Origin of the sequence: Tenacibaculum soleae (assembly GCF_030549005.1) — a bacterium.
GTDB lineage: Bacteria > Bacteroidota > Bacteroidia > Flavobacteriales > Flavobacteriaceae > Polaribacter > Polaribacter soleae.
In genome coordinates this window covers 115,343-173,013 of sequence record NZ_JAUOSW010000003.1, presented here as the reverse complement: position 1 = coordinate 173,013, position 57,671 = coordinate 115,343, and the positions used below count along the sequence as shown (strand labels likewise).

Here is a 57,671-nt window from a genome sequence, read left to right as displayed (position 1 = left end):
TGGTAGAGAAAACCCTTTTTATTATGAAGTTTTAGAAGGTTTAAAAGAAGGTGATAAAATAATTACTTCAAACTATGATGATTTTAAAAATGTAGAGGAAGTAAATATAAATGAATAAAAAAATATAAATGTTAGTTTGAGCGCAATCGAAAACTATGAAATTAAACGATTAAAAACATATTAAAATGATAAAAATAACAGATTTAGTAAAAATATACAGAACAGAAGAGGTAGAAACAACCGCTTTAAATAAATTAAGTTTAGAGGTTAAAAAAGGGGAATTTGTTTCAATTATGGGAGCATCGGGCTGCGGTAAATCAACTTTATTAAATATTATCGGTTTATTGGATGCTCCAAATGATGGAAGTTATTTATTTGACGAGACAGAAGTTGCTAAATTTAATGAAAAAGAAAGAGCAAGCTTACGTAAAGCAAACATCGGTTTTGTTTTTCAAAACTTTAATTTAATTGATGAGTTAACTGTTTATGAAAATGTAGAATTGCCTTTAATTTATAATAAAGTTAAAGCATCAGAAAGAAAAATAAGAGTTACAGAAATTTTAGAAAGAATAGGTATTGCACACAGAGCAAAACATTATCCATTGCAATTATCTGGTGGTCAGCAGCAAAGAGTTGCTGTTGCAAGAGCTTTGGTTACAAACCCTAAGTTAATTTTAGCAGATGAACCAACAGGAAATTTAGATAGTAAAAGTGGTAATGATGTAATGGAATTATTAACAGAGTTACACGCAACAGGTGCAACAATTGTTATGGTTACGCACTCATCATACGATGCGCAATTTTCATCTAGAGTTATCACTTTAAAAGATGGAGAAGTAATATCTGAGAAAAAAAATGAACACACAATTGATGTTTTAATTAACTAATTTAAAAAGAAGTTTTATGTATCAAATATGGTTAAAAATATTCTTTAGGAATAGTAAGAAGAACTGGTTAAATACATTAATTAATATTAGTGGTTTAACTTTAGGCTTGGCAGGTTTGCTAATTGTTTTATTATATATAAATGAAGAAAAAAGCTATAATCAATGGAACCCTAATAAAGATAATGTATATCGAGTTAACCTTAATCGACCAACATCAGGAGAGGTTTGGTTTACCGTAAATGCAGGAATGTACTTAACATATCCAAAAGAATTGCCAGAAGTAACTAAAGCTTTAATGGTTAATCCATTTTATAGAAGTAAAGTTGTGCAATATAAAGATGGTTTTGAGTTTAATAATAAAACTATCTCAACTGAACCTCAGTTTTTTGATTTTTTCCCGTTTGAAATTTTAGAGGGTTCAACTCAAAAATTTGCTGAAACAAGAAAAAATATAGCGCTATCTAAAGACTATGCAAATAGAATTTTTAAAGGAGAAAAAGTTGTTGGAAACACTGTAAAAATAGATGATGAAAGTTATATAGTAGCTTGTGTTTATAAAATTCCAAAAAATTCACATCAAGAACCTGATCTATTAATGCAATATAGTGAAGATTTTGAGGTGCATTGGGGTAATCATAATAACGAATTATTTTGTAAAATTACTGAAGGAACAGATTTAGAAGCTCTAAAACAAAAGATGGATGCTATAATTATTAATAAAGCATACAAATCTGAAATTGAAGAAAACGGGCTTACCATAGCCGAATTTGAAAGTCGCTATGGTTTTCCGACCGTAGTTTTTGATAAGTTGAATACGATGTATTTACATAATACTGCAAAAAGAGCAGGACCAAGTGGCACAGGAAACTACCAACTGTTAATGGTTTTGTTAGGTTTATCTATATTATTAATAATAATTTCTTGTGTAAATTTTATTAATTTATCTGTTGCTACAGCAACTCAAAGAGCAAAAGAAGTAGGGGTAAAGAAAACACTTGGCTTATCAAAAAAACAACTAACGTTTCAATACATATTTGAAATTGTTTTGCAAGGATTTATATCTTTTATATTATCATTAATTATTGTAGAATTAGCATTGCCTTTTTTTAATGAATTTGTTGAAACAGATATTTCAATACTACATACAAACTCATTATTTACTTTGTTATTATCGGTAATATTTGTATCTCTTTTAGTAGGGAGTATTCCAGCATTTTATCTGTCAAATTTTAAAGCAGTAGAGGTTTTAAAAGGAAGTATTTCTAAAAGTAAAAAAGGAAATTTTATAAGAAATATGATGCTTGGACTTCAATTTTTAATTTCAGGGTTCTTTATTATCAGTATGCTAATTGTTGGTAATCAAATTAATTATATGATGAAAAAAGATTTAGGCTTTGATAAAAAACAAGTCTTATCTGTTGATGTATATAGCTTGCCTAATAAATTTAAAAAATTTAAGTTAGCTCAAGAAGTTTTATCGAAAAATAAAAATATTGTGGCGGTAACAACAAGTATGTTTGTTCCTGGAGAGGGGTTTGTAAATGGTACATCTTTAAGGCATCCTAAAAACGATAAAAGTTTTAATTCTGCGTCAAATTTAGTAGCATATAATTATTTAAATTTTGCTAAGATTAAAATAATAAAAGGAAGAGATTTTTCAAAGGAAATTGCTTCAGATAGTATTAATAAAATTATAATAAATGAAACTGCCGCTAAAAAACTAGGTATTTATAATAAACCTTTAGGAGAAAAATTAACTTTAGGTTGGTTAGACGATAATGATAGTACTAATAATTTTGAAGTAATTGGTATGGTAAAGGATTATCATTTTGATGGTTTTGACACAAAAATTTCACCAATGTTTTTTATTCCTTGGAAAAGTTTTGATTTTACGCATAGATGGATTCCTGCTATTCAGTTTAAAATAAACTCTAATAATATTGATAAAACTATTACAGCGATAGAAACTTTTTGGAAACAAAATATTGATGCAAAATACCCTTTTTCTTATGAGTTTTTAGATAAAAAGTTTGCAAAAACTTATAAGAAGTATCAGAAGCAGCAAACACTATTCCTGGTACTTTCTTTACTAGTTATCTTAATATCATTATTAGGGTTGTTTGCCTTAGCAACTTTAACAATTCAACAACGATTAAAAGAAGTTGCTATTCGTAAAACACTTGGCGCATCAGTAAAAGAAATTATGTTCCAATTGTTGCAGAATTTTTTAAAGATTGTACTAATTTCTTCAATAATATTAATTCCAATAGCTTATTATTTTATGCAAAATTGGTTGCAAAACTTTGTTTATAGGATAGATATGCCAGTGTTACCTTATGTTTTAACGCCTATTATTTTAATCATCTTGGTGTTTATTGTTGTTGGTTTTAAAGCTTATAAAGCAACAAAAATTGATTTAATTAAATATTTAAAGTTTGAGTAATATATCAAAAAGGCAGCTCATAAAATAACATGTATTTATGAGCTTCTTTTTTAATTAATTATTTTTATTTAAAGACTTATAACTATTGTAACTTTTGCTGAAAAACATGTAAGTTATTCAAAAGAATAATGGTTATTATTTTATAAAAGAAGATAATAACTATTTCTATATGATATTATACAATTCAAAAGGATTTTAAATACCTTCGTTTTATTATTTAAAATTATTAAAACCTAAAGTAAGTTTATAATAACCTATAAAGTATGATAACACAATATTCAATTATAATAGTAGACGATCATAGTATGTTTTTAGATGGTTTGCGTAGTATTATTTCTGAAGAAAAAAATATAGATATAATATTAACAGCCACAAAAGGAACACAGGTACTTAAGTATTTACAAATAAATCCTACACAAAAAGTAGATTTAATAATTACAGATATTAATATGCCTGAAATGGATGGTGTTGCTTTAAACAAGGCTATAAAAGAGCAATTCCCAACAATAAAAACATTAGTTGTTAGTATGCTGGAAGATCCTGTTAAAGTTCAAAATTTAATTGAATCAAAAGCAAATGGTTATTTATCAAAAAATGCTGAAAAAACTGAATTATTAAAAGCCATAAAAATTATTTTAAATGGCGAAAATTATTTTTCACCAAGAATAAAAAGTATTTTAATGGAAGCCATGTTTACAGCTAAAACAAAATCTCAAGTTTCATTAACAAAAAGGGAAAAAGAAGTTTTAAAACTTATAGCTAAAGAATTTACCACTAAAGAAATTGCATCACAATTATTTTTAAGTAAACATACAATAGAAAGTTATCGAAAAAATTTAATTTCAAAATTAAATGTACGTAATCTTGCTGGTTTAACACGTTATGCTATGGAAGAAGGCCTTTTAGATTAACATAAATAATTATACCCCTGAAAACAGGGGGGTATAATTTCACGGTATTTCGTCTGAAATAAATATATTAATTCCTGCAATTTTGCAGCATACATTTATACAATCAATTAAAAAATAAAAATTATGATTTACGGAATTACATTAATCCTTTTAAGTATCATCGCAGTACCTTCTTTAATTTTAGCAAAGAAACCTAATGCACAAGAATTATTAGATAAAATTGAGCCTTATCAAGGTTGGATTGGTTTGGTTTTTTGTTTAGCAGGTGTATGGGGTATTATTTCTGCTTTTTTAAATATGGGATGGATAACCTCATTACCTATTTGGTGGGTAACTCTTTTAGCAGGAAGTGTAGTGCAAGCTGTATTAGGGTTTATGTTAGGTTTTGGAATGATTAATAAAATATTATTAAGTAAAAATGAAGCTGCACAAGAAAAAGCTGCTTTGTTAAGAGAAAAATTAGCTCCAAAACAAGGAAAATTAGGAATCTTCGGACTTATTGTTGGAGGATGGATGATTGTAGCATCAATATTATTTATATAAGCATACAAAATAGTGAAAAAGAAGGGGAATCTAAAAAGTAATTTTTAGATAATTAAAGCCTGTGCATTTTATAATTGTGCAGGTTTTTTTATTATTTTGATAAAACAAAAATTAAACAGCAACTAATTTTGCATATTTCATAAAATAATCTTCTAAACGTTTTAAAATAGGGGGCATTTTTTCTGAATACATTACAAACTGACATTTATTAATGCTTTGAGTAATAGCCATAACAGCAGTGTAAGCAGAGTTTTGAGTTAAAAAATCAGCATCGTCAATACAAAATATTTTTACCTGTGAAATACTTAATCCCTCTAATAATAATAGTTTATTTACTATTTTAGGTGTGGCTATTAAAACATCAATGCCTTCAAATATTTCAGATTTTATTACATCAATATGAAGTCTTTCATCACCAAAATATACCCGTAAAGGATGATGTCTTGTATATTTTAAAAACTCATTGTACAACTCTAATACTTTCTCATTATTTTCTGCTAAAATAATAGCTCTAGGAGCATTTCCAATAGCTTCAAATTTTAATTTATGTAATGTAGTAAGTACCAGCGCAGTTGTTTTTCCACTACCAACTGAAGCCGTACAGAAAACGTTTGAACCACTTTTTATTACAGGAATACTTGCTTTTTGAAAAGGTGTAGGTGTCGTTATATTAAGAGAGGTTAATTTTTCTTTTATATCAACATGTAATTTTTTAAATGGCATAAAATAATTGTTTAATTGTACTGATTAAGTAAAAGCGACAAATATACAATTAAATGGCTGTTTTTGTAATTTAATGTTTTTTATAATGAGCATTATTAATAAAAAAGTAGCTGAAAAAACACAGTTTTAAAATCTCAGATATGGGATTCATTGCCTAAAAACAAAATAATGTTTTAGACAATAAATTTTCCCACCCTTTTAGTGTTGAAAGAATTTATTTAAAGTAAGAAAAATCCTCTCCTTCTTCAATCTTTAATAAACTTTCATATATCATTTTAATAACGTTTTCAACATCTTCACGATGTACCATTTCAACCGTTGTATGCATGTAACGTAATGGTAAAGAAATTAAAGCGGAAGCAACCCCTCCGTTACTATAAGCAAAAGCATCTGTATCAGTACCAGTAGCTCTTGATAAAGCCGAGCGTTGAAAAGGAATTTCGTTTGCTTCAGCAGCATCAATAATTAAATCACGTAATTTTTGTTGTACAGCAGGAGCATAGGCAACGACAGGGCCTTTACCAAGTTCTAAAAGACCTTCTTTTTTCTGATCAATCATTGGTGTTGTAGTATCGTGTGTTACATCAGTAACAATTGCTACATTAGGTTTAATGGTTTGTGTAATCATTTCAGCTCCACGTAAACCTATTTCTTCTTGTACAGAGTTTGTGATGTATAATCCGAAAGGTAATTCTTTCTTATTTTCTTTTAATAAGCGAGCAACTTCGGCAATCATAAATCCACCCATTCTGTTGTCTAGCGCTCTACATACAAATTTATCTCCATTTAAAATATGAAATTCATCTGGATATGTAATTACACAACCAACATGTATTCCTAGTTTTTCAACTTCTTCTTTCGTAGCACAACCTGTATCGATAAAAATATTATCTGGTTTTGGTGCTTCTTCATTAGCTTTATTACGGGTATGAATTGCTGGCCAACCAAATACTCCTTTTACGATGCCGTTTTTACCATGAATGTTAACAATTTTACTAGGAGCAATTTGATGATCTGAGCCTCCGTTACGAATCACGTAAATTAATCCGTTATCAGAGATGTAATTTACATACCATGAAATTTCATCGGCATGTCCTTCAATTACTACTTTGTATTTAGCATCAGGGTTTATTACTCCAACTGCTGATCCGTATGTATCTGTAATAAATTCATCAACATAAGGTTTTAAGTAATCCATCCAAATTTTTTGCCCTTCCCATTCATATCCAGTAGGGGCAGCATTGTTTAAGTATGTAGCTAAGAAATCGATAGATTTCTCATTTAAAATTGATTTATTTTTAGCCATAATATGTAATGTTATTTTTGTTATTCCTCTTCTTCTTTTTTAGAATCTGGCCCCCAAAAACGTCGTTGTTCACGATATGCTTGTTCTTCTTTAATTTGTTTAGGGGTTAGTACTTTTAAAAAGGAAGGATGCTGTTCGATAGCATATTCTATTTTTTCAACAATATTAGCAACACTTTCATTTTCATAATCAATATCTAAAGGTTCTTTGATAACCATTGATTGTAAAACGTTTCGTTTTTTTATCATCAATCCTTTTTTATCAAAAGAACGTCTAAAACCATCAATAACAATAGGTACTACTACAGGTTTATAGGTTTTTATAATGTGTGCTGTACCACGGCGAATAGGTTTGAAAGGTGTTGTGGTTCCTTGCGGAAATGTAATTACCCAACCATCATCTAAAGCTTTTCGAATGTTAGAAATGTCAGACATTTTTACTTGTCTTTTTACATCTTTACCGTCACTTCGCCAAGTTCTTTCAACAGATACAGAACCTACATAAGCAAATATTTTAGGTAATATACCAGATCGCATTGTTTCTCCAGCTGCAATATAGTATAGGTTTAATTTAGGGTTCCATAAATAGCCTACGTTTCTAATATTATCATCACGTCCTTTTAAAGCAGCGTTAAATACATGAAACATTGAAGCTACATCAGCAAAATAAGTTTGGTGATTAGAGATAAATAATACATTTTTATCAGGTAAATTTCTAAGCACGTCCATACCTTCAATTTGTAAGTTATTGAATTTACGGTAACGTCCATGCGATATGATACCTAACGTTTGTATAAGAAAACGTTTAATAAATAATATATGACCAAATGGGTTCCTTTTGAATAAAGGCATTTATAATTATATTTTTAGTGTAAGTGCTAAATTACAAAAGAAATAGAAAATATTAGAGCTTAAATAAATCTTTAATTTCTGATAACATCATGGCTGTTGCCCCCCAAACAACGTAATTATTTAGTTTAAAGCAAGGTACCTTAATTTTTTTCATGTAAGAAGTTTCCATACTTACAGATGTTAAATTACAATCATTAAATAAATCACTAATTAAAACTTCAATAATATTAGCTACTTCATAATTAGGTTTAAAAACAGGTTTTGTTTTGGTAAAACCAATAAAAGGAGCCACTAAAAAATTACTAGGTGGTATATAGGAATCTGAAAGTTGTCGAATAATCTTTATATCTTTAGGTATTATACCTACTTCTTCAAATGTTTCCCTTAAAGCTGTTGTTTTAAGATTTTTATCTTCGATATCAATTTTTCCACCAGGAAAACTAACTTGAGCAGAATGTTTACCGTTATAACTTGCTCTTTCTGTTAGTAATAATCGTGTTTTATTATTTTTATCAGGATAAAATAAAGCTAAAACAGCTGCTTTTTTTGGATTTTTACTGTTGATTAATTCTTGAGAAAATTGAGTTCTTAACTTTGGTGATAATTTTAACTGCGAATGCAATCCTCCCAAAGGTTTGTTTTGTAATTCGTTAAGTTGATTTGTGAAATCAGAAAAAGTCATTCAATTTTAGTATTTTAAAGCAAACATATAAATTCACAAAGTTAAAAATATAATAATTTGGCTTGAATTTTGATTTATGCTAAAAATAATTAATATTTAATAAATGAACACAAAAAATAAATACAAAAAATTAGCATTAAGTTTAGTGTTTGACGCCATAGGGTTTTTATCATATATAATACCAGGTATAGGTGAGCTACTTGATGTAATTTGGGCACCAATTTCTGCCTATTTAATGACTAAAATGTATAAAGGTAATAAAGGTAAAATAGGGGCAGCAGTTTCTTTTATCGAAGAAGCAATGCCTGGTTTAGATGTAATACCAACATTTACATTAATGTGGTTATTTACTCATGTTTTTACAGCTAATCAATCAAAAAAAACAATTGAAATTTAACTTATTTATTTCAAATTTAATGATTTAAATTATTCGTAAAACAGGTAATAATTACTTAAGATAAAGAGTCTGGTAAATCAATGTAGTTTTTTCTTTTATTTTCCGTAAATTCGCAGGCTTAAACTTAGAGATTGATTATGAAAATATCATATAATTGGTTACGACAATTTTTACAAACCGACTGGGAAGCTGAAAAAACTGGAGAATTATTAACAGATTTAGGCCTTGAAGTAGAAGGTATTGAAACTGTAGAAAGTATTAAAGGAAGTTTAAAAGGGATTGTAGTTGGTGAAGTAAAAACATGTGTAAAGCATCCAAATGCAGATAAACTTAAAGTTACTACCGTAGATTTAGGTGACGGAAAACCTGTACAGATTGTATGTGGAGCTCCTAATGTTGATGCTGGACAAAAAGTACCAGTGGCAACTGTTGGAACCACCTTATATGATGAAAAAGGAGAAGGGTTTAAAATTAAGAAAGGTAAAATTAGAGGAGAAGAAAGTCATGGAATGATTTGTGCCGAAGACGAGTTAGGTTTAGGTAAAAGTCATGACGGAATTATGATTTTAGACGACGCTATTGCGCCAGGAACTTTGGGTTCAGAAGTTTTTAATATTGAAACCGATTACGTTTTTGAAATTGGTTTAACACCAAATCGTGCTGATGCAATGAGCCATTTTGGAGTAGCTCGTGATTTACGTGCAGGGTTAATTCAGCAAGGAACAAATATAGAGTTGATATCTCCTTCAGTATCTGATTTTCATGTAGACGAACGTACTTTAAAAATTGATATTGAAGTTGAAGATAAAAACTTAGTGCCTCGCTATTGCGGAATTACAATTACAGATATTGAAGTAAAAGAATCTCCAGAATGGATTCAAAATAGATTAAAAGCCATAGGGATTGTGCCTAAAAATAATATTGTAGACATTACAAACTATGTTTTACACGAATTAGGACAACCTTTACATGCTTTTGATGCAAATAAAATACGAGGAAATAAAGTACTTGTTAAAACTTTAGAAGCTGGAACAAAATTTACAACTTTAGACGAAGTTGAAAGAACATTAGATGCTGATGATATAATGATCTGTGATGCCGATGATAATCCATTATGTATTGGTGGAGTTTTTGGAGGAATAACATCTGGAGTAACCGAGCATACAACTTCGGTTTTCTTAGAAAGTGCGTATTTTAACCCAGTTTCTATCCGTAAAACAGCCAAAAGACATGCGTTAAATACTGATGCTTCTTTCCGTTTTGAAAGAGGAATAGATGTTAATTTAACTAAATATGCCTTAAAACGTGCCGCATTATTAATTGAGGAGTATGCTGGAGGAAAAATGTCTTCTGATATTTTAGATTTTTATCCAGAAAGAATTGAAGATTTCGAAGTTTTCTTATCTTTTGAAAATACATATAAATTAATAGGACAAGAGATTCCAAGAGAAACAATCAAAAACATTTTAGCTTCTTTAGAAATTAAAATAAACAGTGTTACCGATGCTGGGTTAGGCTTAGTAATACCATCTTACAGAGTAGATGTACAGCGTGAAGCTGATATTATTGAAGAAATTTTAAGAGTTTACGGATATAATAATATTGAGTTTTCTCATAAATTAAACACATCTATTTCTTTTGATAGCGATAAAGAAGTTAAAATTGAAAACATTGTAGCAAACCAATTAACCTCATTAGGGTTTAATGAAACAATGGCTAATTCTTTAACCAAAGAAGATTATGTTGCCTTGTCTGATAATTTAAATCCAGCGAATAACGTAGAAATGTTAAATCCGTTAAGTAACGATTTAAAAGTAATGCGTCAATCGTTATTATTTAGTGGTTTAGAATCTGTTTCGTATAACATTAACAGAAAAAACAATACGCTAAAATTTTATGAATTTGGTAAAACATATCATAAATACGAAAGTGGGTATCAAGAAGACAAGCATTTAACCTTATTTGTTACAGGAAATAGAACTAAAGATAGCTGGAAAACAGCTAACAAAACATCTGATTTCTTTTATTTAAAGGGAATTGTAACTAGTTTATTAAGTCGATTAGGCTTAGAAAAACTAAAAACATCACCAGTAAAGGCAGATATATTTTCTGAAGGAATTGTATTAAGTTTAGGTAAAACTAAATTAGTAGAATTTGGAGTGGTAAAAAGAGCTATTTTAAAAGAGTTTTCTATTAAGCAAGAAGTATTATTTGCTGATTTTAATTGGCAAAATATTTTGAATTTTGTGGGTAAGAAAAACATTAAAGTAACTGATTTGGCAAAATTTCCATCAGTAAAACGTGATTTAGCATTATTGCTAGATGATAAGGTTGAGTTTAAAGAAATTTACAATCTTGCTTTTCAATCAGAAAAGAAACTTTTAAAAGAAGTAGATTTATTTGATGTTTATGAAGGCGATAAACTACCTGAAGGTAAAAAATCGTATGCAGTTAGTTTTGTTTTACAAGATGAAAATAAAACGTTAGCAGATAAACAAATTGATAAGATAATGCAAAAATTACAGCAAACATTCGAAAAGAATTTAGCAGCTGTTTTAAGATAATTAAGAAGCTCCAATTTTTATTGGGGCTTTTTTTATGAAATTTTACGTCATTCTGAACCTGTTTCAGAATCACATCAAGATAAGTTAATTATGAGTTACTGAAATTAATTAAGTATAACAAAAAAACAAACACATGTATAAAATATTAATCCGTCCGATATTCTTTCTTTTTGATCCAGAAAAGATTCATTATTTTACTTTTTCATTAGTAAAATTCATGACAAAAATTCCATTCGTAGCTTCAATATTTAGAGGGTTGTATCAAGTAAATGATAAAAAATTAGAACGTAATTTATTCGGACTTACATATAAAAACCCTGTTGGGTTAGCTGCAGGTTTTGATAAAAATGCAGTGTTATATAATGAATTAGCAAACTTCGGATTTGGTTTTGTAGAAATAGGAACTGTAACTCCTAAAGGGCAGGCAGGAAATCCGAAGAAAAGATTGTTTCGTTTAAAAGATGATCAAGGAATTATTAATAGAATGGGATTTAATAATGAGGGATTGGCTATTGCCATTGAACAATTAAAAAAGAATAAAGGAAAAATAATTATTGGAGGTAATATTGGTAAAAATACTGATACTGCTCCTGAAAATTATACTGAAGATTATATAGCGTGTTTTAAAGGCTTACATCCATATGTTGATTACTTTGTATTAAATGTAAGTTGCCCTAATGTTGGTAGTCATGCAAAATTAGATGATGTTGAGTATTTACAAGAATTGATTACTGAGGTTCAACAATTAAATACTAAAGAAGCTGTTCAAAAACCAATATTATTAAAAATAGCTCCAGATTTAAATAACCAACAATTAGATGAAATAATTGAACTGGTTGCTAAAACTAAAATAGATGGAGTAATTGCATCAAACACATCTGTAAATAGAGATAATTTAAAAGCATCAAAAGAAATATTACAAGAAATAGGTAATGGTGGTGTAAGTGGACAACCTGTAAAAGAAAAAAGCACAAAAGTTATTAAATATCTGGCAGATAACTCAAACAAAGCCTTTCCTATTATTGGAGTAGGAGGTATTCACTCTGAAAAAGATGCTTTAGATAAAATCAATGCTGGCGCTGATTTAGTGCAAATTTACACAGGTTTTATTTACGAGGGACCAAGTTTGGTAAAACGAATTAATAAAGCAATTTTAGCTAAAAGTTAAAATATGTTCGAAACGTTAATCTCTTTTGTTTTAGCTACTGCTACTTTGGCTTTTTCGCCAGGGCCAGATAATATTTTTGTACTAACACAAAGTATTGTACACGGTAAAAAATATGGTTTAGCAACAGTTGTTGGTTTAATGACAGGTTGCATAATTCATACAACATTAGTAGCTTTTGGGGTATCAGAAGTAATTAAACAAAACCCTAATTTATTTTTTATCATTAAGGTGTTTGGAGCGTTGTATTTACTATATATAGCTTTTCAGGTATATAAAAGCGATGCTAAAATTGCATTTTCGACAGAAAATATAGTTAAAAAGTCTACTTTCGAATTGTTTAAAAAAGGCTTTTGGATGAATGTATTAAACCCGAAGGTTACTATTTTCTTTTTAGCTTTTTTTCCACAGTTTTTGTTTTCAAAAACGATTTCAACGGTAGTTCAATTTTACGTTTTAGGAGGACTGTTTATTATAACTTCTTTTCTAATATTTTCAACAATTGCTGTTTTGGCAGGAAGTATTTCAGCTTCAATAAAAAAGAATGCCCAAATAGGAGTATTTCTAAAATGGGCTCAAATTGTAGTTTTTATAGCTATTGCTGTTTTAATTTTACTATAAGAATAATCTCATGTGTTAAAAAGACTTTTGTAATGTCAGTTTGAGTGATTTTTGCTAAAAAATCGTATCGAGAACTAATTTAGAATCTGAAATATTAATTCTCGATATAATTTTTTACGCATTATTAACCGTAAAACTCATTCGAATTTAAAATGTTTTATCAAAAACCTAAACTTGTTTCAGGTTATCGTAAAGAGAATAATAAAAACTACAAATCAATCTTCAGTAACATACCCCCAATTTTCACCCGTTTTTATTCGATGCAATTGCATTTCGGATACCCCAAATTGTCTAGCTAAAATTTTTAAACGAGTTCTCCTATTCGGATCATTTAATTTTCTTTTAAGAAATTTAACCCTAGTTTCAGTAAGTTTTGAGGTTCTTGCTTTGTGTACCTTATTCACATATTCAGGGTTAGTATATTGATGCACCTCTTTTTCCCTCTTTGTAGCCCATTTAAGGTTTTCAACCCTGTTATCTTTTTTATCGTAATTTAAATGAATTACATAAAGTTGATCCTCATTACGCTCTAAAAAAGCTTCTGCAACTAATTTATGAACATACCTACTGGTATTTTTTCCGTTTACACGTTGTTTTAAAGGTAAATTTTGATAACCATTTATAAAATATTCATTTACTAAAGATTCTTCCTCATTTTTGCAATTAATAATCCTTCCGTAATTAGATATTTTAAATTTTTCTTTTTCAGCTATTTTATTGTCAAATACTATTTCTTTCCACTTTTCATTTCTATAGTTTCGTATCATCTTCCAATATTTTATCTGAACTTAAATAATAAATAGCACTTTATTATTTTATGTAAAAATACACATTTTGTTTGATTACCAATTATTTTTAAGCAACAACTGGTTTATATGCTCATAATGATGCTTACAATGCCAAGCATAAATCCCTATATTTTGTTTTAAAGAAACTTTTTCATTTCCTTCTGGATGTATAAAAAAAGTGTTTAAATCAGTTTCTGATAAACCTTTTAAAAGATACACCCATTTAGCGTGTAAAGCTTTTAAAGCATCTAAGGATAAATGTATAGGTGCAGCTTTTGAATCAAATAATTCAGCCCATCGATCTTCGTAATAAGCTTTAATTATTGGTTTATCTTCAGTTAAAGCCCATTTAAAACGAGTGTATGAGTTATGATGGCTATCTGCACAGTGATGAATTACCTGCCTTACCGTCCATCCTCCATCTCTATAAACAGTGTTTAATTGTTGTTCAGATAAATGTTTTACTAAAAGCTCTAATTTTATAGGAAACTCTTCTAAAACGGTTATCCATTTCTTTATTATTTTTGATGATATTTTGGTAGGAATATTTGGTTTTCCTATCGGATATTTTAAATGCTCCATTAATTTTTTTTCGTTTTAATTAGCCTAGTTAAAGTTCTTTTTGCACTGTTGTTTTCTGGATTAATAGCTAATGCTTTCTTGTAAAACTCTATAGCTTTTAAAGTATCCTTTGTTTTTAAATAAGCATCACCAGTGCTATCATAAGTGTTTGAGCTGTTAGGGTACAGTTCTATATTAATTTTAAAAATAGCCAAAGCTTTTTTATATTGATTATCTCTAATATATTGATACCCTAATCTATTAAAGGTGTTTTCTCTGATGATAACATTTAAACTATCCTTTTCTTTAATTTTTTTATAACCAAGTAATGCTGCTTTATAGTTGCCTTGATTAAAATATTCTTTAGGTGTTTTTTCTCCGTCAGTTAATTTATTAAAAATATAGGTATTATTTTTATGTTCTCTTTTTTTAGCTAATGCAATATTATTTTTAGAAGTATTAAAAATCAATTTTTCATTTAATTCACTAACATAAAAAGTACTATCATTAATTTTTAAAGGAGTTAAATTTTGGTTACGCCAAGTTAAAAACAAAGTACCATCATTAAATTTAACTTCAATAATTTCATCAGCATTAAAAAAGTAGCGTCCAGTGGTTTTTTTAATAAAATCAGCAGAGTTTTTACTTGGTGTACAACTTATAAAGAGTAATATAATTCCAGTAAAAAAAAGTTTAGTTTTCATTGTTTTAATAGCTTTTAGTAAAAATATATAAATAAGACGACTTACTTGATAAATAGTTACAATCACTTATTTTTTACTTGGCATAACAATTGACTTATATATTATAGAAAAACAGTGTTTATTTATTTAAAACATTGTTTATTAGATATTTACGTTTTTAATAGTGTTTTTTTTATTGTTTTAATTAACATAAAAATGTCACTATGACATACATACAAGATATGAGCAAATCAAAAATTATACATTTAGACAATTTGTCGCTTCAAGATGCTTTTAATGAAGATTCTGAATTGATACCTTTATTAACTCCTGAAGACGAAGAAATAATAAATAAAGAAGAAGTTCCATCTGAATTACCAATATTACCGTTAAGAAATACAGTATTATTTCCTGGTGTTGTAATTCCAATTACCGCTGGTAGAGATAAATCTATTCAGTTAATAAAGGATGCAAACAAAGGTGATAAAGTAATTGGAGTAGTAGCGCAAAAAGATGGTAATGTTGAAAACCCAGGATTAAACGACATTCATAAAACTGGAGTTGTAGCACAAATATTACGCGTTCTTAAAATGCCTGATGGTAACACAACAGTTATCATCCAAGGAAAAAAACGTTTTGAGATTGATGAAATTACACAAGAAGAACCATACTTAAAAGCAAAGGTTCATGAAGCGGTTGATGATAGAGAAGTTGATGATCAAAAAGAATTTGATGCAATTATAGAATCTATAAAAGAGCTAGCTTTAGAGGTTATTAAAGAAAACCCAATGTTACCTTCTGAAGCTTCATTTGCTATTAAAAATATTCAATCAAACTCGTTTTTAGTAAACTTTATTTCATCAAATATGGAGTTAAGTGTAGCTAAAAAACAAGTGCTACTTGAAAAAGATAGTTTAAAAGAGCGAGCACTTTTAACATTAAAAAACCTTGATAAAGAACTTCAAAAATTACAGTTACGTAATGATATTCAGTCTAAAACACGTTCTGATTTAGATAAGCAACAACGTGAATATTATTTACATCAGCAATTAAAAACCATTCAAGATGAATTAGGTGGTGTTTCTCATGATCAGGAATTAGATGAAATGAGAGTTAAGGCAAAATCTAAAAAATGGACTAAAGAAGTTGCTGCTACTTTTGAAAAGGAATTAGGTCGTTTAAAACGAATGAATCCTCAAATGGCAGAATATGGTGTACAGCGTAACTATTTAGAGTTGATGTTAGAGTTGCCTTGGAATGTGTATTCTGAAGATAAATTTGATTTAAAACGAGCTCAAAAAATATTAGATAGAGATCATTTTGGGTTAGAAAAAGTTAAAGAACGTATTATTGAGCATTTAGCGGTTTTAAAATTACGGGGTGATATGAAGTCGCCAATAATCTGTTTATACGGGCCTCCAGGAGTTGGTAAAACATCGTTAGGTAAATCGGTTGCCGAGGCTTTAGGACGTAAATACGTACGTATGTCGTTAGGTGGTTTACGTGATGAAGCTGAAATTCGCGGGCACCGTAAAACATATATTGGCGCAATGCCAGGGCGTTTAATTCAAAATTTGAAAAAAGCAGAAACGTCAAATCCAGTTTTTGTATTAGATGAAATTGATAAATTAAGTCAAAGTCATCAAGGAGATCCATCTTCAGCTATGTTAGAAGTATTAGATCCTGAACAAAACACTGCTTTTTATGATAATTATTTAGAGGTAGGCTACGATTTATCAAAAGTACTTTTTATAGCTACTGCCAACAATTTAGGGCAAATTCCTTGGGCATTACGCGACCGTATGGAGCTTATTAATGTTACAGGTTATACCATTGAAGAAAAAGTTGAAATAGCTAAAAAATACTTATTTCCAAAGCAGTTAAAAGAACACGGTTTAACACCAGAACATTTAACAGTTGCAAAAAAACAATTAGAAAAAATTGTTGAAGGCTATACGCGTGAATCTGGAGTTCGTGGTTTAGAAAAACAAGTAGCCAAAGTGGTGCGTTTTGCTGCAAAATCAATCGCTATGGAAGAGGAATATAATATTGCTTTAACTAACGAGGATATTGAAACTATTTTAGGCCCTGCTCGTTTAGAGCGCGATAAGTATGAAACTAATGACGTTGCCGGTGTAGTTACAGGTTTAGCCTGGACAAGTGTTGGTGGAGATATTTTATTTATTGAATCTATTTTATCAAAAGGAAAGGGAAACCTTTCTATTACAGGTAATTTAGGAAAAGTAATGAAAGAATCTTCAACAATTGCCATGAAATATATCAAAGCAAATACAGAAGAATTTGGAATAAATCCAGAAGTTATAGATAAATACGATGTGCATATTCACGTGCCAGAAGGCGCAACACCAAAGGATGGCCCAAGTGCAGGTATTACCATGTTAACTTCATTAGTATCGGTATTTACACAACGTAAAGTAAAAAACAAACTGGCCATGACAGGTGAAATTACCTTACGTGGAAAAGTATTACCAGTAGGCGGAATTAAAGAAAAAATATTAGCCGCAAAACGCGCCAATATCAAAGAAATTATTTTATGTGCCGATAATAAAAAAGACATTGAAGAAATAAAACAAAGCTACTTAAAAGGCTTAAAGTTTCATTATGTAACCGATATGCACGAGTTAATTGAAATAGCACTTACCAAGCAAAAAGTAAAAAATGCTAAAAAATTAGTGTAAATACAAGTTACTGTCTAAAAAGTATTGAAATCGTCATTCTGAATTTATTTCAGAATCTCACCATAGCGATTACTAATCATTATGGAAACTTGAAACAAGTTTAGGTTGACTGAAAACTTACTTTTTAGACAGTTTTTATTTTTTATCTGAAGCTATTTCCCGCTTTCCGCACTCGCTCTCTGCGAGGAGCTCAAGCAATTGCTACAATCGGGGCTAAGCTATTTTATAAAGTTTTAGTGAAAGCTTAAAAATCAGCTTTTTTATAAAATTTAATTTTCTCTTTAGTTGTTGGATGTGTAAACTCTAAGGTGTCAGCATGTAAATACAATCTGTCAGCTTTTTTGCCATACAAATCATCGCCAATAATTGGAGTATTTAAACCTAAACTATGAGAAGCATGCATTCGTAATTGATGTGTACGACCAGAAATAGGGTAGAAGTGTACTTTTGTTTTTCCATCTTTCCTTTCAATAACTTCCCAGTTAGTTAAAGCAGGTTTTCCGTGTTCATAACACACCAATTGTCTTGGCCTGTCATCTAAATCCACGCGAAGCGGTAAATTTATCGTCCCTTTATCTTCTGTAATAATTCCATCCAACAAAGCGGTGTATCTTTTTTGCATTGTTTTATTAATAAACTGATTTTGTATAATTTTGTGCGCTTCTTTGTTTTTTGCTAAAACTAACAATCCAGAAGTAGCCATATCTAATCGATGTATAATAATTGGACCTGAAATATTTTTCACTTGTTGTTTAACCCGAGTATATACCGAATCTTGAATCTGGATTCCAGGAACCGATAAAAAATCGTTAGGTTTATAAATTACAATTAAATCATCATCTTCAAAAATGGTTTCCAGTACCTTTCCAATAGCCGGGTTTTTTAACAACGGATTGGTGTCCATTTCAATTCCGTTTAACATATGCGCTAAGATAGGCTTGCATTTACCTTGGCAAGCTGGATAAAACTGTTTGTGTTTCCGTACTTCTTTATTAGGCGATTTACCCCACCAAAACTCAGCCATAGCCACAGGTTTTAAATCGTGTGAAAAAGCATATTGTAATAATTTAGGTGCGGCACATTCGCCAGTACCAGCAGGTATATTTTCTATTGAAGTATTTATGAATAATTCGGTTAAATTTTTAACCTCTTTTTTAGAGTTTAAAAATTGATATTGCTCTGAAATATATTTTTGTAAAGCTAAAGACTTAGTTTTGCGTTCGTTTTTTAGTTTTGCTATTTGATTGGTATATGCTAATAGTTTTTCTTCTACAGGTTTTAAAGTGTGTTGCCAATAACGTGTTACATTATTAAAAAAATGTTTTGCAGCTAAACTTTCTTTTTTTAATTTTTTATCAAAAACAATATAAGCTTCCTCCGAAACTTCTTTTTTAGCTTTTTCTCTTTTTAGTTTTCGAGCTGCTTTAGCTATTTTTAAAGCTTCTTTTTTTTCTGTAATATCAGCATTAGCTTTGTTAGTTTCTTGTTCGTAAAGAGTACATAATTTTAAATAATCAGCAGAGTTCTCTATGCTTTCTAACTCAATACTTATATTTCTTAAAACTTCTTTTTCTTGTAAAAAAAAAGAATCTTTAGCAAGCATATCATACACAGGCGGAACAAACATTTTATGAGTATTTGTTTCGCCTAATTTACCTGAAACAGCAGCTATATAACCAATTTTATTTTCTTTATTATATACAACTAAAACCCCGAACATTTTACCAGTTATAGTTCCTTTTTTACCAGGTTTTAATCCGAAATTATGTTCAAAATCTGTTTGCGTACTTAAATAATTCTGAACCTCTTTTACAGCTAATTCACATAACGGATGTGGTTCATAATAAAAAGGAAAGGTAAACTTTTTAGGAAGTTTTATTTCATTAATATCGCTTAAAAAGTATTGAAAATATGATTGCAAAACAGATGTGTTTTTTATTTAACGCTTAAAAATGAAAAATTATAATTAACACCAAAATTTAAATAAGTACTACTTAAATTCCCTCCGCGTGCCTTTACATATCCTAAACCACCTCGTAAATTTAATTTATTAGTTAGCCTGTAGTTAAGTCCAGCACTTGGTTTTACAATTAATCCTTCTCCTGTACTAATTCCACCACCACCAGCTGCTCCTCCTAAAACTTGCAAGAATACTGATGTTGTATTGTTAAAAAAAGTATTTGATTGTACACCTAAACCTACAATACCTTCCGCATAGGCACCAGCATCACCAAAATTAGCAAATGATGTTTGTCCGGCTCCGTAAAGATATTTATTTAAGAAAAAGTTTATTTGCAGTGAAATTTGATGCATGTTTTGTTCAAATTTACCATTATTATCTCTTGCTGCATTTATATATAAATCTTGTTTTATAATAGCTTCCAAACCATTAAATTTAGCTATTGTAAAATCCTTTTCTTTAGATGAAGTACCGTCTTTATCAATATAATACTTTAAACCAAAACCTAATGTTGAAGATTTAAAATGTGCATCAGGACTCATTAAGTATCCTTTATTTATTGAAGCATAAATATTATCAAATATTTTTTGTTCAATTGAAATATCTGGATAAATTAAAAATCCACCTTTGGTATCAACACCACCACCACCGCCTGCACCTACACCAAATTTGGCTAAGATATTTGTACGGTTTTTATTCATTGATATGTGATAACCACCACCCAATAAAACATCCATGTATCCTGCCTTAATTCCATGATAAGCACCATCAGCTTTCAGAAAAAAGAATAGATTATTGGTTAAATAAGAATTTAATTCAAAACCTGCTAAACGTATGGTTTTACCTGTGTATGAACCTTTAGTAACTTCTAAGTTGTTTAAATGCACCAATAAAGAAATTCGGTTACTAAGATTTTTCCATGAACTATTTATCAAGTCATCAATAGAAAATGAATTTTCACGCGCTTTAAAAGTTGCATTTTTAAAAGATAAAGGTACTTGAACAGCAACATTAAATTGCTCACTTTTTATAGTTCCTCCATCAAAAAAATTAACATAACTATATCCTGCAGTAGTTGAAAAATACTTAAAATCGTATCCTAAATTAAAATGTGGCAAAATAAAAGCACCACCACCATCAGGGGCTGCTGCACCGCCACCGCCTCCAAAATGAATACCGGTATCAATAAATAATCTCTTTGTTATTTTGTGCTGTATACCTGCGTTAATGCCTAGGGTAAAAAAACCACCTCGTATTCCGCCAATTGCACCATAAATACCTAAACCAACATAGCTCCATTCATTAGGTTTTAAGTTATAATGGATTCCCGAAAAATCCATATTTTTTTCACTTTTAGGCATTTTTATTGATAAAAAATCTAATTGACCAAAACCTATTTGAGTTTTTTGTTGCGGAATTTCAGATTGTGCGCATAAAAAATGAACACTCAAGATAAAACCTACCATGAGTGCTCGTTTACTAAAGTTTAATAGCATTAAATTGTATTTTTAGTGATGTATTTTTTGACGTTTTCCATTAATATAAGAAGCTACAAAGGCGTCTTTAAAACCAATTTGTATCAGTTCTTTTCTTAGAGATTTGGCTTCATCTAAAGACTCAAATAAACCAATAGAATATTTAAAATAACCATTTGCTATGGTAACAGTTGATGGTATTGTTACTGATGATATTAAAGGTTGTTTTTTTTGTGAAAGTACGCCAATTTGAACTGAATAAATTGTTTTATCACTAGTATTGTCAACGACAGCGTCAATTGTTTCATTTAAATTAACCTCATTATTTGTTTCAGTATTTCTGCTAACTCTAGCGTTTGCTCTTTTAATACTATCTAAAACTCTTGTGTGCTCATTCTTTTTAACCGTAGCAATTTCTTCTGATGAAGGAAAAGACACACCGCTACTGTTTGAATAAAAATAGTACGCAGCTCCTAAAGCAATACCTAATAATACACCCAAAACGATAGGGAGTCTCATTGATCCTTTTTTTAAAGAACTAAATTTTTCTTGAGCTTCGCTTAATTCATTTTCAGCTTCTTCTCTTTTTAACTTTGCATTATCTAAGTCTTCTTGCATTAACTTAAACTTTTCTTCTTCTATAAAAGGCATAATGTTGGTTGATTTTTGATTGAAAATATTTTACTAAAGTACAAATCTTTTTTTAGTCGCACTTTTTAACAGAAATAATCACTGTTTTTGATGCGGGTGTATGGCTAATTCTAGCTTTACTCTTTAAAGGTACCAAAACGTTTGCTTCTGGAAAATAGGTAGCAGTACATTGTTTTGGTATACTGTACGGAACAACTAAAAAACCAAAAGCCTTTCTTTTTTCTCCTTGAAAATGGCTTATTAAATCTACTTTATCTAATTTAGATAGCCCTTGAGTTTTCATATCTTCTGGGTTCATGAAAATAACTCTTCGCTCGTTTAAAACACCTCTGTAACGATCATTTAATCCGTAAATAGTAGTGTTGTATTGATCATGCGTTCGAATGGTCATCATCATAAATTGATTTTTCTCTAAAGCAATATCAGAAGGTAGGTTTGTTGTAAAATTTGCTTTTCCTGTTTTAGTAGGTGTAAAGTTATTATCACGCGCATTGTTTGGTAGATAAAAACCACCTTTTTTACGTACTTTTGCATTGTAATTATCACACCCAGTAATGGTAGCTTCAATTTTAGCACGAATTAAATCATAATTTGTAATTAATTGCTGCCATTCAACTTTAGTGTTTTTTAAGGTGGCTTGGGCTATACCAGCAACAATAGCAGGTTCGCTTAATAAATGTGTAGATACAGGATCTAAATGACCACTTGATTGATGTACAACTCCCATTGAGTTTTCTACAGTAATAAACTGTTCTCCAGTTTTTTGAATATCTTTTTCTGAACGCCCTAAACAAGGTAAAATCAAAGCTTCTTTACCTGTTATTAAATGACTTCTATTTAGTTTTGTAGATATTTGCACTGTTAAATTACAATTTTGTAATGCTTGAGCTGTGATTTCTGTATCAGGAGTTGCTGAAATAAAGTTTCCGCCCATTCCTATAAAAACACTCGCTTTTTTTTGATGCATAGCTTCAATGGCAGCAACTACATCATAACCATGTTCTCTTGGAGCTATAAAAGAAAATTCTTTTTCTAAGTTATCTAGAAAAGCATCTTTGGGCTTCTCCCAAATTCCCATAGTACGATCTCCTTGTACGTTTGAATGCCCACGAACAGGGCAGGTTCCAGCTCCTTTTTTACCAATGCTTCCTTTTAGTAATAGTAAATTTACGACTTCACGAATATTATCCACCGCATTTTTATGCTGTGTTAAGCCCATTGCCCAACAAATAATTATTTTATCATTATTTATAATTAAGTCAGTTGCTTCTTTAATTTTATCTAAAGATAATCCTGTTTGGGGTAATAAATCTTCAATAGAATAGGTGTCTAAATCAGTTAAAAATTCTTCTAAACCATGTGTTTTGTCTTTTATAAATTGATAATCAAAAACAGTACCTGATTTATCGTCAGCAGTTTTCATCAATTTTAAAATAATTTTTAATAAAGCAACATCTCCGTTGATTTTTACTTGTAAAAACAGGTCAGTTAATTTATCACCTGAACCTAACCATTTCAATGGATTTTGAGGATCAACATAATTCATTAAACCAACTTCTGGTAACGGATTTATAGTCATTATTTTTCCACCATTCTTTTTAGTGTCTTTTAACGCTGTTAACATTCTTGGGTGATTTGTACCTGGGTTTTGCCCAATAACAATCACCAAATCAGCATGATTAAAATCATCTAAAGTAACGGACCCTTTACCAATACCTAATGTTTCAGATAACCCTGTTCCACTACTTTCGTGACACATATTAGAGCAATCTGGTAAATTGTTGGTTCCGAATTGACGAACTAAAAGTTGATATAAAAAAGCGGCTTCATTACTTGTTCTTCCTGAAGTATAGAAAATAGCTTCATCTGGCGATTTTAAAGTGTTTAATTCTTTGCCTATAATTTTAAAAGCATTTTCCCATGATATTTCTTCGTACATATCACTTCCTGCTTTTAAATACATCGGATGGGTAATTCGCCCGCTTTTACCAATTTTATAATCAGACCATTCCGACATTTCTTGTACAGAGTGAGTTGCAAAAAATAGGGGAGATACTCTGTTAGTTGTAGCTTCTTCAGCAATAGCTTTAGCTCCGTTTTCACAATATTCTGCTAAAAAAGCCCTTTTTGCATCAGGATCTGGCCATGCGCAACCTGGACAATCAAAACCATTAATTTGGTTCATATTTTTTAGCAAACTAATTCCTTTAGCTACACCTGTTTCGCTAAAAACATGGTTTAAAGCCGATTTTATAGCTTTTGTTCCTACTGCCTTTTTAGGAACATCAATTAATTTAATTCCTGTTAAATCTTTAGGTGGTTGGGCTTTTATATTTTTATCGCTCATAATTTATGTATTGAGGATTTGAGTATACTGTCATTTTATCATTTCTACTAAAACCGATAAGGCAAATCCCGAATTCTTTAGCAAAATCTACAGCTAAACTAGAGCATGCAGAAACAGCAATAATAATTGGAATTTTAGCAAAAAAAGCTTTTGAAACTATCTCATAAGAAACACGTCCGCTAACTAACATATAATTTGCTTTTTTCAACTGTTTTTTATTAATTAAATCTCCTATGGATTTATCAACTGCGTTATGACGACCTATATCTTCTTTAATAGTTAGTAGCTCGTTTTTTTTATTAAAAATTGCACATGCATGACTTCCTCCTGTATTTTTAAATAAAAACTGCAACTCATTCATTTTTAAAAACATATCACTACTCACCTCAATTGATTGATTAGTTATTTTTTTAAGAGGTTTATCAGTTGTTTTTAAATCTGTTAATTCTTTTTTGCCGCATATTCCACAAGACGAAACTGATAAAAGTGTGCGTTTATTTAAGTAACCCTTTCGTAATTTTTCTTTAGGAATAATTACATTTAAAATTGCCGAAAAATCAGGATTAATTTCTGTAATCTCTATCAATAAATCGGTATTACTTTTATAAATGTCTTCTGCATATAAAAGCCCTCTGATAAGTTCGTTATCGTCGTTTGGAGTTCGCATTACAACCGTGTAAGGTTCACTATTGATACTAATTTGTAAAGGCGCTTCAATAACCAACGTGTCTTCTATTATTGAAGATGTATTTGCAGTAATTTTTATTGATTGATAATTGATAGATTGCATACCATCAAAAGTAACAATTTTTAAAGGATTTTGTGGTTTATAAATCCTTTCCTTTTATGAAAAAACAGAATTTTTAATAGATGGTTTAGTGCATTTAAGATGAAATCCTTCCTTTTTTTAAAATGAGAGCTCAAATAATACATTTTTACGTAATTAAAATATTTGAGTACACTTTAAAACAATTAATTTTTCATCAAGGTTTTTAGTGAAAAATAAATAGATATTTCCACCATCTTTTAGTTTTGTCTCTTTTCTGATTTGTGCAACTGTTTTTGGGAAATTTCGAGTAGTAATATTTGCTTTATCAATAGCCAATTCTTTTTTTAGTTGTTTTTTATTGTACGAAAAAACAGCATCAATTTTAAAAATTCTACCAGGGAAATTTTCAATAATTTCTTCTGACGTGTATAAGTGAGAGTGCTGGTGTAATTTACCTACATTATACTGTTTAGTTATTTGATTAAAGCCACCTGATTTTAAAATTGCAGCATTGGGTTCGTAAATAAATTTTTGAGGTGAGTTATATTTTAAATCACTATTGTTTTTTAAGATGAAATTAAATTCTTGAATTTTGTCTTTCAGTAAGTTAACTGTATTTACATTAACTGTACCTTTATATTCTTTCTTTAGTAGAAAAAGTAATTCTTTAACTTCATTATTTACTGCAATAATATGAATTTCTTTTACAAATTTTAACTCATTAATGGTAGCTGTAATGTCTAACATTGGTGAATTTTTAATCAGAATATTAGCTGATTTTGTAAACAAAAAATCAATATTTTCAGGTACATTTGGTAAGCAGTCTTTTAGCAAAAAAACTTTACCTTTTATATCATCTCTTCGAGAAGGGTCTATATAGATACAATCGAATTTTTGATTGGTATTTTTAAGAAACTCCAACCCATCAGAAGCTACTGTTTGAATGTTATTTACTTTTAATTGCTGATAATTATGAGCAACTATTTTAGATAGTTCATCATTAATTTCTGAATGAATTACGTTTTTAAATTTTTTAGCAAAATAAAAAGCATCAATACCAAAACCACCCGTAATATCAATTATTGCATCACCTGAAACTAAGTTTGATTTATAGTTTGCTGTAATTTCAGAAGATGTTTGCTCGATGCTAATTTTTGGAGGGTAATAGACATTTTGAGTGTTAAACCAATTAGGTAGCTTGTTTTTAGATTTTTGCTTGCTAATAATTTGATTTGATAACTCTTGTATAGAGATATTGTTAAAAGGGCTTCCTTTTAAAATCAGTTTTGTGATATCTGAATTTAAATTAGTAGTTATAAAATCTTGTACTTCTTTATGTAAAATATGTTGATTCAATTAATTATAAGCTTTAACGGTTCCCATACTTAATTTGCCTCCTTTACCAAATGAATGATTTGTTGGTAATAACGTACCAGTTTGTGTAGTAATCCAATCATCCCAAGTGGCAGGAACTCCATCCATTTTCATGCTAGGAACATACATTTTATAGCTTTTAGGAACGTTATTTTTATCTAAAATCCATAAATATGAATCGCCAGGTGTTGATCCTCCTGTAGTATATTTTACTAACAACGCTTCTTTTCCATCAATATTTTGAACACTTCTGATAATGCCTTTTTCAAATAATTTATGAGGAGCAACTAGCCAAAAAGAATCGTTGTTAAAAATATTCCAAGCTTTATTTACTGTTTTAGTATCCGCTATTTCTTGTTGTTTTTTATTGATGTAAACCGAACTTTTTTCTAAATTATTTGGATGTAAGTTTACACGAATAGAATCCCAAGAAACATCAACAATATGTTGTTTTTTGTCCCATTTAAAATGTCTTTTCCCTCCAAAACTCCACTCTAAATAGCGTGTTTTTTTATAAGCTTCATGGTTGATAGCTTTTAATATTTTATTTGCTAAAATATCGGCTTTAGGGTTTGAAGCTTTTACATTTCCCATAGCCAAAGTTAAACCAAATAAAGGAATCTTGTGTTTGGTAGGTAATTTAAAACCTGCATTGGTTGTTTTCCAATCAGACCAAGTTGCTGAAACTCCGCCAATCGGAATAATTTTTGTCCACATTTTATACTCTGTAGGAAAACCATTGTCATCTAAAACCCAAAGATAAGAATCTCCTGGAGTTGAACCGCCAGAAGTGTAAGTGACTAATAAAGCATCTTTATTTTGGTGTTTTACAATATGTCTTTCAACACCTTTATCTAATACTTTATGAGGAGCAACTAACCAAAAAGAATCATTATTAAAAAAGTTAGTAGCGGTTTTAATTAAATTTAAGTTTGTAGTTTTTTTATCGTTTATAAAACAAACAGATTTATTAGGATTTATAGTATTTAAAATTACTTTATTAGCATTCCAAGAAACTTCAACTTTATTATCTTGTTTGTACCATTTGTAAAAATGTTTGCCCCTAAAAGACCATTCAATAAGTTCAGTTTTTTCAAAAGAATCATTATTTATTGCTGTTAACATTTTTGTTGCTAAAGCATCTGCTTCGGCTCCTTGCTTTCCTTCAGGGAGTTTTTCATTATTTGCTATGTAAAATATACTTATCGCAATTATAAGTACTAAAATAATTGCTCCTAAAAATTTTAAAATTCTATTTTTCATTTTGATTGATTAATTGCTGTATACCTTTTGCTAATTCATCGGCTGCTTTCGGATGATTTCTAAACCATAATTCGGGTTCAATCAACTCTAATTCAGCTATGGCTAAATTACCGTTATTATCGGTAAAAACATCTACTCGTGCATAAATAGGTAGCTCTTTACAGGCTTTTACAGCTTTTTCGGCAAAGTTTATTTCAGATTGGGTAGGAGTGTAGCTATGCACTGTACCTCCAAAATCATCTTGAACTCTAAAATCACCTTTTTTAGCTATTTTTAAAACGGCATGTGTAAATTTTCCGTTCATAACCATGAGTGAAATTTCCCCTTTTTGAACTATATTATGTTGAAAAGGTTGTAAAATCATTGCTTCATCATTAATCAATTCTTTAAAAATAGCTTCGTGTTTAGTTATGTTTGATGAGTTTATCTTATAAGTATGCCTCCCGCCGCCAGATATACAAGGTTTTAAAACAAAATTAGTAAGTGTGTGCTGATTAGCTAATTCTTGTAAAGTTTTAGTTTCTCCTTTTTCGATAAAATAAGATTCGCAAATATTTACTCCACCTTTTTGCAAATCTAGTAAGTAGTGTTTGTCAATATTCCAGCGAATAATTGCTTCAGAATTTAACAATATCGTTTGTTTAGAAACGATATTTAACCAATTAGAAAATTCTGTATACCTGTCAAAATAATCCCAAGTAGTTCTAAAAAGAATGTATTTGGTTGAAGACCAATCGAAATCTTTGTCATCCCAAGAAAGTCTACCAACTTTTAAGCCTAATTTATCTAAAGCTTTTTTTACAAAACCATCTTCGGCTAACACATTTTTTGTGTACACATCAACTTCCTTCGGATTTACATATCTTTTATCGGTAAGTATTATAACATCATAAATTTTCATGCGTGCAATTTAGTGTATTTTATTATGTTGTTTAGCGGTATTTTTTATCAGAAACTAATAAATATTAAACTTGTTATTTTGAATAAAATAATTGCGTAAAATAATAATTTCCAGAAGCATTTTTTAAAACCCCAATACCTGTATGTGTATAATCGCCTTCAATATTTGCTCTATGGCCAGCGCTATTTAGCCAACCGGTAACAACTTCTTGAGCTGAGTTTTGTTTAGAAGCTACATTTTCAGCAAAACTCATGGCGTTTACAAGCGCTCTAACTTGTGCAAAACGAGCATCAAAATTATCATGACTTATTTTACCTTTATTAATCATGTATTTTGTGTGTTCTAAAGCCATTTCTGAAATTTGATTATTAAAAGTAAGCGCACTTTTACCAATTGTGGCTCTATGTTCGTTTACTAATTGATGAACTTCTTGAGTAATCGATTTATTTTCTAAATCTTCTATTTCGTCTGTTGAATTATCTCCACATGAAAGAAATGAAAATGCAATTAATAAAATTAAAAAGTGTTTTTTTGAAAACATTTTAGGGGATTTTAAGGTTAATTTTAAACAAAATTACTCTTTATTTTGTTCATAATAAGCTAACACATGTTTAGGGATTTCAATTTCTTTTTTTAATTTATCGTCAGAAATTGGGTGTTCGGCAACTTGTTTTATAGGTACCACGCCAGCCCAAACGGGTAAATCATAATCTTCTGGTTCATCAATAACACCTTCGTCTCTTATTTTTGCTGATGCTGATGTAATTGCAAACTCAACCACTAAAGTTCTGTCTAATTCTTTTTGATGCATTGGTCTAATTGTTTCCCATTGATTTGGAACCATTTGATTTACAATTAACTTTAAAATTTCAGTTTTATCTAAGTCATTTTCTACTTTTTTTAAATTACCAAAAAGTGTAGCAGAGCGGTAATTTACTGAATGATGTAATCCTGAACGTGCTAAAACTAATCCGTCTAAATGCATTACAGTTATTGATGTTTCTTCGCTTTTTAAAATGGCTAATAACATTCTATTAGCTGTAGAACCATGAATATAAATTTTATTATCACGACGAGCATAAGCCATAGGGATAGAAATGGGGTTGCCTTCATAAATATAACCCACATAACATAAAAAACCAGCATCTAAAATAGTATTGATTTTAGCTACATCATACGTAGCTCTATTTTGTCCGCGTTTAACTCTATTTAATTTTGATTGTTCGTATGTTGCCATTTTTAAATATTTTTTGATAAAACAAAATTGTCGTATTCTTTTCCGTTTACTAGAAAATTTAAGTCGCCAATGCTTTTAAAATTATTTCGCTTGTAAAAATTAATTCCTCTTTCATTTTTAATGTATACAGATAACCACATGCTGGTGGCATTTTGTTGTTTTGCTTTTTCAGTGATGAAATCTAAAACAGGCTGCCCTAGTTTTAACGATAAAAAATGATCTAAAATATAAATGCGCTCTAATCTACAACTTGTTATTTCGTTTTTGTTTTCAAATGGTGTATTCAAAACAATTTTAGAGTATCCTACTGGTAAATCGTTTACATATACAACATGAAATAAATTGTTTTTATCATTTAAATCAGTTGTTAACTTTTGTATTGAAAAAGCATTGTTACAGTAAGCTAATAAATCGTTTTTATCTTCAATAAAATGACCGTGAGATTCTGTGTAGGTAGTTCTACCTAAAAGAGCAATTATTTTAGCATCTGAAAAAGTCGCTTTTTTTATATCAATCATAAATCACCTGTTTTTTGGCGCTATATTTTTAAATTTAGTTGAATTTACAGCAGCTTTATTTAAATCTTTTGGATCAAAAACTCTTTGTGTAGAAGCAGGGTGTTTAGCAACCATTTTTGAAGGTCTTATTGGGCGTTGCACAAAATTACCACTGCAACTAGGACATACATTTTTAAAAAGCTCTAAGGCGCATGTTTTGCAATAGGTACACTCAAATGAACAAATCATTGCCTCGGTTGATGTATTTGGCAAATCTTTATTACAGTGTTCACAATTTGGTCTAATTTGTAACACTATAAATAACGCTCTTTAATAATGTTAATATGCCAAACACTGTGGCCTAATAATATAAAAGCACAAGCACGCGCAGAAACTGTAGAATCGCTTGCTGTACCTAGGTTTTTTAAATTTTCGTTAGTAATACTGTTAATTAAATTGATAGAATACATACGACCAATTGTAAATTCTTCAATTAAATCATTGATAGATTTATCGTTTGCTGCTGATGGATCTACATAAATATCTTGATCAAAACCAGCTAAAGCAGTCGTGTCTTTACGTGCTATTCGTAAAAAACGATACATAAAAATACGTTCAGTATCAATAATATGTTGCAAAACCTCTTTTACAGTCCATTTTTTTGGTTGATAACGGAATTCTAATTTATCTTCTGGAAGTGACGAAAAGAAATCAATCACTATGTTTTTGTCTTCTTGAAAACCATAATTTAGTTCAGTTTCGGCCGGAACTAAATTCAAATAATTTAAATAGTATTCATCAAATTCGTTTGGTTGTAATTCTTTTTTTTTCATGATGGTTTGTTTTTATAAGCTGGCTTTTATCATTCGATCATTACCGACAAAATCTTTTTTAAGTTCGATGTTTTTAAATCCTTTTTTATTTAATATTTCGACGGTTTCTTTTCCTAAATATTGATTAATTTCAAAAAACAACAATCCGTTTTTGGTAAGGTGCTTTACTGCTAAATTGGCAATTTTATCGTAAAAAATTAACGGATTATTATCTTCAACAAACAGGGCTAGGTGTGGTTCGTTTTCTAAAACATTATTTTTAATTTCTGCTTTTTCTAAATTACGAACATAAGGTGGATTTGATACAATAATATCTATTTTTTTGCTGTCTAAAACTTGATTTAAATCATCAGTATTTAAAATATCTTGTTCAATAAAATTTATTTCAACCGTATTTAATTTAGCATTTTTTCTTGCTACTTTTAAAGCTTCTAATGAAACGTCGATAGCTGAAACAATTGTGTTCGGTAAATTGTGCTTAATTGAAATGGGAATACAACCTGTTCCGGTTCCAATATCAAGTATTGAAAAATTAGTTATATTTTTACCATGTATTTCTGAAACTTCGGTAATGATCCATTCAACTAATTCTTCTGTTTCAGGTCTCGGAATTAAGGTGTTTTTATTTACTAAAAAAGGCAAACCATAAAACTCGGTATTACCTGTTATATATTGAATAGGTTCCTCTTTTAATAAACGTTCAGTTATGTTTTGTAACTGATTTAAAACATCCGAAGGAATTAAAAAATCAGCTTTTAAAACACTATCTATTCGTTTAAAACCTAATATTTCTTCAATCAATATAAAAAAGAAAGAATCTATTTCTGATTGTGGATAAACAGAAGAGAGTTGCTTTGTGAAAACGCTTTTAAAATCTTTTAAAATCATGTTTATAAATTTTTAAGCATCCAAACATTACATGAATAATGACCAGTGTTTCCCATAGGTTTTTCTAAATTAATAAATCCATTTTTAGCGTACAATGCTCTCGCAGCATCCATATACGGCATGGTTTCTAAATAGCATTGTTTAAAACCTTGTTCTTTAGCTTTAGACAAACAAAAACTAATTAATTTACTACCCAAACCTTTGCCACGAGCAATTGGCAAAAAATACATTTTTTGTAACTCACAAATAAGGTTTTCAAAACCAGGTAAATCAGCAAAACCAACTCCGCCAACTATTTTTTGCTGATACTCAACAACAAAGTAAGCTGTTTTATTTTTTTGATAAGTTTCAAACATTTCATCAGTTGCTTTATCTTCATAAGCAGTACCTACTTTTGGGGCATCAAATTCAGTTAAAACATTACGAATAACTTTTGCTATTTGCTGATTATCGTTGGGTTTTATTTCTCTAATAATAAAATCGGAAGGAGTCATATGAATACCTTATTTTTGCAACGCAAATTACCTAAATTTTAAGAAATCAAATGAAGAAGTGGCTGTTTTTTATAATAATATTGTTTGTTTTAAGCTGTTCGGTTAAAAAGAAACCTGTTTTTATAAAGGTTGATAGCATCAAAATTGCTTCAGTAGCTTTAGATACTATTAGATTAAAAGCAATTGCAATTTTTAAGAATGAGAATAATATTGGTGGTAAAATAGCTACCGATGAAATAAAGGTAATTGTAAATGGCAACCAATTAGCTCAAGTATCTTCAGAAGAGTTTAAAGTACCTGCAAATAAAGAGTTTTCAATTCCTTTAAAAGTGGTAATTCCTGCTAAAAAAGTGTTTGATAATAATAAAAATGGAGTTTTGGGAGGTTTACTTAATTCACTTATTAGTAAAAAAATAAAAGTACAATTAAAAGGTGATTTAAAATATAAGGTATTTGGTTTTTCTCATGTTTATTCGATTGATAAAACTGAAGATGTTAACATAAAATTTTAATTTCTTGGAGCACGAAAAATACATAAAGCGTTGTTTGCAATTAGCTAAAAATGGTATCGGTAGTACACGCCCAAACCCTTCTGTTGGGGCAGTAATTGTACTTAATAATAAGATTATTGCTGAAGGTTTTACATCTCCTTACGGAGAAAGTCATGCCGAGGTAAACGCTATAAATGCGGTTAAAAATAAAAATTTTTTAACAGAAGCTACAATTTATGTAACCTTAGAGCCTTGTTCTCATTATGGAAAAACACCACCTTGTGCTGATTTAATTGTAAAACATCAATTTAAAAAAGTAGTAATTGGTTGTGTGGATACCAATAGTTTGGTTGCTGGAAAAGGTATTGAACGTTTAAAAAATGCAGGCATAAATGTAGTTGTTGGTATTTTAGAAAATGAGTGTAAAAAACATCACAAAAGATTTTTTACAGTTCAAAATAAAAAACGACCATATATTATTTTAAAATGGGCGCAATCGCAAGATGGTTTTATAGCTCCAAAAACAAAAAATGAGCAAAAACCAGTTTGGATATCTAATCAATATTCGCAACAATTAGTGCACAAATATCGAAGTGAAGAACATGCAATTTTGGTGGGTACTAATACAGTAGTTGCTGATAACCCGTCGTTAACAGTACGTAATTGGTCTGGAAAAAACCCAGTTAGAATAGTGTTAGATAAAAATTTACGAATACCTAAAGAAGCTACTGTTTTAAACGGAAAAGTAAAAACAATTGTTATTCTTAATTCTAAAACCAACCAAGAAGAGTATCAGTTCGAACACAGTAAAGAACTTGTTTTTGAACCTATTAATTTTGCATCCCGCGTAGCGGAACAAATTTGTATTGTGTTACAAAAACACAACATTCAATCGGTAATAATTGAAGGTGGTACGCAAACTTTGCAAACTTTTATAAATGCTAATTTATGGGATGAAGCAAAGGTGTTTACAGGTAAGTCGTTATTTAAAAATGGAGTAGAAGCTCCTGATTTTAATGGGAAATTAAATAAACAAATATACATCGGCAATGATGTTTTAAAGACATATATAAATGATTAAAAATATCATTTTTGATTTTGGTGATATCTTCATCAATTTAGATAAACAAGCAACTTACAAAGAGTTAGCAAAATTAGGAGTTACAAGTATTTCTGAAGACATGATTAATACCTATCATCAGTATGAAATGGGATTAATTTCTACAGATGATTTTGTTGGTTTTTATAAACAAAAATTTCCGCAATTAAGTAGCGAAAATTTAATAAATGCATGGAATGCTATCTTGTTAGATTTTCCGTTACAAAGATTGTCGTTTTTAAAAGAATTAGCTGGATCAAAAAAGTATCGTTTATTTTTGTTAAGTAACACAAATGATTTACATATTTCATGGATAAAAAACGATTGGGGAACTGAACTGTATAATGAATTTAAAAATTGTTTTGAGCAATTTTATTTATCACATGAAATAAATTTTAGAAAACCCAACGCAAATATTTATGAATTTGTTTTAAGTGAAAACAACTTAAAAGCCTCAGAAACTATTTTTGTTGATGATTTAAAAGAAAATACAGATGCGGCTACCGAATTAGGTATAAAAGTTTGGAATTTAGTTCCAGGAAAAGATGAAGTGACTAATTTATTAAATAAGCTCGAGTTTAATTAATATGATACACTTAATTTTAAGTATTCTTTTTTCAACTTCTCTATTTGTAATATTTAAATACTTTAAAGTTTTTAAAATAAACACATTACAAGCTATTGTTGTTAATTATTTTGTTGCTTTTATATTGGGAGCGTTTTTATCTAATTCATTTGGTAAATTAGCAACTATTGGAAATCAACCATGGATTTATGGAACTTTTTTATTAGGTTTTTTATTTGTTACTATTTTTTTTGTGATGGCAAAAACATCGCAAGAAAACGGAGTATCAGTTGCTTCTATTGCTGGTAAAATGTCAGTGGTTGTGCCTATTTTTTTTGGTGTTGTTTTGTATAATGAAAGTATAACAACTCTTAAGGTTTTAGGAACTATAATTGCACTTACAGCTGTTTATTTGTCTTCAGTTAAAGAAAAAAAAGAAACAGGTCAAGCAAATTTACTTTTCCCAATCTTGTTATTTATTGGTTCAGGGGTTATTGATACTACTTTAAAGTATGTTGAAATTAATTATGTTGCGTTAGATCAGGTAGAGTTTTTCTCATCAAGTTTATTCGGATTTGCAGCATTTTTCGGAACTATTATTTTACTTATAAATCAAAAAATAACTAAAGAAAAGTTTGAATTTAAAAACCTTCTTGCTGGTGTAGTATTAGGAGTTCCTAATTATTATTCAATTGTTTTTTTAATAAAAGCATTACAAAACAAGGATTTTGAAAGTTCTACTTTATTTACCATTAATAATGTTGGTATTGTAATTGTTTCTACTTTAATTGGCTTATTATTATTTAAAGAAAATTTTAGTGTAAAAAACAAAATCGGTGTTGGGTTGGCTATTTTAGGAATCATTTTAATAACTATTGCCTAATGAGTGAAATTAAAGACACCTACAAAACGATTGATGTAGCATCTGAAGAAACGCTTTTTAAAGACAGAAATAGTAAGTTTTTTGGGTATGCATTTCCTGTATTTACTGAAGATGACATAAAAGAAGCTTTAGAAGGTTTGAGGAAAAAACACCATTCGGCACGTCATTTTTGCTATGCTTGGCAATTAGGGACAGAAACAACTCGCTTTAGAGCAAATGATGATGGAGAGCCAAGTAACTCGGCAGGAATGCCTATTTACGGACAGTTACAAGCTTTTGATGTAACTAATATTTTAGTAGTTTCTGTACGTTATTTTGGCGGAACTAAGCTGGGTGTTGGCGGATTGATAAATGCGTATAGAACATCAGCTCAGTTAGCTTTAGAGATTTCAAAAATTAAAGAAAAAACAATTGATATTCAATACTTATTAAAGTTCGGATATGATATGATGAATAAAGTACAGCGTATTGTTAAAGAACGAAACCTAAACATCATCGCTCAAAAATTAGAAATGGATTGTGAATATACTATTTCAGTTCGTAAAAAAGAAGCACAAACGATTTTTGATATTTTTGATACCCTTTTTAAAGTTGAAATAAAAAAAGTTGAGTAAAATGCAAACAACCAAACTTACCTCAAAAAGTATATTACCACTCACATGCTCTAGATCGGGTACCTGTTGTTTTGGTAAAGATGTAATGTTAAATCCGTGGGAGCTATTTCGTTTTAGCAATGAAAAGAAAGTTACTGTTAAAGAATTTCGTGATTTATATACCGAATATGGTGGAATTCAATTATTATTTGATGGAAAGCAAGATAAAAAAGGACAAAAATCGTGTAGTCAATATATAGAAAATTCGGGTTGCAGCGTACATCTTGGTCGTCCGTTAGCTTGTCGCTTGTATCCATTAGGTCGTCAAATACAATTTGATAAAGCACATTATATTTATGAAGGAAAGCAATTTCCTTGTTTAAATGATTGTGCAGAAGTTTTAGAGTTACCTAAACTTAGCGTAGAGGATTACCTTAAAGGACAGAAAGCAAATAAATTTGAAAAAGCTTTAGACGAATATTTAATTGTAATGCAAAATATTGCTGATATTGGTTTCGAGTTGCTTTTAGATACTGGTTTAGCAGCATCAGGCGATACTAAAACATTGGCTTTATGGAGAGCTTCTGGTTGTGAAACACATGAGTTATCTGCAAAAAGAATAGGGCAAGAGTGGGTAGATTGTTTAATGATACCCAAAATAACTATTGATACTGAAAACCCTGTTAGTTTTGCTAAAAAACACAATAAATTATTATTGTTAAAAGCACAAGAACAATTTGGAGGTATTCAAACCTTTAAAGAAATACAAGAAGCATCTAGTTTGTTAATTGCTGTTGCATTGCATTTATCTAGAGGCTTAGGCGCTGATACCAAAGGAATTTCTGAACATTGGATTGAAATTGCAAAATCTCACGGAGCTCAAGAATAGTTTTTAATCATCAATCAAAGAAAAAACCAGTTTGATTGTTAACACAAAATCTCATAACTTGCTATCTTAACGAAATCTACAGTGAAAAGTAGGTTTAAACTGTGGTTTGTGAGTTTAAATAAAAAATATGACTATATTATTATAGGAAGCGGTTTTGGAGGTTCAGTGAGTGCTTTACGTTTATCTGAAAAAGGTTATAAAGTTTTAGTAATTGAAAAAGGAAAATGGTATAAAGCTAACGATTTTCCTAAAAACAATTGGAACTTAAAAAAATGGCTTTGGATGCCTAAGTTGCGATTTTTCGGCATTATGAAATTGACTATTTTTAGACATATTGCCATAGTTTCTGGTACAGGAGTTGGTGGTGGGTCATTAGTATATGCCAATACTTTGCCGGTACCAAAATCTACATTCTTTAAAACTGGTAGCTGGAGAAATCTTTTAGATTGGGAAGAAGAACTTTTTCCATATTATGAAAAAGCATTAAAAATATTAGGAGCAACCAAAAACCCTAAATTATATGATGGCGATATCGGGCTTAAAAAAGTAGCCAATCAACTTAATATTTCCGACAAGTTTGATGCACCAAATGTCGCCGTTTATTTTGGAGAAGAAAATGTAACTAAAAAAGATCCATATTTTAAAGGTAAAGGGACTGAAAGGACAGGTTGTAACTTTTGTGGTGCTTGTATGACAGGTTGTAGGAACAACTCTAAAAACACCTTAGATAAAAATTATTTATACTTAGCACAACAAAACGGAGCAAAAATACTTGCCGAAAATGAAGTATATGATGTGCAACCTATTAATACTATTGATGGTAGCAGTGGTTATGAAGTATTTATAAAAACAAGTACAACGCTTTTTAAAAAACGTCAAAAAATTAAAACAAAAGCAGTAGTTTTTTCTGGTGGCGTTTTAGGAACAATCAAGCTATTATTAAAACTAAAAAAAGATTCATTACCTAATATTTCAGATAGATTAGGATTGGATATTAGAACCAATAACGAAACTTTGGTAAGTGTATCTACTTTAGATAAAGATAAAAATTTCTCAAAAGGTGTAGCTATCGGAAGTATTTTAGATACGGATAAAAATAGTCATTTAGAGATTGTACGATACGGAAAAGGCTCAAACGCATGGAAATTGTTGCATTTGCCTTATGTAACCAATAAAAATGTGTTTGTTCGTTTACTAATGGTATTTGTTTCGCTATTAAAATCTCCTGTAAAATATTTTAAAGTTTATTTTACTAATAATTGGGCAGAGAAAACCGTGGTATTATTATTTATGCAAACTTTAGACAGTACGTTAAAATTTAAACGTAATATCTTCGGATTTATGACTTCAACCGTTAATTTAGGTAAAAAACCAACTCCTTTTATTAAAGAATCTAAAAAATTAGTAAAAGAATATAGCAAAGCTGTAAACGGAGTAAGCACCTCGTTTGCGTTGGAAACACTCGCTGGTATTCCGTCAACAGCACATGTTTTGGGTGGGGCTGTTATGGGAAATAATGCATCAGAAGGAGTTATTGATAAAAACAATAAAATCTTCGGGTATGATAATTTATATGTTATTGATGGATCGATGATTTCGGCAAACCCAGGAGTAAACCCGTCTTTATCAATTACCGCTATTGCAGAAAGAGCAATGAATCAAATTTCTTCAAAAAAATAATTAAACATGAAAAAGGTAATAAAAATACTTTTAACAATTGTTTTGCTAATTTTTGGAATGATTATTATTTTCTTTGGATATCAAGATATTTCTGTTGAAAAATTAAAGGTTAAATATGCAAACCAAGCATCTTCATTTGTTACTATTGATGGAATGGAAGTACATTATCGTGATGAAGGAATAAAATCAGATAATATTCCTATTGTGTTAATTCACGGAACAGGCGCAAGCCTACACACTTTTGATGCTTGGACGGATGAATTAAAAAAAGTAAAAAGAGTAATTAGAATGGATTTACCAGCTTATGGGTTAACTGGTCCATTTCCTAACAGAAATTATTCGATGGATAATTATGTAAAATTTATAAAAAACTTTTTAGCTAAACTAGGAGTAAAGAAATGTGTTATAGCAGGTAACTCTTTAGGTGGCCAAATAGCATGGAACTTTACTGCAACACACGCCACGATAGTGCAAAAATTAATTTTAATTGATGCTGCTGGTTATCCCACGAAATCTAAAAGTATTCCGATAGCTTTTAAAGTAGCGCAAACACCTATTTTAAATAAATTGCTGTTATATGTAACACCTCGTTTTTTAGTAAAAGCAAGTGTAGAAAATGTATATTTTGATAAAACTAAAGTAACAGAAAAAATTGTAAATCGATATTTTGACCTAACATTAAGAAAAGGAAATAGAAAAGCCTTTGTAGATCGACTTAATATGAAAAAAACAATAACATCTTTTGATAAAATAAAATCAATACAACAACCGACTTTAATATTATGGGGATCAGAAGACTTATTGATTCCGGTAGAAAACGCCTATAAATTTCAAAAAGATTTACCCAATAATAAACTTGTTATATTAAATAAAGTAGGGCATACACCTATGGAAGAAAGTCCGAGACAAAGTTTAAAATCAGTTCAAGAATTTTTAGAATAGTTTTTTTGATAAAATTCTCAACCCCTTAAATTTAAAACCTTTATAGGTTATTTAAATAAAACTTCGTAAATTTGCACGCCTTTTTACAAGAACAGGTTTATAAAAGGTTAAAAACAAATTTATATAAGTTTAATTTCTCTTTGCATTAGTATTGTTAATAATCTGGCTAATAAAAAGATACAAAAATTATTTCAGACATGTCTGAAGAAACAAAAAACACTGCTCCAGAAGCAGTAAACCCAGCAGAATTTTTAGCAACATTTAATTGGCATAAATACGAAGAAGGTATTGATGAAGTTGATGAGTCTAAATTACAAGAATTTGAAAAAGCCCTAGAAGGTACAGTAGGTTTCGTAAACGAACGTGATGTAATCGAAGGTACAGTAACAAGAATTACTGATAGAGATGCGATTATCGACATCAACTCTAAATCAGAAGGAGTTATTTCTTTAAACGAATTCCGTTACAATCCAAATTTATCTGTAGGAGATTCAGTAGAAGTATTAGTTGATAAAAGAGAAGATTCTTCTGGTCAATTAGTATTATCACACAAAAAAGCACGTGTAATTAAAGCTTGGGATAGAGTTAACAATGCACATGAAACAGGTGAAATCGTTAACGGTTTTGTTAAGTGTAGAACTCGTGGAGGTATGATCGTTGATGTATTTGGTATTGAAGCATTCTTACCAGGTTCTCAAATTGATGTGAAGCCAATCCGTGATTACGATCAGTATGTAGAAAAAACTATGGAATTCAAAGTTGTAAAAATCAACCACGAATTTAAAAACGTAGTAGTATCTCATAAAGCGTTAATCGAAGCAGATTTAGAAGATCAGAAAAAAGAAATCATCGGTCAATTAGAAAAAGGACAAGTATTAGAAGGTGTTGTTAAAAACATTACTTCTTATGGTGTCTTTGTTGATTTAGGTGGTGTTGATGGATTAGTACATATTACTGATTTATCTTGGTCTCGTATCAACCACCCGAACGAGGTTGTTGAATTAGATCAAAAATTAAACGTTGTAATTTTAGACTTTGACGATAACAAATCTAGAATCCAATTAGGATTAAAACAATTATCAGCTCATCCTTGGGAAGCTTTAAATACTGACTTAAAAGTTGGAGATAAAGTAAAAGGTAAAGTTGTTGTTTTAGCTGATTACGGTGCATTCGTAGAGGTTGAAGAAGGAGTTGAAGGATTAATTCACGTTTCTGAAATGTCTTGGTCTACACACTTACGTTCTGCACAAGATTTCGTAAAAGTTGGTGACGAGGTAGAAGCTCAAATCTTGACATTAGATCGTGAAGATCGTAAAATGTCTTTAGGTATGAAGCAATTACACCCAGATCCATGGACAGATATTACTGCAAAATACCCTGTAGGTTCTACTCATACTGGTACTGTACGTAACTACACTAACTTTGGTGTATTCGTAGAATTAGAAGAAGGAATTGACGGATTAGTGTATATCTCTGATTTATCTTGGACTAAGAAAATTAAGCACCCATCAGATTTTGTAACTGTTGGTGATAAATTAGATGTTCAAGTATTAGAATTAGATGTTGAAAACCGTAAGTTAAACTTAGGTCATAAGCAAACTCAAGATAATCCTTGGGATGCGCATGAAGCTACGTATGCAATCGGATCTACACATGAAGGTTCTATTAAAGAGAAAAATGACAAAGGTGCTACTGTAGTATTTGCAGATGGTATTGAAGCATTTGCTCCAACACGTTTCTTAGAAAAAGAAGACGGATCTAAATTAGAAAAAGGTGATGCTGTAAAGTTCATCGTTACTGAATTTAGTAAAGAATACCGTAGAATTGTTGTTTCTCATACTTCTCTTTTCAAAGAAGAAGAAAAGAAAAACATCAAAGCTGCAGCTAAAAAAGCTGCTGATGCTCCAAAATCTACATTAGGAGATATCGGTGGATTAGCTGAATTAAAAAAGAAAATGGAAGGGAAATAAATCTCTGATATTATAAATTTTAAAACCGTTACGTTAGTAGCGGTTTTTTTTATGCTTAATAAGTCAATTAATTAAACCAAATGAAGAATATTAAGAACTAAAATTTATGAATTAGAAATTAAAAATAAAGATACTTACACTTCTCTAGAGCTTTCTTTTATTCCATCAATTCCATAGAAATAGCTATAATAAACTCTTTATAAATAATAAAAAGTTGAATATAATTTAGGATTTTTTTGAGGTTAATACCATAGTTAAAATTAGAATAACATGTCTACTTAACAAAAAAAAGTGTTGGATTTAAATAATAAATTAGCTATTTTTAAGATAATAAAACTTTAAAATTTATAGAAAAATAGATAAAAGGACCCTTGAAAATAATAGAAACTTATTTTACACTTTAAATGATATTTTAATATTTCTTCTTTAATTAAAACCTTTTGGTAAGATGACAACCTATAATATTATAAAAATAACAGCTACCATATTAGCAATAACGATTCACATTAGAAATTGGTATAAGCACTCGATAATTAGAAAAGAAAAAGACCGATACGGACATTTTTTAATTATATTTCTTTTTATGATAAGTTTTTTATTTTTCTCTTTTAAGTAAAATAGGTATGAGTTAAAAAATTACCTAAAGTCATATAAATAAAAAACCGATACTTGCGCAACGGTTTTTTTATGTTTTAAATGTAACAAAAGTTACAGTTAAACCTACTTTGAAGTATCAGTATATTCTTTAATACCATTATATTTGTATTAAAATTAGAAAAAAAACGATGACACTTATAAAATCTATATCAGGAATTAGAGGTACCATAGGAGGAAACACTGGTGAAAACCTTACTCCAGTTGATGCTGTTAAATTTGCTGCTGCTTACGGAGCATTTATCATAAAAAGAAATCCAGAAGCTAAAAAAATAAAAGTAGTCATTGGTAGAGATGCTCGTATTTCTGGTAAAATGATTAGTAATTTAGTGGCTAATACTTTAGTTGGTTTAGGTATAAATGTAGTTGATTTAGGTTTATCAACAACACCAACTGTTGAAGTTGCTGTTCCTTTAGAAAAAGCGGAGGGAGGTATTATTTTAACGGCTTCTCACAACCCTAAGCAATGGAATGCTTTAAAATTATTAAATGAAAAAGGAGAGTTTTTAAATGGTGCTGATGGTGAAGAAATATTAAAATTAGCCGCTGATGAAAACTTTGAATTTGCTGAAGTTGATGATTTAGGAAGTTATAGAAAAAATAAGAAATATTTAAAAAAACATATTAAAGAGGTTTTAAAACTTGATTTAGTTGACGTAAAAGCAATTAAAAAAGCTAAATTTAAAGTAGTTGTTGATGGAGTTAACTCTACAGGAGGAATTTTTATTCCTGCATTACTAAAAGAATTAGGTGTTAAATGTATAGAATTATACTGCGAACCGAACGGTCAATTTCCTCATAACCCAGAACCTTTAAAAGAAAACTTAACAGACATATCAAAACTTGTAGTTAAGAAAAAAGCCGATTTAGGTATTGTAGTTGACCCAGATGTAGATCGTTTGGCTTTAATATCAGAAGATGGATCAATGTTTGGTGAAGAGTATACTTTGGTAGCTTGTGCCGATTATGTTTTAGGAAGATTAGGAGGAGGAAACACCGTTTCTAACTTATCGTCATCAAGAGCATTACGTGATGTAACTGAAAAACATGGCGGAACTTATACAGCTGCTGCAGTAGGTGAAGTTAATGTAGTACAAATGATGAAAGATACCAATACTGTTATTGGAGGTGAAGGAAATGGAGGTATTATTTATCCAGCTTCTCATTATGGACGCGACTCTTTAGTTGGTGTCGCTTTATTTTTATCACATTTAGCGCATAAAAAAATGTCTTGTAAAGCACTAAGAGATTCGTATCCTAGTTACTTTATGAGTAAAAATAAAATACAATTAACTCCGCAAATAGACGTTGATAAGATTTTAGAAACAATGGCTTCTAAATATAAAAATGAAGATGTAAATACTATTGATGGTGTAAAAATTGATTTCGATACAGAATGGGTACATTTACGTAAATCGAATACCGAACCCATTATTAGAATTTATACTGAAAGTACCAGTCAAGAAAATGCAGATAAACTTGCTGAGCGATTTATAACAGAAATTGAACAAATAATAAAATAAAAGTTGAAACTAAGATTAATCAGTTTATTAATGATGTTGTTAACATCATCAATATTAATAGGACAAGAGGAAGAAATAACAGTTAAAGAAAAAAAGAAAGTAACTAATAAAGGAAAATTCTTTGTATACTGGGGATGGAACTGGGCGAGTTACACAGATTCTGACATTAGATTTAAAGGAAATAATTACGATTTTACATTGTCAAATGTAAAAGCACAAGACAGACAAACAAAATTTTCTTTTAGGGATTATTTTCATCCAGGTAGGGTTACTATACCACAAACAAATTATAGAATTGGATATTTCTTTAAAGAAAACTATACCATTTCTATTGGTGTAGATCATATGAAATATGTAATGATTGCCGATCAAGATGTAAAAATTAATGGCGAAATTGCTGTTGGTAATGCAAAATATGACGGAACTTATACGAATGATAACATTAATTTAGCTGCCGATTTTTTGCGCTTTGAACATACTGATGGTTTAAATTATGTAAATGTTGAATTAAAGCGTTTTGATGATGTTAGTAGTTGGTTTGGTTTAAATTTAGAAAACCTACAAATAAATTTAACTGAAGGAGTAGGAGTTGGTATTTTATATCCAAGAACTAACACTAGCTTATTAGAAAATGAAAGACATGATGATTTTCATTTATCTGGATACGGAATGTCAGTTGGAGCGGGTTTAAATATTACTTTTTTAAAGCACTTTTTTGTACAAGCCGATTTAAAAGGTGGTTATATAAATATGGGAGATATTAAAACATCAACCAATCCAGCAGATAGCGCTTCACAAAGTTTTTACTTTTTTGAAAACACTATTTTAATAGGAGGTAAGTTTAGACTTTAATCAACAAAACTAACAAATACGTTAATAATACAAATCTTTTAGGTCAATTATTAGTATAATTCTAATTTTACACTATAAACTACACAGCAAATGACAAATTTAGAGCAATATTTTAATAAATTTAAAAACAATATTGTTGGTATTAATCAAACATATATATCTCCCTACGGAGAACAAAAAATGATTTATACTGATTGGACGGCAAGTGGTAGATTATATCGACCAATAGAAGAACAATTATTACATAAATTTGGTCCTTTTGTAGCAAATACACATACCGAAACATCAACTTCGGGTGCAGCAATGACCTTAGCTTATCATCAAGCACGGAATATTATAAAACAACATGTAAATGCATCAAATGATGATGTATTGATTACTGAAGGATCAGGAATGACAGGTGTTGTAAATAAATTTCAACGAATTTTAGGATTAAAAATTTGCGAAAATTTAAAAGAAAATACCATAATACCTGATGAAAAAAGACCTATTGTTTTTGTAAGTCATATGGAACATCACTCTAACCAAACATCTTGGATTGAAACGATTGCTGATGTTGAAGTAGTGCCGTGTAATGAAGCTGGATTAGTATGTTTGGATAAATTTGAAGCAACTATACAAAAATTTAAAGATAGGCCTATCAAAATAGCCTCAATCGTAGCTGGGTCAAACGTAACAGGTATAAAAACAGATTATCATAAAATAGCCGCATTAATTCATAAATATGGTGGTTTATGCTTTGTTGATTTTGCTTGTTCTGCACCATATGTTGATATTAATATGCATCCAGAAAAAGAAGAGGAGTATTTAGATGCTATTTTCTTTTCACCTCATAAATTTTTAGGAGGCCCAGGAAGTTCAGGAGTTTTAATTTTTAATAAGAAATTATATAAAAACATGATACCCGATAACCCGGGAGGTGGTACAGTAAGTTATACTAATCCTTGGGGAGGTCATGATTATTTTGATGATGTTGAAACACGTGAAGATGGAGGAACTCCTGCTTTTTTACAAACGATTAAAATAGCTTTAGCTATTCAAGTTAAAAATCAAATGGGGACTGATAAAATTAAACAGCGTGAAGACGAAATAAACCCTATTATTTTTAATTGTTTAGAAAACCTGGAAGGTGTAAAAATATTAGCACCAAATCATAAAGACAGATTAAGTATTTTTTCATTTTATTACGAAAAATATCATTTTAATTTAGTTGTTAAATTATTAAACGATCGTTTTGGAATACAAACAAGAGGAGGTTGCTCATGTGCGGGTACTTATGGACATTTTTTATTAAATGTAGATCAAAATACATCAAATAAAATTAAAGATCAAATATCTGAAGGTTGTAATACCGAAAAACCAGGTTGGGTACGTTTATCTGTACATCCAACGGTTACAAACGAAGAAATTCAATTTATATGTCACTCATTAAAAACTTTGACTGAAAACATCAAAGAATGGTCGAAAGACTATAAATATGATATGGTTAAAAATGATTATGTACACATAACAACCGAACCTATAGAAAAAAAATTAATAGCAGATTGGTTTACTTTATAATATGAATATATTAGATACCTATTTTTTAGAAGATAATTATACTGAAATAAAAGAAACGAAAATTGAAGGGAGACATGTTACTCTTGATGATATTGAACCTCTTTATAATGATTTAGATATAAATATAGAATCGAAAGTAGTCGGTTTATCTGAAAAAGGAAGAAATATTTATCAATTAAAATTAGGCTCAGGAAAGATAAAAATATTTGTTTGGAGTCAGATGCATGGTAATGAAAGTACTGGAACCAAAGCTGTTTTTGATTTTTTAAATTTTATAAAACTAAACACTACTAGCGAAATAGTTAACACGATTTTAAAAAATTGTAGTATCACAATTGTACCAATGCTAAATCCAGATGGAGCAGAAGTATACACGCGTGTTAATGCAAATAATGTAGACTTAAACAGAGATGCTGTAGCTTTAAAAGCAAAGGAAAGTAAATTATTACGAGCTATTTTAACAAAAGTAAACCCTGATTTTTGTTTTAATTTACATGATCAAAGAACAATTTTTGGAGTAGAAGGCACTAAAAATCCAGCTACTATTTCATTTTTAGCACCTTCAGAAGAAGAGAGTCGCAAAATAACTACAGGTCGCAAAGAAACGATGAATGTAATAGTTTCGATGAATACATTATTACAAAAATTAATTCCAAATCATGTTGGTCGTTATACAGATGAATTTTATCCTACAGCAACAGGAGATAACTTTCAAAAATTAGGACACAATACAATATTAATAGAAGCAGGGCATTATCCGAATGATTATGAACGTGAAATTGTAAGAAAGTATAATTTTTATGCACTTTTACAAGGTATTTATCATATTTCAACGTCAAAAGACTTTACATATTATTCTGATTATTTAGCTATTCCAAACAATATCAAGAACTTCTATGATGTAATTTATAGAGCTAAAAATAATGAAAAAGATGTCGCTTATCAGTATGTTGAGAAAATAGAAAATAGTAAATTTGCAATGACTTTAAAAAAAGAAAAAGAAGGGGATTTATCTTCGTTTTTAGCACATAAAGAATGTAACAAAAATAAGATATAACTGAATATTTCTTAAAAAAAGTGTTTTTAAATTGAAAAAAAGCTATATTTTAGCAAAATTACTTGAATAAAATAAAAATGAAGAAATTTGTACTTGATGAGATTGATCATCAAATTTTAGACATTTTAATAGAAAATGCTCGTACTCCTTTTACAGACATCGCAAAGAAATTATTAGTATCTGCAGGTACCATCCATGTACGTGTTAAAAAAATGGAAGATGAAGGTATAATTCAAGGTTCAACATTAACATTGAACTATGATAAAATGGGGTATACTTTTATTGCACATGTTGGTGTATATTTAGAAAAAACATCAATGACACAACATGTTTTAGATAAATTACGCTTAATTCCGAACGTAACAGTAGCATATGTGACAGCAGGAAAATACAATATTTTTTGTAAAGTAAGGGCTAAAAGTACTAATGATGCTAAGGATATTATCTATCAAATAGATGATATTAATGGGGTGAACCGTACAGAAACAATGATTTCATTAGAAGAAAGTATTAACGATAAAAAACGTTTGATGCATGCAATTTTTAAAGAAATATAATTAAACTAACTATCATTAAAAAAAAGGATTAATATGTAAAATTGTTAATCCTTTTTTTTTATGTTAAATTATTTAATATTCAAATCATCCAATTAAATTTTTTTAAAATAATATTCCAATCATTAGGTAAACTGGCTACTATTATTTTCTTTTTTTTAGAAAAAGGATGTATAAATTCTAATGAATATGCATGTAAAAATAAATTTTCACAATTAAATTTATCTATAAACATTACATTATGATTTTTATCACCATATTTTGGATCACCAATAAGTGGATGACTTATTTTATTCAAATGAATACGTAGTTGATGTAATCTACCCGTGGTAGGTTTCATTTCAACTAAACTGTATCTTGAAGTATCATAAGGTTTTACTGGAATATCTACAATAACATTACCAATTGTCTTTAAGTGTGTTTCAGCTTCTTTATAAACATTGGAATCTCTACCTTTTACTGGAGAGTTTATTATTTTATACTCTGGTGAATGCCCCCTTACAATTCCATAATATGTTTTTTGAATTTCATTATTCGTAAATAATTCTTGAAATTTAGATACATACTTTGTTTCTTTAGCTAGCAGAATAATCCCAGAGGTTTTTCTGTCTAATCTATGAATCGGGTAAAATTTTTGTCCAAATTGATTAAACAATAACTGCAATAAGGAATCTTCATCAACTACATTTCTAGAATGATGAGCGTGGTGTACCACTACATTATTAGGTTTAGTAACACAAAGTATATATTCATCTTCAAAAAGAACAGTAAGGTTCATATAATTTAGTTATTTGAATTTTTAGATTTGGTAAAATTTAATAATATTAATGATAAAAAACCACAAATTAAAAACCCTACAAAAAGAGGTAGAGTAGTAGTGGTCATAAACTTACCTATTATTGTGGCAATAGGAACAGCCATTATTGTTGATACAAAACCGTTTATAGCCGCACCAACTCCTGCAATATGTCCAACAGGTTGCATTGCTAAGGCTCTTAAATTTCCGAATAAGAATCCCAGTGAAAAAAACTGTAAAGCAAAAAATAATATAAGTATTGTTATGTCTGGATTTTCTTTTCCGTAAAATAATATAATATAAATAACGGGGATTAAAGTAAAGATGATTAAAAAGGTAGTAATGAGTTTATACATTCCAAATTTCATTACAAAATTTCCGTTTAAAAAAGTAGCAAAACCTACCGAAATAGCTAATCCTGCAAAAATAAAAGGAAATTCTTCTATTAAATCATATTGCACCTGAAATATTTGCTGTGATGCACTTAAATATACCATAAACGAACCAGTTATAAAACCAGAAATTAAGGTAAAAACAACAGCTTGCTTATGTTTTATAAATTCTTTAGAACCTTTAACAAAAAGACTTAATGATAATTTTGTTTTGTTTTCATCTTTTAATGTTTCTGGCTGACGCTTCCATAACCATAGCATAACAAAAAAACCGAATACTAATTGACTATAAAATATAAATTGCCAACCGTAAGCATCTAACATTAATTTTCCAATTGCAGGAGCTACAACAGGAACCAAGATGAAAATTACAACGATAAATGACATTATTTTAGCCATATAATTACCACTAAAACTATCCCTAACCATGGCAATACTTATAGTTCTTGGTGCAGATAATCCAATACCTTGTAATATTCTACCAAAAACCATCATTTCAATGCTAGTTGCGTTAATACATAAAAAACTTGCAATTACAAAGACTATAAAACCAAAGTAAATTACAGGTTTTCTTCCGAGACTATCAGAAATTGGACCTGAAATTAATTGACCAAAACCCAAGCCTAAAAATATCATAGTAATTAATAATTGACTATCTGTTGAGTCTTGTTGAATGTTAATACTATTTCCTATTTGCTTTATAGCTGGTAATAAAGCGTCAATTGACAATGCTACTAATGACATTAATGATGCCATTAAAGCTATGAATTCTAATTTAGATTGTTTTTCTTTTTTTTGCATCATACAAATGTACTTTCTTTTTATAGTTTATTTAGATAGTATTAAAAAAACATCTATTTAACATAATATTAATTATAGTACAAATATGTTATTATGAGTAAAACGGCGAATAGAACTTTTTCGGTTCTATTTTACATAGATGCAGATATAGCGCCTTTAGGTCTATATTATGTTAAATATCCCAGAATGTTCTCGTTCTACAATAAACTGTATTACTGGGGTCATTAATCATCCTTTTAGATTTAGATATTGTATTTTAAATTAATCATCCACTGGATAATCAATTTAAAATAATGTGAGAATTTAATATTCCGTACAATGATTCAATATTTTTAAAATATGCGATTCTCAATAAACATTCGAACTATACATTTGTATCTATAATTAGACATTATGTCAAATTGCCTCTTGCCAAAATCGCTCATATTGTGTTTAAAATTTAAAGCTGAAAAAAACTTTAAATTTTAAACACAATTTTCCAACGCTTGCAACCGCATAAAAGCTCACATTTAGTTTCTTAATAAAGTTTTCGTTGAATATGGAATTCTCGTTGTAATTTTTTTAGGAACTTATCGATAAGCTATGCGCAAGAGTATAAAATTACTCTGACGAGATAACTTCTATAATCTTAAAAATACAATTCTATATCAGTAAAATGACTCAAAACGCCTGGTTTTACTGCTATATTCTTATAAATTGTATTAGCTATTCTTTGCTTCAATTTATTTCCAACGGAGTTTCCGTAATCTTTACTAAATGCATAACCTAACCTTGTTTCATTTGGCTCTCCCAAACCAGATAATAAATAATCTGCTTGCCTAAATGATTTTTGTTTTACATTTTTAGTAAAACAGTTTATGGCTCATTCGCTATATTTTAGGAGATATTGTAACGGATTAATATTACTTGGAAATTACTTGTATAAAAGTATTATAATACAAACTAGATCGCTATTGGCCACTGGTCTTTTGCTGGGAATTTTTTATTTTCCCAAATTTTAATTTCTTCGCTAGTAAGTAAACAAGTTTTTAATTTGGCAATAATTTTTTCTTTAGCTAAATGTTGACCTATAAAAACTAATTCTATTTTTCTATCTCCATATAACGTGTGCCATTCAGCTTCGATATTACTTTTATTATCACTAAATGTAGTATGACTCATTCGTTTTGCATAATCCATTGATGCCCACCAAACACCTGCAGAATCAACTTTACAGGAGCCTCCTGCCGAACTCCATATTAATGCTTGATTGGATCTTGAAGCCAGCCAAAACATCCCTTTACTTCTTATAATATTTTGAGGAAAACTTTGATTTAAATAATTTAAAAAACGTACTGGGTGAAATGGTTTTTTACTTTTAAAAACAAACGAACTAATACCATACTCTTCAGTTTCAGGAACATGTTCATTCTCTAATTCTTTAATCCATCCTGCTGATGCTTCTGCTTTTTCGTAATTAAATAAACCCGTATTTATTACTTTATCTAATTTAACATTAGAATTTTGTGTAGCAATAATATGTGCTTCAGGATTTAGTTTGTGTATTATTGCTTTAAGTTCTTGAATGTTATCTTCAGATACTAAATCAGTTTTATTTAATAAAATTACATTAGCAAATTCTATTTGATCAGTTAACAGATTTACAATGGTTCTGTCATCACCTTCAATATTTGTTAACTTTCTTGTTGTTAAATAATCTGCACTTGAAAAATCTTTTAAAAAGTTAAAAGCATCAACTACTGTAACCATCGTATCAATATAACTAAATCTACTTAAATCGATAGTACGATCTTCACTTTCAAATGTAAATGTTTGTGCCACAGGAATAGGTTCACTAATACCAGTACTTTCAATTAAGAGATAATCAAATTTATTTTGTTTAGCTAATTGCTCTACCTCTACCATTAGGTCTTCACGAAGTGTACAACAAATGCAACCATTAGACATTTCTACTAATTTTTCTTCTGTTCTAGATAGTGTATTTTCATTTTCAAGAAATTGAGCATCAATATTAACTTCGCTCATATCGTTTACAATTACAGCTACCTTTAACCCTGCTTTGTTATGTAAAATGTGATTTAATAAAGTTGTTTTTCCGGCTCCTAAAAAACCACTTAAAACAGTTACTGGTAATTTTTTCATTTTATTTTAGATCGTTTGTTTGTGTTCATTTAACACACTTTTTACTATTTTTTTGAGTAATAAAGGCTCACTACTAGGCCCAATTGTTAATAATTTGGAACCAGTTATGGGTATTCCTCTAAAAGGTCTGATGGTTATATTGCCATCAGGTGTTCTTTCGAAATACGTATATACCTCTTCTTTACCTAATTGTACACAGCCTTTTACGCGTAATATGGTTTTTGGTATTTTTTTACAAATACTTTCTATAACCTCTTTACTTGGTAGAACAGGTAAATCTACAGAGCAAGAAGACCAATGTGATTTTAAATGATCTAATTTTTCTGGAATGTTATTAGAACTTGATAATTCTGGTAACCATGAAATATTGATTTGATCCATAGTAATAATTTTAGCAAAAGCATTATGTTCTTTTAACTCTTTAACTACCAACTCTTTTCTTACTTCAGAACAATTCTCTAGATGTGTTAGTACTATTAATGATGAAACTTGTACTTGATTTGTTTCTAAATCATTATGCTTTTCTCTTTTTTGCCAATTATTTACATCTACTACAGCAATTTGTATGGGAGGCAAAAACTGCTCATTTAAACCAACCCCCAGAAACTCCATTAAAGCACAAGCATCTGATGTTCCATTGGCTTCTATTAAAGTTATTCCTTTTTTACGTTTGGGGATTCTATTTACAGCGTTTCTTAGTTCATTAATTCCACTACAACAAATACAGCTACCTGTAAGTGCTTTTATATTCTTTACATCAACTTGATTTAAAAACTGTTGTGCATCCATATTGGCATTTTCATAATCATTTAAAATGATAAAAGGGTTCCAACCGTTTTCTAAAAAACTGTTGGTCAAATATTTTAACAACGTTGTTTTGCCAGCCCCTAAAAATCCTACTATGGTAATAATTGCTTCCATGTTTTATTTCTATCTCGAAATAGTTGGTTTATTGCTAATGTTTTATCCCTCTAATTTATTTAGATAATTCATTTTTTCTATTAAATCACCTGTTACAGCAACCACTGCTGGCTTAGGAATATTATCACCATCAAAAGGCCACGTACTTGTTGGTTTTTTTAAAGATTTAGTTTGTTCTCCTGGATGTTGAACACTTAAAAACAAGGTTTTACCATCTGGTGAAAACCAAGGACCTGTAAGTTCTGCATCTGTTGGTGCAGAGGCAACACGAATTACTTTACCAGCATCTTTACCTAATCTAGGAATAACAAATAAGCTGTTGTTTTTAAAGGGCATATAAGGTTTTTTACTTTTATTCATTGAACTTCCAGACATATCTGAAGTTATCCATAAGTTTCCTGACATATCGAATGCTAGATTATCTGGGCATGAAAAACCGTTTTCCTCGCCACCAACTAAATATGTTGATGCATTAAAGGTTAAGGAATCAAAATTACCATTGGTTTCTTCAATTTTTAAAATTGAGCCATGAAAATCACCTTTGGGTTTATTATTGGTTAAGGTTACAAAAATATGTCCCGTAATAGGGTCTATTTCTATATCTTCTGGTCTATTTAATTGGGTTGCACCTATAAGTTTAGCTGCTTCTCTTGCCCTGATCAAAACTTCGGTTTGATTTTTAAATGTTTCTTTTAAAATAGGTTGGTTTTTCCAATCTAAGGCTAACCATTTTCCGTTTATAGTATCAGCAACATATAAAGTTCCCTCTTTTAAGGAACTTGGTTTAGATGAGATAAATTTATATAGATGTTCATCATTTTTATCATCTGCTGTATAAGCAACTACTCTTTTATCTTCAAGTTCGTATAAAGTACAACATTCGTGTGCAAAACGCCCTAAAGCAATGTGTTTTTGCGCTTTACCATCTTTAGGGTTCACTTCTACTACCCAACCGTAATGCTCTGGAGGGTAATTGTAAAATTTTTCCCAACCATAATCACTTTTTCTATGACTTTCTAGATTCTTTTTATCATATTCAATTTCTCCAAAAAAAGCATCATAGTTTTCCTCACAAGTAATAAAGGTTTTCCATGGAGTAATTCCGCCAGAACAGTTAGCCAATGTTCCTTTTACACTGGTTTTTCCTTTTATTGGAGAATCCCAATTTAAAGCAATATCAGTTTGTGCTGTAATTCTTCTGTTATGAGAATCGTTTTGAACCACTTGCCAAACTCCGTTTTCTTCTTTAATTCTTACAATGCTTCCACCAACATTATACATTTCTTTATCTACTTGCTCTTTGGTTTTTTCTTGTTGATTATTAAAATCAGAAACAAAAAGCGGATTAATGTATTCATGATTTACCCATAACAATCCATCTTTAGGATTATCTTCGTTAAAAGGAATAAAACAGGTATAATCATTATTAAACCCAAAAGTATCTGTGTTACTTATAGCATCTCCCCATTTTATAATGGTGTGATAACCTAAACCATTTGCTAATATTAAATCGTCTTTATCAGAAGCTGTAATCCCTTGTAAAATAAAGTTTTTAAGAATTTCCAATCTTTTTTTCGAAATTTTACTAAAACCCTTTGTTGGTGTAGTTGTATTACCACAACTCATTAAAAATTGAGGTAATACTAGTGATGTTAAACTAGCTTTACCTATAAATGAAATAAACTTTCTTCTATTGTAATCCATTTTAATTTATACTTAAAAAATTATATTGGTAATATGATAATTTATAACTGTTTTTAATTGAAATGATGTTGTTGTAAGCATACTAAATCTGAATATATACTTGAGAACCTATTTTGATTTCTGTAATAAACTTTAGCCTCTATATTTATTGAATGCTGAGCTATTGTGTTTAAATGTAATTTAAAATCCTTTATTTTCTTATTTAAAAAATAGGATAATATTGCAAATTGACTATTACTGCTTTTAAATATTTTTTTTGATAGTTCTTTTTCTTTTCTTATTTCATTTTGAAAACTACTTAATGCTCCTATTTTAGAAAAATTGCCTTTCCATAAGGCATCTAAAACGATCTTATTATCAATAGAAAGTACAAAGCAAAACTTTTGAATGTTATGTTTTTTAACAATTTGTTTTATATACTTCATTGTTTTGTCGTCATAAATAAAAGAATTGCCTAATGAGGTATAAAAATAATTTTGAGACCTAAACGTTTTGTTAATGGCATTTTCTAAATAATCAGTAGGACAAATAAGAAAAAAGCATTTTTGCATTTGTTTTATGAATTTTGAGTATAAGGAAAAGAAGAATGATGTACATCTATTTTTAGGGCATTATCTACTAACTTATATCCGAAAGTGTATTCAACCTTTGCTTCATTACCCTCTAAATCAGTAAAAAAATAATTACCCATTGCAATAGCACGTTTTTCCTCTAAAATTAGGTTAGAATTTTCAAATCTAACTTTTGTCCAAGGCTGTATTGCAAACCCTTTATCTTCTTTACAAACACGATTTTCTCCTGCAATAAAATAAGATGTTGCCTCAGGTTTAGTAGGTCTAAATTGTTCTATTTCGCATTTTGTAGGCTTAAAAGATACTACTCCTGTTTCGAAAGCATAATTTGAATCTAAAAACTCACTGGTAAATTTTTCACAGCTTTCTCTTTGCTCTTTAAGAGCACCAATTTTTACTACTCCATTTCCCCAATTCTTTTGTACTGCTTCTACTTGTTCTTTAGTTATCATTGTTTATATTTTTTGATTACTTATTATTTTTAAAAATTCATTTCTTTTTTCAGTATTATTAAAACAACCACCATACTCTAATGTAGTTGTAAAACTACTTTGATCTTTTATACCTCTGGATGAAACACATAAATGTTTGGCTGTAACCATAATAATTACATCTTTGGTATCTAAAACCGTTTGTAAATCGTTTAAGATTTGAAGAACTAATCTTTCTTGAACTTGTGGACGTCGAGCATAATAATCTACTAAGCGATTAATTTTTGATAGACCAATTACTTTCTCTTTTGCCACATATGCTACATGTGCATGACCAATTATTGGTAAAAAGTGATGTTCACAAGCAGAATCTATAGTAATATTTTGTTCTACAAGCATTTTTTTGTAACCATACTTGTTTTCAAATGTTGAAAGCTTTGGTTTATTGGCTGGGTTTAATCCATAAAACAATTCTTTAATATACATTTTTGCAACACGATACGGAGTACCTGATAAACTATCATCTGTTAAATCAAGTCCGATTTCTTCCATTATCATTTTAAAATGATAAGCTATATTTTCTATTTTTTCATCATCAGTTTTTTTAAAAGCATTTGTACTTAAAGGTGTTTGTATGCTTGAATACATGTGATTATCTCCAACTAATTCTATTTGTTTTTTATTCATAATTTATACAACATTTATCGTTTTTACATTGGCATTTTTTTTGATTATATAAATGCAATGCTACTAGTGTAAGAGCAGCTATATATTTATAAATTTCAGATAGATGAACGAACTCTATACTTTCATTAATAATTACTATCAATAATGCAGCCCAGCTTAACCATAAGCCAACTTTTATATAATTGTTTGTACTAACCTGCACTGAACGACGAATAGCTAAAAAAGAGAGAGCCAAAAAAATATAATCTATCCACCTCCACCACAAAGGCGTGACCTCACAACAAGTTGTAGAACAACTTTGTGCAATAAAAATAAATGGACTAATTACGCAATGCAGCATACATAATGTACTTGCTAATACACCTACATTATCTGGCTTTTGTAATGTTAAATTCATATTATAAATTTTACTTAATGCAACTAAGTTGCAAATATAATTTTTTTATTTGTTACTACAACTTAGTTGCGTTATATTTGTGTTATGGGAATTATTAGAAAAACAAAATCTGTTGAGGCAATACTTAATGAGTTTAATAATAGCTCTGCCGCTATTTCTGTAAAAAAATTATTAGAAAATCTTGATTTTAAATTTAATAAAACAACTATTTATCGAGTATTAGACAAGCTTGAAAACGATGGCGTTTTACATTCTTTTCTTGGTAAAAATGGATTAAAATGGTATGCAAAATGCATGGGATGTTCGGCAAATAAACATAATGATATTCATCCTCATTTTCAATGTTTAGATTGTGGAAAGGTAGACTGTATTCCTACAAGTGTTATAATGCCTAAAATACCAAACAGACAGGTTATAATTACTCAGTTATTAATTCAAGGTAAATGTGAAACATGTGTTGTTTAATTGAATTACGAAAGTAAATTTGATTATTTTTTAACGTTTGAAGAAATATTACAATAAAAAAATCTAGTTTTAATACTCTCTAAAAGAAAGTTTTATTTTTTAATTAAATAAATCCTTACGAACCTAAAAAACATAGTTTCGTATGGTTTTATTAAATATTTTCTAAATAACTTTATTAATATTTAATATGACTTTAATAAAAATTAAAACAATTGCTGCATAAACTCAGTAATAGTTTTATCAAAATTTAAATATATAAATGTTATTCCTATAGTGTCATAAATTCCGTGAATTAATACCAATAAGAGTAAATTATTTTTATTCTTATTAAATAGTAATGATATTATAAATGACCATAAAAATACTGATACCACTCCAATTAATCCTTGATATGCATGTAATATTCCAAAGTAAAGTGACGTTATAAAAGCTGAGAACAACCATGTTTTATTGCTATTGACAAACAACTCCGCCAAAACTTTCATGTAATAGACACAAAATATTAATTCCTCTCCAAAGGCTGCAAATCCCCATACGA

General features: G+C 29.5%; 58 protein-coding genes (2 of these 58 running past the window's edge). 25 read left to right on the top strand and 33 right to left on the bottom strand.

Translation table 11 applies throughout. The features are described from left to right. From Q4586_RS05335 to Q4586_RS05315, 5 genes are all read left to right on the top strand, one after another. Positions 1-118: the end of an efflux RND transporter periplasmic adaptor subunit gene (locus Q4586_RS05335; RefSeq protein ID WP_303527043.1), read on the top strand. The gene continues 1,130 nt to the left of window position 1, outside the view; 118 of the gene's 1,248 nt are visible here — the last part of the coding sequence; its start codon lies off the left edge, out of view; its stop codon occupies positions 116-118. A gap of 67 nt (positions 119-185) precedes the next feature. Further along, entirely contained in the window at positions 186-887 is a 702-nt protein-coding gene (locus tag Q4586_RS05330) for an ABC transporter ATP-binding protein (protein WP_068705873.1), read from the top strand. A gap of 16 nt (positions 888-903) precedes the next feature. Further along, a complete protein-coding gene (locus Q4586_RS05325) occupies positions 904-3,330 on the top strand; it encodes an ABC transporter permease (protein WP_303527039.1) in 2,427 nt (808 codons plus the stop codon). A 263-nt stretch (positions 3,331-3,593) separates the two neighbouring features. Next, positions 3,594-4,241 (top strand): response regulator transcription factor, encoded by a 648-nt coding sequence (locus tag Q4586_RS05320; protein WP_303527037.1) that lies wholly within the window; start codon positions 3,594-3,596, stop codon positions 4,239-4,241. 123 nt (positions 4,242-4,364) lie between these two features. Next, a complete protein-coding gene (locus tag Q4586_RS05315; RefSeq protein WP_068705877.1) occupies positions 4,365-4,784 on the top strand; it encodes a hypothetical protein in 420 nt (139 codons plus the stop codon). 111 nt (positions 4,785-4,895) lie between these two features. Here the strand turns inward: Q4586_RS05315 and Q4586_RS05310 are convergent, their stop codons facing one another. The 4 genes from Q4586_RS05310 to Q4586_RS05295 form a co-directional block, all read right to left on the bottom strand. Further along, positions 4,896-5,507 (bottom strand): DEAD/DEAH box helicase, encoded by a 612-nt coding sequence (locus Q4586_RS05310; protein WP_068705879.1) that lies wholly within the window; start codon positions 5,505-5,507, stop codon positions 4,896-4,898. 214 nt (positions 5,508-5,721) lie between these two features. Continuing rightward, positions 5,722-6,813, bottom strand: a complete 1,092-nt coding sequence (locus Q4586_RS05305; RefSeq protein ID WP_068705881.1) for a M42 family metallopeptidase — start codon at positions 6,811-6,813, stop codon at positions 5,722-5,724. A gap of 20 nt (positions 6,814-6,833) precedes the next feature. After that, positions 6,834-7,664, bottom strand: a complete 831-nt coding sequence (locus tag Q4586_RS05300) for a lysophospholipid acyltransferase family protein (RefSeq protein ID WP_068705882.1) — start codon at positions 7,662-7,664, stop codon at positions 6,834-6,836. A gap of 52 nt (positions 7,665-7,716) precedes the next feature. Beyond that, complete coding sequence (locus tag Q4586_RS05295) at positions 7,717-8,346, bottom strand: NUDIX hydrolase (protein ID WP_303527031.1); 630 nt, start codon at positions 8,344-8,346, stop codon at positions 7,717-7,719. Between the two features lie 103 nt (positions 8,347-8,449). Between Q4586_RS05295 and Q4586_RS05290 the strand changes: the two genes are divergently transcribed. From Q4586_RS05290 to Q4586_RS05275, 4 genes are all read left to right on the top strand, one after another. Beyond that, complete coding sequence (locus tag Q4586_RS05290) at positions 8,450-8,743, top strand: hypothetical protein (RefSeq protein WP_068705884.1); 294 nt, start codon at positions 8,450-8,452, stop codon at positions 8,741-8,743. 137 nt (positions 8,744-8,880) lie between these two features. After that, entirely contained in the window at positions 8,881-11,307 is a 2,427-nt protein-coding gene (pheT, locus tag Q4586_RS05285) for a phenylalanine--tRNA ligase subunit beta (protein ID WP_068705885.1), read from the top strand. Between the two features lie 133 nt (positions 11,308-11,440). After that, the gene (locus tag Q4586_RS05280) at positions 11,441-12,475 is read left to right on the top strand and encodes a quinone-dependent dihydroorotate dehydrogenase (protein WP_303527025.1); all 1,035 of its coding nucleotides are present in this window, start codon (positions 11,441-11,443) and stop codon (positions 12,473-12,475) included. A 3-nt stretch (positions 12,476-12,478) separates the two neighbouring features. Further along, positions 12,479-13,093, top strand: a complete 615-nt coding sequence (locus Q4586_RS05275; RefSeq protein ID WP_303527022.1) for a LysE family translocator — start codon at positions 12,479-12,481, stop codon at positions 13,091-13,093. Between the two features lie 215 nt (positions 13,094-13,308). On the opposite strand, the gene Q4586_RS05270 is transcribed toward Q4586_RS05275, so the two are convergent. The 3 genes from Q4586_RS05270 to Q4586_RS05260 form a co-directional block, all read right to left on the bottom strand. Beyond that, on the bottom strand, positions 13,309-13,860 hold the full coding sequence (locus tag Q4586_RS05270) for an HNH endonuclease (protein WP_068705895.1): 552 nt from the start codon (positions 13,858-13,860) through the stop codon (positions 13,309-13,311). Positions 13,861-13,935: 75 nt separating this feature from the next. Further along, positions 13,936-14,463: a YfiT family bacillithiol transferase gene (locus tag Q4586_RS05265; RefSeq protein WP_303527017.1), complete on the bottom strand. Its 528-nt coding sequence runs from the start codon at positions 14,461-14,463 to the stop codon at positions 13,936-13,938. After that, complete coding sequence (locus Q4586_RS05260; protein WP_303527015.1) at positions 14,463-15,146, bottom strand: tetratricopeptide repeat protein; 684 nt, start codon at positions 15,144-15,146, stop codon at positions 14,463-14,465. The genes Q4586_RS05265 and Q4586_RS05260 overlap by 1 nt, the downstream gene beginning before the upstream one ends. A 203-nt stretch (positions 15,147-15,349) precedes the next feature. On the opposite strand from Q4586_RS05260, the gene lon reads away from it, so the two are divergent. Next, entirely contained in the window at positions 15,350-17,824 is a 2,475-nt protein-coding gene (gene lon / locus Q4586_RS05255; protein ID WP_303527012.1) for an endopeptidase La, read from the top strand. A gap of 244 nt (positions 17,825-18,068) precedes the next feature. On the opposite strand, the gene Q4586_RS05250 is transcribed toward lon, so the two are convergent. From Q4586_RS05250 to Q4586_RS05180, 15 genes are all read right to left on the bottom strand, one after another. Next, a complete protein-coding gene (locus Q4586_RS05250; RefSeq protein ID WP_303527010.1) occupies positions 18,069-19,745 on the bottom strand; it encodes an RluA family pseudouridine synthase in 1,677 nt (558 codons plus the stop codon). Between the two features lie 14 nt (positions 19,746-19,759). Further along, entirely contained in the window at positions 19,760-21,250 is a 1,491-nt protein-coding gene (locus Q4586_RS05245; RefSeq protein ID WP_303527007.1) for a hypothetical protein, read from the bottom strand. A 42-nt stretch (positions 21,251-21,292) separates the two neighbouring features. Continuing rightward, positions 21,293-21,910: a hypothetical protein gene (locus Q4586_RS05240; RefSeq protein WP_303527004.1), complete on the bottom strand. Its 618-nt coding sequence runs from the start codon at positions 21,908-21,910 to the stop codon at positions 21,293-21,295. A 52-nt stretch (positions 21,911-21,962) separates the two neighbouring features. Continuing rightward, entirely contained in the window at positions 21,963-24,257 is a 2,295-nt protein-coding gene (locus Q4586_RS05235) for an FdhF/YdeP family oxidoreductase (RefSeq protein ID WP_303527002.1), read from the bottom strand. Further along, complete coding sequence (gene fdhD, locus Q4586_RS05230; protein WP_303527000.1) at positions 24,247-25,047, bottom strand: formate dehydrogenase accessory sulfurtransferase FdhD; 801 nt, start codon at positions 25,045-25,047, stop codon at positions 24,247-24,249. Before fdhD ends, Q4586_RS05235 begins: the two co-directional genes overlap by 11 nt. Before the next feature lie 153 nt (positions 25,048-25,200). Next, the gene (locus Q4586_RS05225) at positions 25,201-26,382 is read right to left on the bottom strand and encodes a class I SAM-dependent methyltransferase (protein ID WP_303526997.1); all 1,182 of its coding nucleotides are present in this window, start codon (positions 26,380-26,382) and stop codon (positions 25,201-25,203) included. Next, the gene (locus Q4586_RS05220) at positions 26,383-27,663 is read right to left on the bottom strand and encodes a hypothetical protein (protein ID WP_303526995.1); all 1,281 of its coding nucleotides are present in this window, start codon (positions 27,661-27,663) and stop codon (positions 26,383-26,385) included. Continuing rightward, positions 27,653-28,564, bottom strand: coding sequence for an ATP-grasp domain-containing protein (locus Q4586_RS05215; protein ID WP_303526993.1), 912 nt, complete (start codon positions 28,562-28,564; stop codon positions 27,653-27,655). The genes Q4586_RS05220 and Q4586_RS05215 overlap by 11 nt, the downstream gene beginning before the upstream one ends. Positions 28,565-28,637: 73 nt before the next feature. Further along, a complete protein-coding gene (locus tag Q4586_RS05210; protein ID WP_068705918.1) occupies positions 28,638-29,105 on the bottom strand; it encodes a CAP domain-containing protein in 468 nt (155 codons plus the stop codon). A gap of 33 nt (positions 29,106-29,138) precedes the next feature. Further along, a complete protein-coding gene (locus Q4586_RS05205; RefSeq protein WP_068705920.1) occupies positions 29,139-29,801 on the bottom strand; it encodes a pyridoxamine 5'-phosphate oxidase family protein in 663 nt (220 codons plus the stop codon). A 2-nt stretch (positions 29,802-29,803) separates the two neighbouring features. After that, positions 29,804-30,319 (bottom strand): GNAT family N-acetyltransferase, encoded by a 516-nt coding sequence (locus Q4586_RS05200; RefSeq protein WP_068705923.1) that lies wholly within the window; start codon positions 30,317-30,319, stop codon positions 29,804-29,806. Positions 30,320-30,322: 3 nt separating this feature from the next. After that, positions 30,323-30,613: a DUF1272 domain-containing protein gene (locus tag Q4586_RS05195; RefSeq protein WP_303526987.1), complete on the bottom strand. Its 291-nt coding sequence runs from the start codon at positions 30,611-30,613 to the stop codon at positions 30,323-30,325. Further along, the gene (locus Q4586_RS05190) at positions 30,613-31,131 is read right to left on the bottom strand and encodes a DinB family protein (RefSeq protein ID WP_303526985.1); all 519 of its coding nucleotides are present in this window, start codon (positions 31,129-31,131) and stop codon (positions 30,613-30,615) included. The genes Q4586_RS05195 and Q4586_RS05190 overlap by 1 nt, the downstream gene beginning before the upstream one ends. A gap of 12 nt (positions 31,132-31,143) precedes the next feature. Beyond that, complete coding sequence (gene prmC / locus Q4586_RS05185; RefSeq protein WP_303526983.1) at positions 31,144-32,019, bottom strand: peptide chain release factor N(5)-glutamine methyltransferase; 876 nt, start codon at positions 32,017-32,019, stop codon at positions 31,144-31,146. A 2-nt stretch (positions 32,020-32,021) separates the two neighbouring features. Then, positions 32,022-32,513, bottom strand: a complete 492-nt coding sequence (locus tag Q4586_RS05180) for a GNAT family N-acetyltransferase (protein WP_303526980.1) — start codon at positions 32,511-32,513, stop codon at positions 32,022-32,024. Positions 32,514-32,563: 50 nt separating this feature from the next. On the opposite strand from Q4586_RS05180, the gene Q4586_RS05175 reads away from it, so the two are divergent. The 14 genes from Q4586_RS05175 to Q4586_RS05110 all read left to right on the top strand — a co-directional run bounded on the left by Q4586_RS05175 (position 32,564) and on the right by Q4586_RS05110 (position 47,828). Then, positions 32,564-33,025, top strand: a complete 462-nt coding sequence (locus Q4586_RS05175; protein ID WP_068705932.1) for an LEA type 2 family protein — start codon at positions 32,564-32,566, stop codon at positions 33,023-33,025. Positions 33,026-33,029: 4 nt separating this feature from the next. Further along, positions 33,030-34,085: a bifunctional diaminohydroxyphosphoribosylaminopyrimidine deaminase/5-amino-6-(5-phosphoribosylamino)uracil reductase RibD gene (gene ribD, locus Q4586_RS05170; protein WP_303526975.1), complete on the top strand. Its 1,056-nt coding sequence runs from the start codon at positions 33,030-33,032 to the stop codon at positions 34,083-34,085. Further along, a complete protein-coding gene (locus tag Q4586_RS05165; RefSeq protein WP_068705934.1) occupies positions 34,078-34,689 on the top strand; it encodes an HAD-IA family hydrolase in 612 nt (203 codons plus the stop codon). Before ribD ends, Q4586_RS05165 begins: the two co-directional genes overlap by 8 nt. 1 nt (position 34,690) lies before the next feature. Next, positions 34,691-35,551, top strand: coding sequence for an EamA family transporter (locus tag Q4586_RS05160; protein ID WP_303526970.1), 861 nt, complete (start codon positions 34,691-34,693; stop codon positions 35,549-35,551). Next, positions 35,551-36,165, top strand: a complete 615-nt coding sequence (locus tag Q4586_RS05155; protein ID WP_303526969.1) for an IMPACT family protein — start codon at positions 35,551-35,553, stop codon at positions 36,163-36,165. The genes Q4586_RS05160 and Q4586_RS05155 overlap by 1 nt, the downstream gene beginning before the upstream one ends. A 1-nt stretch (position 36,166) precedes the next feature. Beyond that, positions 36,167-37,033, top strand: coding sequence for a YkgJ family cysteine cluster protein (locus Q4586_RS05150; protein WP_303526967.1), 867 nt, complete (start codon positions 36,167-36,169; stop codon positions 37,031-37,033). Positions 37,034-37,141: 108 nt separating this feature from the next. Then, on the top strand, positions 37,142-38,713 hold the full coding sequence (locus Q4586_RS05145; protein ID WP_303526965.1) for a GMC oxidoreductase: 1,572 nt from the start codon (positions 37,142-37,144) through the stop codon (positions 38,711-38,713). A 6-nt stretch (positions 38,714-38,719) separates the two neighbouring features. Then, positions 38,720-39,655 carry an alpha/beta fold hydrolase gene (locus Q4586_RS05140; protein ID WP_303526962.1) on the top strand — a complete coding sequence of 312 codons (936 nt, stop codon included), beginning with the start codon at positions 38,720-38,722 and terminating at the stop codon, positions 39,653-39,655. 197 nt (positions 39,656-39,852) lie between these two features. After that, positions 39,853-41,625, top strand: coding sequence for a 30S ribosomal protein S1 (rpsA, locus tag Q4586_RS05135; RefSeq protein ID WP_068705942.1), 1,773 nt, complete (start codon positions 39,853-39,855; stop codon positions 41,623-41,625). Positions 41,626-42,410: 785 nt separating this feature from the next. After that, entirely contained in the window at positions 42,411-43,802 is a 1,392-nt protein-coding gene (gene glmM, locus Q4586_RS05130) for a phosphoglucosamine mutase (protein WP_303526957.1), read from the top strand. 30 nt (positions 43,803-43,832) lie between these two features. Then, on the top strand, positions 43,833-44,654 hold the full coding sequence (locus Q4586_RS05125; RefSeq protein WP_438273382.1) for a hypothetical protein: 822 nt from the start codon (positions 43,833-43,835) through the stop codon (positions 44,652-44,654). Positions 44,655-44,744: 90 nt separating this feature from the next. Continuing rightward, positions 44,745-46,214: an aminotransferase class V-fold PLP-dependent enzyme gene (locus tag Q4586_RS05120; protein ID WP_068705946.1), complete on the top strand. Its 1,470-nt coding sequence runs from the start codon at positions 44,745-44,747 to the stop codon at positions 46,212-46,214. Between the two features lies 1 nt (position 46,215). Continuing rightward, the gene (locus tag Q4586_RS05115) at positions 46,216-47,271 is read left to right on the top strand and encodes a M14 family zinc carboxypeptidase (protein WP_303526951.1); all 1,056 of its coding nucleotides are present in this window, start codon (positions 46,216-46,218) and stop codon (positions 47,269-47,271) included. 77 nt (positions 47,272-47,348) lie between these two features. Further along, the gene (locus Q4586_RS05110) at positions 47,349-47,828 is read left to right on the top strand and encodes an Lrp/AsnC family transcriptional regulator (RefSeq protein WP_068705948.1); all 480 of its coding nucleotides are present in this window, start codon (positions 47,349-47,351) and stop codon (positions 47,826-47,828) included. A 79-nt stretch (positions 47,829-47,907) separates the two neighbouring features. On the opposite strand, the gene Q4586_RS05105 is transcribed toward Q4586_RS05110, so the two are convergent. The 10 genes from Q4586_RS05105 to Q4586_RS05065 form a co-directional block, all read right to left on the bottom strand. Then, positions 47,908-48,603: a pseudouridine synthase gene (locus Q4586_RS05105; protein WP_303526948.1), complete on the bottom strand. Its 696-nt coding sequence runs from the start codon at positions 48,601-48,603 to the stop codon at positions 47,908-47,910. Positions 48,604-48,608: 5 nt separating this feature from the next. After that, positions 48,609-49,814, bottom strand: coding sequence for a multidrug effflux MFS transporter (locus Q4586_RS05100; RefSeq protein ID WP_303527471.1), 1,206 nt, complete (start codon positions 49,812-49,814; stop codon positions 48,609-48,611). Positions 49,815-50,442: 628 nt separating this feature from the next. Next, positions 50,443-50,673 carry a DUF8370 family protein gene (locus Q4586_RS14040; RefSeq protein WP_497007942.1) on the bottom strand — a complete coding sequence of 77 codons (231 nt, stop codon included), beginning with the start codon at positions 50,671-50,673 and terminating at the stop codon, positions 50,443-50,445. 83 nt (positions 50,674-50,756) lie between these two features. Then, positions 50,757-51,956, bottom strand: a complete 1,200-nt coding sequence (locus tag Q4586_RS05095; RefSeq protein ID WP_303526945.1) for a GTP-binding protein — start codon at positions 51,954-51,956, stop codon at positions 50,757-50,759. A gap of 6 nt (positions 51,957-51,962) precedes the next feature. Continuing rightward, positions 51,963-52,877 carry a GTP-binding protein gene (locus Q4586_RS05090; protein ID WP_303526943.1) on the bottom strand — a complete coding sequence of 305 codons (915 nt, stop codon included), beginning with the start codon at positions 52,875-52,877 and terminating at the stop codon, positions 51,963-51,965. A 42-nt stretch (positions 52,878-52,919) separates the two neighbouring features. Next, the gene (locus Q4586_RS05085; RefSeq protein WP_303526940.1) at positions 52,920-54,581 is read right to left on the bottom strand and encodes a PhoX family protein; all 1,662 of its coding nucleotides are present in this window, start codon (positions 54,579-54,581) and stop codon (positions 52,920-52,922) included. A gap of 53 nt (positions 54,582-54,634) precedes the next feature. Beyond that, positions 54,635-55,006 (bottom strand): hypothetical protein, encoded by a 372-nt coding sequence (locus tag Q4586_RS05080; protein ID WP_303526938.1) that lies wholly within the window; start codon positions 55,004-55,006, stop codon positions 54,635-54,637. Between the two features lie 131 nt (positions 55,007-55,137). Beyond that, positions 55,138-55,605, bottom strand: a complete 468-nt coding sequence (locus Q4586_RS05075; RefSeq protein WP_068705428.1) for a metal-independent carbonic anhydrase family protein — start codon at positions 55,603-55,605, stop codon at positions 55,138-55,140. Between the two features lie 3 nt (positions 55,606-55,608). Then, a complete protein-coding gene (folE, locus tag Q4586_RS05070) occupies positions 55,609-56,271 on the bottom strand; it encodes a GTP cyclohydrolase I FolE (RefSeq protein WP_303526935.1) in 663 nt (220 codons plus the stop codon). Continuing rightward, the gene (locus tag Q4586_RS05065) at positions 56,264-56,668 is read right to left on the bottom strand and encodes a MerC domain-containing protein (RefSeq protein WP_303526933.1); all 405 of its coding nucleotides are present in this window, start codon (positions 56,666-56,668) and stop codon (positions 56,264-56,266) included. Before Q4586_RS05065 ends, folE begins: the two co-directional genes overlap by 8 nt. An 84-nt stretch (positions 56,669-56,752) precedes the next feature. Between Q4586_RS05065 and Q4586_RS05060 the strand changes: the two genes are divergently transcribed. Further along, on the top strand, positions 56,753-57,133 hold the full coding sequence (locus Q4586_RS05060; protein WP_068705422.1) for a Fur family transcriptional regulator: 381 nt from the start codon (positions 56,753-56,755) through the stop codon (positions 57,131-57,133). Positions 57,134-57,336: 203 nt separating this feature from the next. Here the strand turns inward: Q4586_RS05060 and Q4586_RS05055 are convergent, their stop codons facing one another. After that, a protein-coding gene (locus tag Q4586_RS05055; protein ID WP_303526928.1) for a CPBP family glutamic-type intramembrane protease crosses the window boundary here: on the bottom strand, positions 57,337-57,671 show its 3' portion. It continues 7 nt past the right edge of the window; 335 of the gene's 342 nt are visible here — the last part of the coding sequence; the start codon falls outside the window, past its right edge; its stop codon occupies positions 57,337-57,339.

Coding starts and splice junctions, on each gene's coding strand:
- Q4586_RS05330 (WP_068705873.1), top strand. CDS start 186: ATGATAAAAATAACAGATTTAGTAAAAATATACAGAACAGAAGAGGTA.
- Q4586_RS05325 (WP_303527039.1), top strand. CDS start 904: ATGTATCAAATATGGTTAAAAATATTCTTTAGGAATAGTAAGAAGAAC.
- Q4586_RS05320 (WP_303527037.1), top strand. CDS start 3,594: ATGATAACACAATATTCAATTATAATAGTAGACGATCATAGTATGTTT.
- Q4586_RS05315 (WP_068705877.1), top strand. CDS start 4,365: ATGATTTACGGAATTACATTAATCCTTTTAAGTATCATCGCAGTACCT.
- Q4586_RS05310 (WP_068705879.1), bottom strand. CDS start 5,507: ATGCCATTTAAAAAATTACATGTTGATATAAAAGAAAAATTAACCTCT.
- Q4586_RS05305 (WP_068705881.1), bottom strand. CDS start 6,813: ATGGCTAAAAATAAATCAATTTTAAATGAGAAATCTATCGATTTCTTA.
- Q4586_RS05300 (WP_068705882.1), bottom strand. CDS start 7,664: ATGCCTTTATTCAAAAGGAACCCATTTGGTCATATATTATTTATTAAA.
- Q4586_RS05295 (WP_303527031.1), bottom strand. CDS start 8,346: ATGACTTTTTCTGATTTCACAAATCAACTTAACGAATTACAAAACAAA.
- Q4586_RS05290 (WP_068705884.1), top strand. CDS start 8,450: ATGAACACAAAAAATAAATACAAAAAATTAGCATTAAGTTTAGTGTTT.
- pheT (WP_068705885.1), top strand. CDS start 8,881: ATGAAAATATCATATAATTGGTTACGACAATTTTTACAAACCGACTGG.
- Q4586_RS05280 (WP_303527025.1), top strand. CDS start 11,441: ATGTATAAAATATTAATCCGTCCGATATTCTTTCTTTTTGATCCAGAA.
- Q4586_RS05275 (WP_303527022.1), top strand. CDS start 12,479: ATGTTCGAAACGTTAATCTCTTTTGTTTTAGCTACTGCTACTTTGGCT.
- Q4586_RS05270 (WP_068705895.1), bottom strand. CDS start 13,860: ATGATACGAAACTATAGAAATGAAAAGTGGAAAGAAATAGTATTTGAC.
- Q4586_RS05265 (WP_303527017.1), bottom strand. CDS start 14,463: ATGGAGCATTTAAAATATCCGATAGGAAAACCAAATATTCCTACCAAA.
- Q4586_RS05260 (WP_303527015.1), bottom strand. CDS start 15,146: ATGAAAACTAAACTTTTTTTTACTGGAATTATATTACTCTTTATAAGT.
- lon (WP_303527012.1), top strand. CDS start 15,350: ATGACATACATACAAGATATGAGCAAATCAAAAATTATACATTTAGAC.
- Q4586_RS05245 (WP_303527007.1), bottom strand. CDS start 21,250: ATGGTAGGTTTTATCTTGAGTGTTCATTTTTTATGCGCACAATCTGAA.
- Q4586_RS05240 (WP_303527004.1), bottom strand. CDS start 21,910: ATGCCTTTTATAGAAGAAGAAAAGTTTAAGTTAATGCAAGAAGACTTA.
- Q4586_RS05235 (WP_303527002.1), bottom strand. CDS start 24,257: ATGAGCGATAAAAATATAAAAGCCCAACCACCTAAAGATTTAACAGGA.
- fdhD (WP_303527000.1), bottom strand. CDS start 25,047: ATGCAATCTATCAATTATCAATCAATAAAAATTACTGCAAATACATCT.
- Q4586_RS05220 (WP_303526995.1), bottom strand. CDS start 27,663: ATGAAAAATAGAATTTTAAAATTTTTAGGAGCAATTATTTTAGTACTT.
- Q4586_RS05215 (WP_303526993.1), bottom strand. CDS start 28,564: ATGAAAATTTATGATGTTATAATACTTACCGATAAAAGATATGTAAAT.
- Q4586_RS05210 (WP_068705918.1), bottom strand. CDS start 29,105: ATGTTTTCAAAAAAACACTTTTTAATTTTATTAATTGCATTTTCATTT.
- Q4586_RS05205 (WP_068705920.1), bottom strand. CDS start 29,801: ATGGCAACATACGAACAATCAAAATTAAATAGAGTTAAACGCGGACAA.
- Q4586_RS05200 (WP_068705923.1), bottom strand. CDS start 30,319: ATGATTGATATAAAAAAAGCGACTTTTTCAGATGCTAAAATAATTGCT.
- Q4586_RS05190 (WP_303526985.1), bottom strand. CDS start 31,131: ATGAAAAAAAAAGAATTACAACCAAACGAATTTGATGAATACTATTTA.
- prmC (WP_303526983.1), bottom strand. CDS start 32,019: ATGATTTTAAAAGATTTTAAAAGCGTTTTCACAAAGCAACTCTCTTCT.
- Q4586_RS05180 (WP_303526980.1), bottom strand. CDS start 32,513: ATGACTCCTTCCGATTTTATTATTAGAGAAATAAAACCCAACGATAAT.
- Q4586_RS05175 (WP_068705932.1), top strand. CDS start 32,564: ATGAAGAAGTGGCTGTTTTTTATAATAATATTGTTTGTTTTAAGCTGT.
- Q4586_RS05165 (WP_068705934.1), top strand. CDS start 34,078: ATGATTAAAAATATCATTTTTGATTTTGGTGATATCTTCATCAATTTA.
- Q4586_RS05160 (WP_303526970.1), top strand. CDS start 34,691: ATGATACACTTAATTTTAAGTATTCTTTTTTCAACTTCTCTATTTGTA.
- Q4586_RS05155 (WP_303526969.1), top strand. CDS start 35,551: ATGAGTGAAATTAAAGACACCTACAAAACGATTGATGTAGCATCTGAA.
- Q4586_RS05150 (WP_303526967.1), top strand. CDS start 36,167: ATGCAAACAACCAAACTTACCTCAAAAAGTATATTACCACTCACATGC.
- Q4586_RS05140 (WP_303526962.1), top strand. CDS start 38,720: ATGAAAAAGGTAATAAAAATACTTTTAACAATTGTTTTGCTAATTTTT.
- rpsA (WP_068705942.1), top strand. CDS start 39,853: ATGTCTGAAGAAACAAAAAACACTGCTCCAGAAGCAGTAAACCCAGCA.
- glmM (WP_303526957.1), top strand. CDS start 42,411: ATGACACTTATAAAATCTATATCAGGAATTAGAGGTACCATAGGAGGA.
- Q4586_RS05125 (WP_438273382.1), top strand. CDS start 43,833: ATGATGTTGTTAACATCATCAATATTAATAGGACAAGAGGAAGAAATA.
- Q4586_RS05120 (WP_068705946.1), top strand. CDS start 44,745: ATGACAAATTTAGAGCAATATTTTAATAAATTTAAAAACAATATTGTT.
- Q4586_RS05115 (WP_303526951.1), top strand. CDS start 46,216: ATGAATATATTAGATACCTATTTTTTAGAAGATAATTATACTGAAATA.
- Q4586_RS05110 (WP_068705948.1), top strand. CDS start 47,349: ATGAAGAAATTTGTACTTGATGAGATTGATCATCAAATTTTAGACATT.
- Q4586_RS05105 (WP_303526948.1), bottom strand. CDS start 48,603: ATGAACCTTACTGTTCTTTTTGAAGATGAATATATACTTTGTGTTACT.
- Q4586_RS05100 (WP_303527471.1), bottom strand. CDS start 49,814: ATGCAAAAAAAAGAAAAACAATCTAAATTAGAATTCATAGCTTTAATG.
- Q4586_RS05095 (WP_303526945.1), bottom strand. CDS start 51,956: ATGAAAAAATTACCAGTAACTGTTTTAAGTGGTTTTTTAGGAGCCGGA.
- Q4586_RS05090 (WP_303526943.1), bottom strand. CDS start 52,877: ATGGAAGCAATTATTACCATAGTAGGATTTTTAGGGGCTGGCAAAACA.
- Q4586_RS05085 (WP_303526940.1), bottom strand. CDS start 54,581: ATGGATTACAATAGAAGAAAGTTTATTTCATTTATAGGTAAAGCTAGT.
- Q4586_RS05080 (WP_303526938.1), bottom strand. CDS start 55,006: ATGAAGTATATAAAACAAATTGTTAAAAAACATAACATTCAAAAGTTT.
- Q4586_RS05075 (WP_068705428.1), bottom strand. CDS start 55,605: ATGATAACTAAAGAACAAGTAGAAGCAGTACAAAAGAATTGGGGAAAT.
- folE (WP_303526935.1), bottom strand. CDS start 56,271: ATGAATAAAAAACAAATAGAATTAGTTGGAGATAATCACATGTATTCA.
- Q4586_RS05065 (WP_303526933.1), bottom strand. CDS start 56,668: ATGAATTTAACATTACAAAAGCCAGATAATGTAGGTGTATTAGCAAGT.
- Q4586_RS05060 (WP_068705422.1), top strand. CDS start 56,753: ATGGGAATTATTAGAAAAACAAAATCTGTTGAGGCAATACTTAATGAG.